The sequence below is a fragment of the Mesorhizobium sp. M7A.F.Ca.US.002.01.1.1 genome (genome assembly GCF_004022955.1).
In the GTDB taxonomy this organism is placed as follows: Bacteria; Pseudomonadota; Alphaproteobacteria; order Rhizobiales; family Rhizobiaceae; genus Mesorhizobium; species Mesorhizobium ciceri.
This window is the reverse complement of the sequence record NZ_RZQE01000004.1, coordinates 1-56,943: the sequence shown is the minus strand read 5'-3', so window position 1 is coordinate 56,943 and position 56,943 is coordinate 1. Positions and strand designations below refer to the sequence as shown.

Sequence of the window (56,943 nt, the reverse complement as noted above, 5' to 3'; positions counted from 1 at the left end):
CCTCTGTCCATCTTGCCCCTGTCCATTCCCGGCCATCCTAAGCCAATGCCTCGGCGGCAAACGAACCGGGCACGGCCGTCAGGCTGCGCAGCCGCTCGACAAGCGCACGGCAATCGCTGCGATCGTAGCTCCAGGTTCTCGGGTTGCGCGCCAGAACACGCCCCTTCAGCCTGGCGAAGCGATGCTCCTCCATCTTGCCTAGCGCGGCTTCGAGCGCTTCGGGCGACGCCTGCGGCAACAGCACGCCGATATCCTGCTGCTTGAGGAACCGCCCGGTCTCGGTATTGCCCATCGAGATCGGCACCGCGCCGAAACGACAACCCTCATAGAGCCGGTTGGGCAGAAGCCATTCGGAGTTCTGCCCCGCTTCGAAGAAATCGATCGCCCAGGAAAAATGGACATCGTTGTAGATCGCCGCCATGTCTTCCGGATTGCGGTAGGGCCCGAGAAACGACAGCCATGGCTCGGCCTCGACAAAGCCGTGAAAGTCAGGGAATTCCGACAAAGCCGGACGGCCGCGCAGCACGATCTCGAAGCGGCCCTCCGTGCGGCGGGAGAAATCAGCCAGCAGCTCGAGCGAGCGGCGGCAGCGCAGCGCGCCGAACCAGCCGATCCGCCATGGCGGGCCGACCGGGCTCAATTCAGCCTCCGGAGCGCCGGGCACAATCGTCGCGGCCTCGAAATATTTGTTTTCGACCAGCTCAATGGGTGCCGCGACCTGGCCGAACGGCTTGAAATAATTGGCGATGAAGGCAGGCGAACTGGTCACCAGCAGCTTCACATCCCTGGCCAGAAATCGTTCGGTGGCACGCAGCGCCTTGCCCAGGACATCGTTGCGCAGCACAAGCCGATGAATGTCGAGGCACTCGTATACGATCGGAACCGATGCACCGAAGGCTGACCTGGCGCGGCGGGCAAGCGCCAGCATTTCCAGGTTGCGCGCGACGATGACATCCGGCTTTGGCATGCCGCCCAGCTTCGAGCCTATCGAAACGGCTGCTTTGGCTACGGCCGCGAGGCGTTGGCCGAATCGCCCGTCACGCGTCCCGCCGAGGTCGATCGGGCGCAGTCCCTCGATATCCGCAATCGGATTCGCGGTGCGACGGAATCCGGCCAAGGTGACCTGGGCCCCACCTGCCCTGAGCATCGTGATCCGCCGGCGCACCGCCGGGTCGGAAACGTCGTGCACTAGGTACAAGACATGCAGCATAAAAACTCGACCGCTGTTGGCCCACCCGAGGGAATGCTAGTACAGCTCTTGCTGCATCGCAACATTTTTGCTGCACCAATCGACGTTTTCTGTTGCACTGCAAAATTATTGCCGTAGTTTGTGGTCGGCGGCGGTCGTGGATTTTCGGGCTCGAAAATCCACGTAAAAAATCAGGAATCCTGAATTTGGAAGCCAATGCATTCGATCCGCCAGAAGGCTCCTTGCGCAAATCGGTTGGGCGCGGCGCGGTCGTCACGGCCATGGCGCAATCGGTGCGGGTCGCGACACAGATTCTGTCGGTTATCGTCCTGTCCCGGTTGTTGTCGCCACAGGATTTCGGTGTCGTGGCGATGTGCGCGCCGGTGCTTGCCTTTATCGCACTGTTCCAGGATTTCGGCCTGACCCAGGCAACGATCCAGAAATCAGGCATCCGGCATGAGGAGGTGAACTACCTCTTCTGGATCAATGTCGCCGTCAGCGCGATCCTGGCTTGCGTGCTTGCGGGTGCGGCGCCGCTGGTTGCTGCCTTCTATGGCGAGCCGCGCGTGACAGGTCTGGTGGCTGCGTTCGGGCTGCAGATCATGGCCTATGGGCTTGGCGCCCAGCATCTGGCGCTCTTGACGCGCCGTATGCAGTTCGGCCGGCTGGCCGTCATCGACGTCGCCAGCGCCATCGCCGGGCTTGCCGTGTCGATCGCCTGGACCTTCATCGATCGCTCCTATTGGGCCCTGTTTGCCGGCACGCTGACCGGTGCCGTGCTGCCGACGCTCTGCTACTGGGCGAGTTCGCGCTGGCGTCCGGGCCTGCCGCGCAAGGTCGCCGGCATCGGCGAGCTGATCAATTTCGGCGCCGGCATCACCGGCTTCAACTTCGCCAATTTCTTTGCCCGCAACCTCGACAACGTGCTGATCGGCAAATATTGGGGCGAGGCGCAGCTCGGCCTCTATGACCGCGCCTACAAGCTGCTTCTGTTTCCGCTGAGCCAGATCACCAATCCCTTGTCGAAGGTGATGGTTCCAGCACTTTCCAGGCTGAAGGACGAGCCGGATCGCTACCGCAGCGCCTATCTGCGCGTCATGCCGCTGATCCTGCTGGTGGCGCTTCCCGGTGTCGCCTTCGCCACCGCGATGTCGGATGTGCTGATCCCCTTCGTGCTCGGCGAGCAATGGCGCGCAAGCGCCTCGATTTTCCTGGCGCTCGGCTTTGCCGGGCTGCTGCAGCCGCTCAACAATCCGGCGGGGTGGCTTTTCGTCAGCCAGGGCCGCTCCGGCGATTTCATGCGCTGGGGCATCATAACGGCCGTAACGTCGGTGCTGGCTTTCATGCTCGGCCTGCCCTATGGCGCGCTGGGCGTGGCGATCGCCTATGCGATCAGCGAATATCTGCGGACGCCTTTCCTATGGCTCTATGTCGGCAAGAGCGGACCGCTGCAGGCGCATCATGTGCTGCGCGCGGCAACGCCGTTCGTGCTTGGCGCCCATCTGGCGCTGGCCGCGATCTGGTTCGTCAAGCCAGCGCTGCCGCAGCAGCATGTCGTCGCCCTGGCCAGCAGCGCCGTGTTCGCCTACCTCATCACGATCATCATCGCACTGGCATTCGCCTCCGGCCGCGAAGCCTTGCGCGAGGCGCTCAAGATGCTGCCGGCAAGGCTGCCTGCGGCAGCGCCGCGCGAAGCGCAATAATTTGGGCGTCTTCGACTGCTACGGACATCTCCTCCAGGACCAGGTCTGAACCATGCACTACCGATCGATCTCCGATATGAACGACGCCATCGTCAGGGGCCTGCACCGGCTGCCGCGCGACATCGACCTGGTCGTCGGTGTGCCGAGAAGCGGCGTTTTGGCAGCGACGCTGGTCAGCCTTGCGGCGAACATTCCGATGACCGATCTCGACAGCTTCCTGGCTGGGCGAATCTACACATCAGGCGTCACCAAGCGCCGGGCCGCTCTCGACCGCAAGGTTTCCGAGATGCGCAAGGTGCTGGTGATCGACGACAGCGTCGCCGGCGGCAATGCCATGCGCGACGCACGCGCCCGCATCCAGGCTGCGGGCATCGAGGCGGACTTCACCTTTGCCGCCGTGTTCGGCCTTGAGCCCCTGCACCAGGAAACCGACCTCGTCTTCGAGGTCGTGCCGCATCCGCGCATGTTCCAGTGGAACTTCATGCATCACAAATTCCTGGCGCAATGCTGCGTCGACATTGACGGCGTGCTGTGCCTCGACCCGACAGAGGCGGAAAACGACGACGGCCCGGCCTATGAGAAATTCCTCAGCGAAGCGCGGCCGCTCCATGTCGCGACCCACAGGATCGGCTGGCTGGTCACCAGCCGGCTGGAGAAATACCGCGCGCTCACCGAGGCATGGCTCGCCAAGCATGAAATCAAATACGACCAGCTGATCATGCTCGATCTGCCGAGCAAGGCGGAACGGCAACGACTCGGCGCGCATGGCAGTTTCAAGGCCGATTTCTACCGCAAGTCCGATGCCATCCTGTTCATCGAGAGCGAGCACGAACAGGCGCTGAAGATCACCGAACTGTCAGGCAAGCCGGTGCTGTGCGTCGAAACGCATATGGTCAGCTTCCCCGACGCGCTGTCGCTGCCGGCACTTGGCCAGGCGGCCCGCAACCTGCCGGCAAGGCTGCGGCAGATCAAGTCGCAAGAGGGCCGCAAGAGCGCCGCCAAGACCATTGCCCGCGCACTGCTTGGCGCCCGCGGCTACGAGACGCTGAAAAGCCGGGTCAAGCGTCCAGCCTGACCTGCTCAGGCGGCGTCGTCAGGCCGCCTGTCGCGCGCGCTGCTGCATGGCCCTGTCCAGTATCGAGAAGAAGGTGATGAACTGGCGATCGGGATCGAGTTCCGGGCGCCCGGCGAAGCTGCGAGCGAGACTGGAAAGCCGGTCATATTCCTGGTTGTCGCTCCACAGCCGCCTGACGGCCGCGACCCAATCGGCCAGCGGAGCATCGTAATCCAGCACCACGCCACCGGAGCCGACAGCCTCGGGCAGACCGCCGCGCCGCGAACCGATAACGGGGATTCCGCTGCAATGGGCCTCCGAAGCGACGCGGCCCCACGCCTCTTCCCACTTGCTGGGAGCAAGCAGGATCTTCGTGCGGCCATAGACCGTCTTCATGTCGCTGGTGCGGCTCTCCAGGACGACATTGCCCAAGGGAGCGATCGTCTGTTCGATCCGCGCCCGGTGATCGTCGTCGAGCTTCCAGCTTTCGACGAACAGGAATGGAATTTCGCGGCAGGCGCCGGCAATCCGCACCGCGAGCTCAAATCCCTTTTCCTCATAGGGGTTGATCAGCGTGACGAACTGGCCCGTCGTCGGCGTCGAGTAATGCGCCGGGTTGATGGTTGGCGGGATCACTGCTGCCTCGATGCCGAATTCTTTTTTGTAGGTTCGCGCGGTGAAATCCGAATTGGCAATGTAGAGCGCCGAATGCAATTCGCGCAGATCGCCGCCCAGTTCATGGAACTCGACATTGCGGAGATAAACGACCAGAGGCACGCCCTCCGCCTGCAGCGCCTTGCCGATCGGAACCGATTTGTGACACTGGACCACGGCGACATCGGGCTTCAGCCTGTCGACGGCATAACCCGCCGCTTCCCAGGGAAACCAGGCCCGCACCACCGGATAGCCGGGATAGCTGTCGACAACCGCCGGCTGCCGCAACAGCTTCATCTTGGCGCGCGCCTTGAAGCCGAAGACACCGTCACCGAACAGGGCGGCGAGCACAGCGGCTTCATGACCGTGCTCGATCAACTGTTCGGCCAGATGATGCGTGCTCGACTGAACGCCGCCACTGAACTCGGGCGGGTAGCCGTTGCCGCCTGCAAAGAGAACTTTCATGATCGGGCTCCTTGTCGCATCTCGTATTCCTTGCTCGGAGACAACAGGCAAAGGCCGCCGCCTCGCTTTCGACGTCAGGCAAGTTTCGGCGGCTCCAGATTGGCGAAGGGATTGGTACAGGATTGCCAGCCGGTAAACCGGATCGGGTCGTTGGGCGAACTGCGCCAGGCGTAGTCCGTCAGCATATGGAATTCGGCGACGACCCAGCGGTCGAAATGCAGCAGATCTTCCCGCTTCCGCCGGGGCAGCAAGCGACGCGCGGCGCCCAGTTTGAGCTCCTCCACCAGGGTGACGGCGTCACTCAGTTTTTCGCTTGGGAAGTTCCATGGATTCCTGTCGCGGAACGCCAGCACGAACTGCTGCAGATGCTCGATGCGGATGTTCAACTTGCCAAGGTATTTTTCCAGCGTGACGCGCACCAGATCCTCGTCCGAGAAGGAGGAAACGGTGGCGTAGGCGACCCCCGTCGAAACCACTCCGCCAGCCAAGACGGCCAGGGCCGAGCGTCTGGAAATCTCGATCATGCGATACCTCCTTTCACGCGATCCGGCTCGCCGCCCGCAAGGACAGCGCTGCCGCGGTCAGGCTCGGGTTGGCGCAGGAGCAGCTCGGATAGGTGCTGGTGCCGACGACGACCAGGTTTCTGAGCTGATGGTGGATCATGCCGCTGTCGACCACAGAATCGGCCGGGCCGGTGCCCATCCTCAGCGTGCCCTGGACGTGCGATTCGGTCGGCCGAATGCCGCGGTCGAAGAGCTTTTCGACCGGCAGCGGCGCCAGAAGGTCAGGCAATTTCTCCAGAGCGCGCGCCATGCCCTTCACCGCGTAGTCCGATGGCGCCTTGAAGCTGACGAAGGCATTGTCATCCGCGTCAAGCGTGACGTAGTTCTCGGGGTCGAGCAGGTTCTCGGTGACCACGACCAACGGCAGCGCCTGGCGTAGCCGCCCCTTTTCGGCACGCATTCCGTGCTGCCAGCGGTTCTCGAAATAGACCAGTGCCGCCGCATGCTCCGATCGGTGAGGACCATCATAGAGGCCGAAATTCAGGCCGGTTGTGATGGTGCTGCCGTCGAAATTGTCGACACCGTCGAGATAGACCTCGAAATTCCAGCCGTAGGATTCATGCAGGCCGCTGCCGACAAATTCGCCGCCCAGGCCGGATCGCAGCATGATCGCCGCACTCTGGATGGCATTGGCGCCGAGAATGAAGAGATCGCCGCTGACCTGGTATTCCTTGCCGTCATGGCTGAACGTGACCGAACGGACAGCACCGCCGACGTGATCGAGCCGGCGCACTTCCGCACCGAGGCAGACCGAGATGTCGGGATGCTCGAAGACGTGCATCAACCCGTTGTTGACGGTGAATTTGGCGTCGACCGGGCACAGCCAGCAACGCAGATTGGCACAGCACGAGCTGCGCTGCGCGGTCGGCACGCGAGCCCGCGCGGTTGGCATGACGAAGTGCTGGTCGGGCTGCGCCGCCTTCATCATCCTGTCCGGTGTCGACATGCGATGCGGCGGTTGCGGAAACGGCTTCGAGCGGGGCAGCATCGCCGCCATGTCGGGGTCGCCGGAGATCGACATGATGTCTTCCGCGTCGCAGTAGAACGGCTCGACGTCGTCATAACTGATCGGCCAGTCATTACCGATGCCGTAGGTGCTTTTCAGCCGGAAATCATTGGGATGAAATCTTGGCGTCTGCGCGAACCAGCAATTCGTCCCGCCACCCAGTCCGATCGTGTAGTTCCACGGCTTGTCGGAATTGGTCTTGTAGGTCGTCTCGTCTTCGATGTCGGTGTTGACGTTCTGTTCGAGCTGCCATTCATGGGTGTTGTGGCGTCCCCACTCCAGCACCAGAATGCGCGCCTTTCGGCGCCTGGCGAACTCATGCAGGAAGAAGGCCGAACCGAAGCCGGAACCGATCGCGACGAGATCGAAATGATCCTTGGTGATTTGCTCCGGCTTTACGTCCAGCACCATCAGCTACAACTCCACACAGAAATACGCGCTCAGCCCCAGCGTCCGCAGGCCGTGTGCGGACCAGTCTTGCATCCGTCTGCCAGGGCCCGGTCTCATGCCGCCATTCTGCCGATCGAGTGATATTCGATGCCATGGCGGGCGATGACCTTGGGGTCATAGAGGTTGCGGCCGTCGAAGATGACCGGCGTGGTCAGCGCGTCCTTCACCGCGTCGAAGGACGGCGCGCGAAAGCTCTTCCATTCTGTGGCGATCAGCAGCGCATCGGCGCCGCGCAGCGCCGCCTCCTTGGTGCCGCACAGAAGCAGGTCGTCGCGCAGCCCGTAGATGGCCTGGCATTCCTGCATCGCCTCGGGATCATAGGCCTGCACATTGGCGCCGGCCTTCCAGAGCGCCTCCATCAGGACGCGCGCCGGCGCCTCACGCATGTCGTCGGTGTTGGGCTTGAAGGCCAGACCCCAGAGCGCAAAGGTCCTGCCTTTGAGGTTGCCCTTGAAATAGCGGTCCACCTTGTCGAAGAGAACCGATTTCTGTGCGTTGTTGCGCTCCTCAACGGCGCGCAGCAGCTTGGCGTCGAACTTGACGCCTTCGGCGGTCTTGATCAGCGCCCGCACATCCTTCGGGAAGCACGAGCCGCCATAGCCGAGGCCCGGATAGATGAAATGGTAGCCGATGCGCGGATCGCTGCCGATGCCCTTGCGGACCTCCTCGATGTCGGCGCCGAGTTGTTCGGCCAGATTGGCCATCTCGTTCATGAAGCTGATCTTGGTCGCCAGCATGCAGTTGGCGGCATATTTGGTGAATTCTGCGCTGCGCACGTCCATCACGATCATCTTCTCGTGGTTGCGATTGAACGGCGCGTAGAGTTCGCGCATCACAGCCTCGGTGTCCTCGCTGTCGGTGCCGACGATGATGCGGTCCGGCTTCATGCAGTCGGCGACCGCGGACCCTTCCTTGAGGAATTCCGGATTTGAAGCGACATCGAAAGCCAGGTCCTCGCGGCCTCTTTTCTTCAGCGTGTCGGCGATCCTGGCCTTCACCTTTTCGCAGGTGCCGACCGGCACCGTCGACTTGCCGACGACGATCTTGGGTTTGTCCATTTCGCGGCCGATGGTCTCGGCGACTGCCAGCACATATTTGAGGTCGGCCGAGCCGTCCTCGCCCGGCGGCGTGCCGACCGCGATCATCTGGATCTCGCCGTGCCTGACAGCGGCGGCGGCATCCGTTGTGAACTTGATGCGGCCGGCGGCATGGTTCTCCTTAACGAGGTTTTCCAAACCGGGTTCGAAAATGGGAACCAGGCCCTGGTTGAGCCGCTCGACCTTGGCGGCGTCGATGTCGACGCACACCACCTGGTGCCCGACTTCGGCAAGCACCGCCGCCTGCACGAGGCCGACATAGCCAATTCCAAACACCGTCAAATTCATTCGGTTTCATTCCCATGCAAGGCAGCGGACCGTTTTCGGCCCCGCCGGTTCAAATCGACTTTCCCAACTACTTTACACTGCATGCCAGCGATTCCGGAAATTGACAGGGTTCGCCGAGCGCCGTGAAGGCGACCCGCTCGACCTGCAGGGAAAGCTTGCGGCCCGGATCCGCGAACGCTCCCATCCAGCCCTTCATCGTATCGCTGCCCCAAAAGCTGAAGAATATCTTCTGTGCATGGCTGGGCAGCTTCGCCGGGTCGGTAATCGTGTTCACCAGTTGGCCGTTGACGTACCATCGCAAGCTGTCCTTCTGCCAGACGAAGGCGTAGTCGTTGAAGGCCTTCTCCGTGCCGCCCGGTACGTCGACCAGTTTCTCGTTCTTGCCCTTGCCCGCGATATAGGCGTTGACCTGCACCTTGGAGGTGTCCTTGGTCAGGACCTCGAAGTCGATCTCGTCCCAGGGCTGCTTGTCGCTTGGACCGATATAGGTGAAGAACGCGGCGTTGAGGCCGGAGCCGGTATCGGTCTTCAGCCGTGCCTCATAGGTGCCATAGCCGAAGCGCTGCTTGGTCTGGATCTCGCCGCAGACGTAGTCGCGATCCTTCAGCGTCTGCTTTTCGAAGCCGAGCGACAGCACACCATTCGACAGTTCGACCATATTTTTCGACCAGGTGCAATTCTGATGGCTGCCGTTGTTCCAGCCGTCGGAAACATACCAGCGCGTGCGGTCGAAGCTTTTGAAATCATCGACAAAGGACGGCGATGTCGGAATGTCCTGGGCATGGGAAGGGGTTGCCAGGAAACCGCCAAGAGCAGCCAGCAGCAACGCACCGAGCGACCCCAGCCGCCGGGCGGCTTGTCCGGTCCGATATGCGAGAGGCGGTGCGTCAATTGCCGTCGTAGGTTTCGGATTCCAATTCATACCAAACTCACCTTTGCGCTGTGTGTCCCCAACCCAAAGTCGACGTTCGAACCGCTCCTGCACGAGCCAACCTTGACCTCCTTGTGACCCTCTCGATTGCTTCTGCTTCCCGCCTTGCATCAAATCTGTTGCAACAGTTCCGAGCCTTCACGTTCAACCTCTGCCGGCGCCTGCCGGCCAGGCGAATTCCGCCGCGGCGGCCGAGGAGGCATCCTCGTCAAAGACCATATCCAGCGAATGACGGAGCTCTTTCATCATGCCGTCCTGGCGCGACAGCGCCGCGATGCGGCGCTCGCAATTCAGGATCGACTGTGTCAGGGCGCTGACTTCCGAAGACCGCTTGTCGGAAGCAGAGCCGTTTTCCATCGCTTCGACCAGAAAGGCGGCGTTGGTCGACGTCGTCCGGTAGCGATTCTCAAGCCCGGTTCTCTCGGCCTCGATCTCGGCCGCAATCTGCTCGAACAGCTTTGCCAGACGATCAAGACGTGAAACATCGGCCTGACGGTCGCGGGCCGGATCCCTTGATCTGAAACCGAATATCGAGGCCATGAACTCAGGTTCCCGTCATCGCCGGCTTGTGGGCCGGGCTTCTGGCCGATCCCCGCAGCCGGGGCTCAAAAACTCGTGTTGCGTTGTCGTGCTCCTTTTGAGGGAGAGACATCAGACCAATCCGATCGGGGGCCAAGTTCGGCTGGTCGTCCACTATGCTGCACCGCAACATAGACTGCCATCGTCGGAGCCGCGAGGCAACCACCCAATTCGTAAACTCATAAATCCGGCCGAAATGGTTTGCGTGATGACATGCCGCGAGTGGACAAATCGCTGCATCGGGACCACTCTCAGCGTTCCTTGCCCGTGCTGGTTCCGGCCATCAGAAAGCGCAGCGGCGGCACAGGCTTTTGGCTGGACACAAGGCCGACACGACGAAACAGCGCCTCGAGCTTGTCGGAAGCCACGCCCTGGACGATGGGGACGAGGTTGGACAAGCTGGCGAAGGCGTAAGCCGCAGCCGAGCCCAGCCCCCGCTCGGCCTTGACGTCAAGGAAATTACGCAGCCGATATTTGTCGCGCACGTGCCGTTCATGCCGCCGCAGCACCGCCTTCGAGCCTTCCGGCAGGCTGTCGATCGCCAGCAGCGCCAGATCCGCATCGGCCAAACGCTTCAAGTCCTGGGTCTTGTGGCGGCCGCTCAGGGAATCGGCGCGGACGATGGCGCCGTAGCCGCAGGAGCGAATGACCTTGAACCGCGCCCCGCATGCGACCGCGCGGGCGTAGAGTTCATAGTCCTCGCCCAGCCGCAGGCTCTCGTCGTAGCTCAACCCATGGCGGTCGAGGAAGGCACGGCTGATCACCGGCTTCAAAAAGCCCAGTTCGCCCCTCTGCACGCGGCGTCTGGAGATGTTGCCTTCGACGAAACGCTCGAAATCGAGGAATTCCGGATCGGCGGCAAATTGCGGCGCGACGATTTTCGTCGCGTCGCCTGTCGCATCATCCCTGATCAGCATGATGTTGTCGGCGGCGAAATCCCAATCGGCGCCGGCAAACAAGTTGCGAAACCGGCCTTCGAGGAAGAAATCGTCGGCATCAAGAATGCTGATGAACGGCGATTTCGAGCCGGCGATGGCTGCGTTGCGGGCAAAGGAGGGGCCGCGATTGACATCGAGGCGCATCACGGAGAGCCGCCCGCTGCCATCATCGGCGGATCGTGCGACACCGGCGGTGTCGTCGGTGGAAGCATCGTCGACGACCACGACCTCCGCCACTTCCGGTTCGCGCAATGCGGATGCGATGGCGACGGCGATTGTCGCTGCGGCGTTTTTTGCCGCGATGATCACGCAGACCTCGGATTTCGTCATCGACATGGATTTGCCTCTCGTACAGGTAATATCGATTTGCCCTCGCCCCGTACTCGTTCGATGCACTACAGAATTGCCATCAGCATCCAATTTACCTTCAGCGACTCGCCGGCCGCTCGAAGATGCGGCGGCTGATATCGGCGGACGCCGCCCAGCCTGCTTCGGCCAGATAGCGGACCGGCGCGCGGCCGCACAGTTCCCAAAGCACCGTTCGCCGCTGCGGCCACCGCAGCGACGGCAGCCACGGCGCGATGACCATGCTGAGCAGATCCTCATTGCCGATGCGCGGCAGGATCCTGGTCGCGCGCTGCGACAGCAGCGTGCTGGCACCGCCGAGCAGCACGTCGGCGGCGCGCAGGCCAAGCAGCAGCGTGTCGTCCAGACCTTGCGCGGTAGCGGCATCGAGCAAACGCTGCTGATCCGCCTCGTCGAGGCGGCCGGCGCTGGCGCCGATATCACAGACGTATCCGGCGCAGGGTTCCCGGTTGAAAAGTGCCTTGGCGACGCTGATGCAGGACAAAAGCAATGTATCGGCCACCGAGGTGAACGGCACCGTCGCACCGGCGATTTCGACCTGTCGCTTGCGCCGCAGGAACCCGTCCGCGTCGCGCGGGCTTGGCGAGCCGGGCTGCTGGAGGCGGTAGTGGAGATCGACGGTGGACGACCTCGGCCCGTCGTCCCGGGTCATGTGCTGTTCGCCGAGGAAGCGGACCCACCAGACGGAGCTCGACTTGCCTGATACCTCATAGCCGATCTTGCGAAGCGCATCACGCGCCCTGAAAAATCCGAGCGGCGAAACCAGGATGTCGACATCGCCCGAGGGCTTCATAAAATGGTCGTCGTAGAGAAGTTGCTGCTGGAACGGACCCTTCAGAAAAACGAAATCGATCTCGCTGGCGCGCAGCACGTCCTGGATCGCCATCGAATCCATGATGCAGGACGCGTTCATCGAAACCGTTTTCCTGCGGTAGGTGTCGAGCCATCGGAAAAGCTTAGTTGGCCTCTGAAGCGCGGGTGCGCGCGAAAGCGCCTTGAGGACAAAGACGGCGACCTTGTTCAGCCTGGCAATCTCGGCAATTTTTTCACCGTCTAGATGGCGCATCGAAACGTCGCCCGCGCCCGGGCCGGCGAAAAACAATCGCAGGCAAGCCTGCACATAGGCCACCTCGCCGGCACAGCCGGCGGCGCGCAATCGTTCGTATGAGCCATCCGGCAAGGCCATTTAGCGCACAGTCTCCCAAGAAAGCGTTTCGCGCCGACACTTATGCTGCAAGTGCGAAGCAAGCATCACCAAAAACCTCGATGCCGTAAAGCCTTTCCTTCTGCAGTGCGAATTTTTGCCACCAAAGCGTCTATCGAGGTGGCATCGGAAAGCAGTGAAAACCGCGGTTGAAATGTCTCTTGCCACGTCGGCTTAGGCAATCTCCGGACGATTTCTCAAATGGAAATTCTTTTCATTAGAGAGGCCTAAATATAGGCACAACGCAAACGGCTTATGCAAGCAAAATCAAATGCTTAAAGAATCAGCACAGGCGCGATCGTCGTGCACAAGGAATCGGCTAAAAAATGACAAGTTTTAGGCATGCCGCTCATGTGACGACGCCAGCAACCGTAATTGATTAACAGAAAGTAAAACAGTCTTGACTCATAAATGCTGCCGTGCAGCTATTGCATTGCAGCATAAAAGTGCTGACGGCACTCGACAGGCCGTTTCCAGTCCTAAATCGGAGAGTAAAATGGAACAGAATGTTGAAAAGCATGAATATGAAACGCCAAGCCTGACGGTCCATGGTTCGATTGAGACCATCACCCAGGGCGGCGGCGGCAGCACGGCGATCGACGCATCGTTCCCCGCGCATACGCCGATTGGCGACCTGACGTTCTCCTGAGACTTACAGCCGATTCCAGAGTGACATGTTGGGACTCTGGATTCAAAAGCAGACGTAAGAGGGGTCGGGGGGCCAGCCTCCCGATTTCTCCTGCGCCACCTGGAGATGTCGCAGCGTTTTGTCAGCGAGGTTTGGGGATGAACGGGGAGCTATCCGACCGTGATCTGGGCGACCACGATAGCGTGTGCGCGACCAAGGATGCCGTGGCTTGCGAGTTCGGAGATGGCTTGGCGCTGCTCAATCTCAAATCCAATGTCTACTACAGCCTGAATGGCGTCGGCGCCTTCATCTGGGATTTGATCCAGGAACCCCGGTCGATCGGCGACATCCGCAGCGCCGTGCTTGCGCGCTACAATGTCGACCCGGCGCGCTGCCAGGCCGATGTCGACGCATTGCTGAAGGGCCTGGCCGATAATGGGCTTGCGAGACGGCATCATGAGGCACTTGTCTAAGCCGGTCCAGCACAAGTCCCTGGTTTCACGGGCCCTGGTTTCGCGGGCCTTGTCTTCGCGGGCCTTGTCTTCGCGGGCCACGGCTTTACGGCAGGAACCGGCGAGAGAAACAAACGTCAAGCAGACGAAGCGCGGGGGGAGCCGGCGCGGGCTGGTCAGGATTTTCTCCCTGAGTGGCTCGGAAATGATCTTCCTTGGCTATTGCCTGCTGGTGGTGGCGACAGTTCGGCTGGGGCTGACGCTGTTGTCCTACAATCGTGTACGCAGCCTGGTGACGCGCCTCGACGCGCGGCAGTGCGCCTCAATGGGCGAACTGCGGCGTGTCGCCTGGGGCGTTGCCGCCGCGGCCCGTTTCGTCCCTTACGCCACGTGCCTGACCCAGGCGCTCTCCGGCCAGTATATTCTCGCCCGCCAAGGCAATGAATCGACGATACGCATCGGCATCGAACGTGGCACAGGCGAGCAGTTGAAAGCACATGCCTGGCTGGTCAGCGACAACCATATCGTGCTTGGCGGATCGATCGACGGCTTCGCCCATCTCGTCGACCACGGCAGCCGATGAGCGGCGTCGCCGGAATCCTGTTGCGCGGAGCAAACGCACCGGCGGTCGCGGCGGCCGACATTCAGCAAATGCTGGCGCGCATGCGCCATCGTGGTCCTGACGGCAGTTCTTGGTGGCTGGACACCAGCATCGCCCTTGGCCACGCCTGGCTCAACACATCGGATGAAGTCGGTCCGGGCCCTTTGACGATGGCTGGGGGCCGGCTCGCCATCACCGCCGATTGCCGGCTGGACAACCGTGACGAGTTGCTGGCCAGGCTCGGTATCCGCGACCAGTCGGTAGCCGACGCGATCGTGCTGATGCGGGCCTATCTGCGCTGGGGCGAAGCCTGCCCGGAGCATCTGCAAGGCGATTTCGCCTTCGCCATCTGGGATGACGAGCGGCAATCGCTGTTTTGCGCGCGCGATCATTTTGGCGTCAAGCCGTTCTACTACCACGCGGCGGACCGGCGTTTTGCCTTTGCGTCGGAGATCGGTCCGATCCTGGGCGTCGAGGGTATCCGCGCACGTGTCAGCGAGCGCCAGATCTCCGGCTTCCTGGCCGGGCTTCCCGACGACCCGCAGTCGACCCCCTACAGCGATATATTCAGCCTGCCGGCCCGCCACAGCCTAACCGTCACCGCGCAACAAGTGATGCTGCGCCGATACTGGCAGATCGAGCCGTCGGCGCGGCCCTTGCGGTCGGATGCATCGGAGGAATTCGCCCATCTGTTCTCGCAATCGGTGCGCAACCGCATGCGAGGGACCTCGGCGGTCGGGGCAATGCTGAGCGGCGGCCTCGATTCCTCGTCTATCGCCTGTGTCGCCGGCCTGCAGAATGCCGCCGCGCGCAAGCCGAAGCTGCCAACCTTCTCGCTGATTTTCGAGAAGGGCTCGCCGATGGACGAGCGGCCCTTCATCGATGCCGTTCTCGACCAGCAGAAGGTCGACGCGACGCTGATCCCGGTTGGCAACTATGCCCCATTCGCCGAATTCGAGCGCGTGCTGGAAGAACAGGAAGGAACGTTCCTGGCGCCGGGCCTGACGCTCACCCGCGGCATCTACCGGACTGCCGGCGCCAAGGGCATCAAGGTGCTGCTGGACGGCCATGGTGGCGACGAGGTCGTTTCACAAGGCCACGGCCACCTGCACGAGCTTGCGAATGGCGGCCGATGGATGGATCTGTGGCGCGAGGTCCGCAGCGCATCCAACACCTATGGCGACAGCACGCTTGGCCTTTATCTCCAGTTCCTGACCCTCTACGGGCCGGCCTGGCGCATCGCCAGGCTGAGGCATATGGCCAACCGTGCCCTGAACAAGATCCGCAAGCCCGCGCAAGTGTCGCGCGCACGAAGCTGGCGCGACCTGATCAATCCGGACCTGGCCAAGCGCACCGAGCTTGTCGACCGGTTTCACCGGGCCGGCTACATGCCGCCCGGCGTCCAGGCCAGCGATGCCTTGAGCCATCGCTGGATCCTGTCGAACGGCTATGTCCCGCATGCTTTCGAGGTTCTCGACAAGGCCGCCGCCAATTTCGGGGTCGAGCCGCGCTACCCCTTCTGGGACAAGCCGCTGGTCGAGTTCTGCCTGGCGTTGCCGGGCGAGGAGAAGCTGAGCCACGGTTTTGGCCGCTATGTGCTGCGCCGCGCCATGCAAGGCGTATTGCCGGAGGCGGTGCAGTGGCGGCGCGACAAGATCGACTTCACTGCCAATCTCGTCAATGGCATGCTGCGCAACCATCGCGACCTCCTGGAACAGCTGCTGGTCTCGGATGCGAACCGCATCGCGCCTTACGTCAATCTGCCGCAAGTGAGTGCCGCCTATGCGCGGCTGCTGCGCCAGCCCGATCAGGCAGCCCCCCTGGATGTCCAGTATGTCTGGCGCTCGGCCTCGCTGTCGCTCTGGCTGCGGCAGTTCCAGCATGGCGGGAGCCCCGCATGATGCCGCGCAACGAGCCGCTCGCTCTATGCAATGATGATGCCTTTTCGCATGGCCGGGCCATGCGAGAACGCCGCTTCTACCGGGCCTACGGCCTGACCATCGCGTCGGAGGTGACGTTGCCCGAACTGCAGCCGGCGGCGCCGGGGGCGGCGGATGTCGTGATTGCCGTCGGCGCGATCGACCTGCCAAAGCCCTCGCCCGAAGCCGCGACCGACTTTCGCTTCGAGCCGGACCGGCAATATCTGGCGTGGCATGCCGTGGGCGCGTTCCTGATCACCGATTCCAGCCGTATCGACATCGAACCGGCGCCCGGCGTCGACGACGCGCTGCTCGCGTTTCCGCTGCTTGGTCCGGTCATGGCGCTGCTCTTGCACCGGCGCGGCCTGCTTGTCCTGCATGCCAGTGCCATCGCCGCCGCCGGCACGAGCGCCATCTTCATGGGTGACAAGGGAGCCGGCAAGTCGACGACCGCAAGTGCGATGATCCGGGCCGGGCATCGACTGCTTACCGATGACGTGGTGGCGCTGGACCTCGCCAATCCGAGTGAGCCAATGACCGTTCCGGGCTTTCCGCAGATCAAGCTGGCGGCCGACGCCGCGGCGGCGATCTCGCTTGGGGAAGCGGAAGTGCGGCCGCAAGTGCATGCGGCGATCGACAAGATGCAGCATCGCCTGAACGGTAGCTTTTCGGGCGACGAGGTGCCGGCGACCAGGATCTATATCCTCGAGCGCGGCGAAAGGGCTGACATCACGCCCTTGCCCGCCATTGCCGCCCTGCCGGCCATCATCAAATTCTCCTATGTGACGCGCTTCGGCCGCGCGGCCCTGCCCGGCGACTTCGCGACGGCGCATCTTCGGCAATGTTCATGGATTGCCAACCATATCGGCGTGTACCGGCTGGAAGTCCCGACGGGCCTGGACAGGATCGGCGAAGCCGTGGAACTGATCGAAAAGGATCTGTCGGCTGGCAGCCGGCGGTTGTGAGCGCAACCATGTCGAAGCCCCCAATCCTTCGCCTGTCGCTGTTTCGAGAAATTGCCGCCTTCGGCGCCACCATTGCCCGGATCGGCGGCCGGCGAACGTGGACGGCGCTGTTCTTCCTCATCCTCGGCAGCCTGACCGAGGGCATTTCGATCCTGCTGCTCGTCCCGCTGCTGCATCTGGTCGGACGTGCCGACCAGGATTTCGCTGTTCGGCTGCCCAATGATGATTTCGTGCGCTGGCTGGTGCCTGATGGCACGCTGCAACTGACGACCGTGCTTTGCGCGCTGGTCGGGCTTGTTGCGGCGCAGGCGGCGTTCAATCGCTTCAAGTCGGTCTACATGGCCAAATTGCTGTTCGATTTCATCAATCGCGTTCGCATGAACCTGTTCGAAAGCATCGGCAAGGCGCGCTGGGGCGTTTTTACACGCATGCGCAGTTCCGATCTCGATCATGCCCTGACCGGCGACATCGACCGCGTCCAGGGCGCGGCTTTCGCACTGCTGATGCTGGTGCAGATCGCCGTTCTTCTGGCCGGCTATCTCCTGGTTTCCGTGTTTATCTCGCCGGTCATGACGCTGTTTGCCGTGGTCATCGGCATCCTGATGTTCGTGGCGCTGCGGCCCTTCCGGGCACGGGCCACTGCCTTCGGCCGTGTGCTGACCGCCAATCGCCAGGACCAGTACCGGACGGTCTCGGAATTTCTCGGCGGCATCAAGGTGGCCAAGAGCCTGAACGTCGAGGACAGCTATTTCGCGCAGCTGCGGTCGACGCTTGAGAGGATGAAGGCCGACAACATCGACTATGTGCGCAACAGCACCATCGGCACTGCTGTATTCCAGGTGGCGAGCGTCGTGGGCCTGAGCCTGTTCATCTATGTGGCTTTGGTCCGCTTCAACCTGTCGCTGGCCGAGATCGTCGTCCTGCTCCTGGTCTTCATGCGTATCGCGCCGCGCTTCATGGACATGCAGACGCAGGCCCAGCAAGTGCTGATCAACCTGCCCGCCTTTACGGCAATGCGCAGCCTGCAGGCACGTTTCGACGCCGAACGCGAACCCGGCCATACCGAGTTCGCAGACGCCGGGACACTCTCCCTCAATACGGGATTGAATATTCGCGGCGTGTCCTTCGCCTACGGAGATACTGTCGACAAGGCGGTGGTGAGCGGCATCACCTTCGGCCTGCCGGCCGGCAAGGTCACCGCCCTGATCGGCCCGTCCGGATCGGGCAAGAGCACGATCGCCGACATGCTGCTTGGCCTGCTGGAGCCCACCACCGGCAAGATGCTTGTCGATGGCGTCGAGATCGATGCCAGCAATCGCCGTCGCTGGCGCGACCAGGTGGCCTATGTGCCGCAGGACGTGTTCCTCCTGCACGACACGATCGCGGCGAACCTGCGCCTCGCCGCGCCAAGGGCCAGCGATGGCGATCTGTGGGCCGCGCTGCGTCAGGCGCACGCCGGCGAGTTTGTCGAACGGCTCGACCTCAGGCTCGAGACGGTGGTCGGCGATCGCGGCGTGCGGCTCTCGGGCGGCGAACGTCAGCGCATCGCGCTCGCGCGCGCGCTGCTGCGCAAGCCGTCGCTGCTCATCCTCGACGAGGCGACCAGCGCGCTCGACTGGCAGAACCAGTCGCTGATCGCCAGGTCGATCGACGGATTACGCGGTACGATGACGATCCTGACCATCGCGCACCGGCCGTCGATGATCGCCTTCGCCGACTGGGTGGTGGCGATGGAAAACGGCCGTATCGTCGAGGTCGGCCAATATCAGCGGCTGAAGGAAAAAACCGGCAGCCGGTTGTCGAGGATGCTGTCGGGGGAACAGTCGGAGAGCGAACCCGCTGATGTGGCGTGAGCCGGCGGCCAGGACGCGTCGCGCCGAAACGGATTCACGCGGCGCTTTGGTCCCTTTGTCTCGAAGCATGTCGTTGCCGCCAAACCGGCCACGTTTGAGCAGTCTGCATCAATGCAGGCCGCGCCTGGCACCGCCCAGCTTCTCGCTTTCGGCGACCTCGGGTGCGTTCAGTTTGCGCTCGGCGTCACGAGCTATGTCGGCAGGCGTCGGCGCGCTCCTGGCGATCATGGTGTAGATGAGCACGAAATAGCCGGCCTGAATGGTCACGGCGCAGATGATGACACGCACCAATATCGTGCCTATCGACGCACCGCCCAGCCAGGACCAGCCGACGACGATCGCCAGAGCGAAAATCATCCCGAGGATGAATTTTGGAAGTGCCATACCCAACAGCCCATAAACCGGCTCGGGTATTATCGCGATTGCCCCACCCGAGCACCGTCCCTTGTCATGTGGGCTTGTTAAGGTCGCCCACTCTCGACCGGTTGCTTCCGGCCTTTTCCACCTGTCCTCACCGTGACAGGTATAATTTGCAATTCTATTAAGGCGAGCAATAGGCGGCAAGGGCAACTTCGGTTATTTTTGATCGAGCTTTTTGCGATCGACTCTGCCATGTTGCAATGCACGCAACGGGAGCTAGGCCGATATCCTCTCGTCGATATCTTTTAGTAAAATGGGCAATATTAAGTAGTATTTTATACGGTTTTGACCAAGCATCACGGCATGATGAAGCACTGATTTGTACCTCGCCTTGGCAAATAGGTAGGTCCGCCTAAAAACCGCCCCACAAAGGCCTCTATTTTTTCGGCTGTGCCCATTTATTGTCACAAATGTGCTAAATATGCCGAAATTTGTGCATGGCAAGCTTATTATTTAGTCATTTCATGACGTGACTATTTCAACGGGGTGGTAAATTGTGTGTTGCGCTGCAACATTTTTTGGGTATCGTGTGGTGAACCATTCGTTCAACGCATGGAGTTTACGGCATGAGGGACGTTGCCAAGTCAGCCACCGCGAGCTTTTCGCAGGCTGACATCGATTTTCCGCCGCCGATCGGCGGCCTGCTCAAACGCAGCTTCGATATCACCGGTTCACTGATTGGCTTGATCGCCCTCAGCCCGCTATTTGTCATGATAGCGCTGCTCGTCAAGTTTTCCGACGGCGGCTCGATTTTCTACGGCCACAGGCGAATCGGGCGGGGCGGACGGATTTTTCCGTGCCTGAAGTTCCGCACCATGGTTCCGGACGGCGACAAGGTGCTGGCAGCCTATCTCGCCACCAACCCGGACGCCAACGCGGAATGGATCGCGACCCGCAAGCTGAAGAACGACCCGCGCGTCACCCGCGTTGGAGCGGTGCTGAGGAAACTCAGCCTCGATGAGTTGCCGCAGATCATCAACATCCTGCAGGGCGATATGAGCCTTGTCGGTCCGCGTCCGGTTGTGCGCGACGAGCTGGAGATCTATGGCACATCCGCCGTCTACTACCTGAAATCGCGTCCGGGCCTGACCGGCCTGTGGCAGGTCAGCGGCCGCAACGATGTGTCCTATGACAGCCGCGTCGCCTTCGACCGTCACTATGTCGAGAACTGGTCGCTGTTCGAGGACGTTCGCATCATCATCAAGACCGTCCCGGCCGTCTGGATGTCGCGCGGTTCTTACTGACCGGCCGGTGGCCAATGCCAGACATTGGCGTCGGCCATTCGACGCAAGCTCATCGGGCGATGGGGCTATAGCGGATCGGAACGTTGAGTTGAAAACAGATTTGTTCGAAACCTTTCGCAGCGGCCCGGATTCCGGCCGGCTGCGGCGGGCGCGTTTGCTGGCCACATGCCTTGCCATGGCCCTCGTCGTCCCGCACATCGCCGCCGCCGGCGACTATCGCCTCGGCTCGCAGGACAAGCTCACCATCCGCGTCGCCGAATGGCAGACCGTGGAAGGCACATTCCGTGACTGGTCGGCGGTGAATGGCGAGTACACGGTCGGTCCATCCGGCACGCTGTCGGTGCCGTTCGCCGGCGAACTGCCGGCCTCCGGCAAGACCACGTCCGAAATCGCAACGGCGATCGGCGAGGCTTTGCAGAAAAAGCTCGCTTTGTCAGACAGACCGGAAGCCTCGGTCGAGATGGCGCAGTTCCGGCCATTCTACATTTCGGGCGAAGTCCAGAACCCCGGCCAGTTTCCTTATGTGCCCGACCTGACGGTGTTGAAGGCCATCAGCGTCGCCGGAGGCATCCGGCGAAACGCCGACTACGGCCCCCAGCTCGGCAAGGACCTGGTCACCGCCAAGGGCATGTTCGACATCTCCGACGACCAGCGCATCCGACTGATCGTAAGGCGCGCCCGCATCGATGCGGATATGGCCGGAAAGGCGAGTTTCGACGTGCCGAAGGAGGTCGAGGGCGATCCGAGACTGCCAGCCATCGTGGCGGACGAGATGACGATCCTGACAGCGGACCAAAAGGCGCTGAAGCTGAAGCTTGAAGCGCTCGACGATCTCAAAGGGGTTTTGGAATCCGAGATCGAATCGCTGCAGAAGAAGATCGTCAACCAGCAGCAGCAGGTCGACTTGGCGCAGCAGCAGCTCGCCAGCATCGGCCCGCTGGCGCAGAAAGGCCTGATCGCCAACGCCCGACTGCTGGATTCGCGCCAGTCGGTTGCCGACCTGCAGGGCAAGATCCTGGACTACGAAACCGCCATCCTCACCGCCAAGCAGGCGATCAGCAAGGCGAAGCAGGATGCTATCGATGCCCAGAACACCTTGAGTTCAAGTCTCGCCACTGACCGGCAGCAGACCGAAGCCGACCTGAACGAGGCCGCGTTGAAGGTGAACATGCAGAAAGGCCTGATAGCCCAGGCCAGCGATCCCGCGATGGCGGCCGCTATGACAAATGATCAGCAGCCGACCCTGCTCTATTCGCTGGTGCGCAATGTCGACGGCAAGACCACCGAAATAGCCGCCAAGGAAGAAACCCCGGTGCTGCCCGGCGATGTGATCAAGATCAAGCTGGCGCCGCTGGCCAGCCAGTAGACCGACTTCCAACACGATCCAGTGTTTCGAGCCAGAGCCTCACCCGACAAACCGGGATGAGGCTCTGGCTCAGTTGTTTGAACCCCTGCGGAAACTATAATAGCCGTCTCGGGATCGAGGCTTCCCGTCCGAGCACATGCTTGCTCAAAAAGGAAGACCGCCCCCTTCAGCCCGCGAGATGATAATTTATGAGGGACCGGCGCCCGCCGGATGGCCGGCATACCGAGGCCAGTCAGTCTCGCCCCCGGCCGCGTCAGCCGGCTCCAGAGCCGGCGACCGCCGCCTGCGGGTAACAGGCAGCCGCGCCAGCTTGAAGAAGCTGAAATACATCAGGAAAGAACCCATGATGTAGGGGTTGAGTATCTCGACCTCGACGAAGGAGCGGATCAGCAGCAGGACCATCACGCCGAAAAGGATCACCGAGTCCGCCTGCCATGCCTTGAAGATCACCGCCGAGACGTGGCCGTAGAGCGTGCGCAGCATGATCAGCGACACCAGCGTCGCTCCGACGAAGCCGAGTTCGACGAGGGCCTCGATATAGGTGTTGTGGAAGTGGAAGCCGGTGCGGGTGGTGATGTAGAATTCGTTCCACAGCCGCTCGGCTTCAGCGAAACCCTGCACCCAATAGGCGGCATAGCCGACGCCGAGAATCGGCGATTTCTGGACCGTGTTCCAGCCTTGCTCCCACAGATAGGTTCGCCCGGTGAGCGTCGAATCCTTGCCGAAGAGGCCGAGGACGAAGTCCATCAACCCGAGATTCAAGGCGACGAAGGCCGTCACGACCAGCAGGCCGGCGCCGATCAGGAAGATGACCCGGCGATAGCGTCGTGACAGAAGTTTGCTCATCGCAAGAAGCGCCACCAGCGCCAGAACCGCGGGTATCGAGGCCATCGAGGTGGCGGAATGCGAGGCGACCAGGACATAGGCCGACAGCAGCACGACGGGCACCGCCAGGATGAAGCTCAGCCGGCCGCGCCTGTAGAACGCAAGGAAGACGACGCAGAAATAGATGCCGAGCGAGCCGACAAAGCCGATCTGGTTCTTGGAGGCGAAGGCGCCGACGAAGTTGACGGTGCCGTCGAGGACATCCTCGGAATAGTTCCCGACCTTCAGCGAATAGATGAGGACGACAAATATCCCGATCAGCGCCCCTATGGTCAGCGTGCGCACGCTGACGGTGCGCGCAGCTACGTAGGCGCAGGCAATATGGGAAAAATACTGGACCGACGTCCTTGCGGTGACGCCGGGAGCCTGCGACCAGAAAACCGAGAAGCAGACATAGGCAGCAAACAGCAGCGGCAGCCAGGCGCTGGACAGATGCCTCACAAACCGCCGGTAGTCGACCAGGATGAGCGGGAGCCAGACCGCATAGTAGGCCAGGATCAATATCTGGCCGAAGATGACCGAATAAGAAAACGCCCAGATCGAAACGGCTACGGCAAAGGCGCCATAGACCGAATTCTTCTCGGGATCGATCAGCAGGGACTTTGGAATCTTCATCTCAGAGTCCCGCCGACACGACCCAGGGCCGGCAAGCCATGAGCCGGCCGGAATCTTCGCAGACATGGGCGTGCAATAAACGGCGTCTCCATTGTGCAGTGCAATATAACCTATTGCGCCCGGCGCTCAATGGCAAATCCGGTCACCTTGTCTTACAGCGAGGCATCTGCGGAGAGATCAGCCGGTTGCGTGTCCGAGACGCTACCAAAGCGCTCCGCCGGTGATCTGGATGTTTTCCATGGTGATGCCCTTGGCGAGATCCGAGCACAGGAAGACGGCCAGAGCGGCAATCTCCTGCGGCTGCAGCAGGCGCTGCTGCGGGTTGCCCCTGGCGATCTCGGCCATCGCTTCCTCTGGCGTGCGCCCCTTGCCTTCGCGCTCGACGACCTGCGCCACATTGCGGCGCATCAGTTCGGTCTCGACCCAGGTCGGGCTGATCATAACGCAGGTGACGCCATGCGCCGCCCCTTCCAGCGCCACGCAGCGGGTGAGACCCAGCAGGCCGGCCTTGGACGCGCAGTAGGCCGGGTTGTCCTTCCACCCGACCAAGGCGGCCGTCGAGCCAATGTTGACGATGCGGCCCCAGCCGCGCTCGATCATACCCGGCAGCACGGCACGCGTGACGCGGAAGGCGCCGGTCAGGTTGGTGTCGACGATCTTGTCCCAAAGCGCGTCGGAATGGCCGCAGACCGGCTGCTCGGCGGTGGTGCCGGCGGCGTTGACCAGAATGTCGGCGGGGCCGATGGCCGTCTCGGCGTCAGCCGCGAAACGGTTGGTGACGTCGCTGTCGCGAACGTCAAGGTGTGCGGCGTGAACTTTCGTTCCATGGACGGCAAGGGCCGAGCGCACGCGCTCGATCTCGTCGGCGGCCGGATAGTAGGCGGCATCGGATCTGTCGGCACCGGCAGGCGCGATGTAGGAGCCGACGGCGACATTGGCCCCAGCCTCGGCCAAAGCCGTGGCAATGGCGAAGCCCATGCCCGAGAAACCGCCGGTCACGATGGCGCTACGGCCGGAAAGGTTGTTCATGGCGCACGGTCTCCGCTTCGTTTGGGCAGGCAATCAGTCCTGACCGGATTTGGCAATCACAGCGGCGCAGCCTCCATCGACGAGGGTTCAGGACCCCTGAAGCGGTCTGCCCAGCCATTCGCGATAAAAGCCTTCGAGGTCGGGTTCGAAATCATGCACGATGGGATAACCGGGTGCCGCCGCCTCGACCTCATGCAGCGTCCCGCACTCCGGGCAGATGAACTCCCGGATTTCCATCCATTCGGGATCAGGGAGATCGCTGTTGGGATAGATCTCGCGCAAAGCCTCCTCGGTGTTGCGCACGTTAATCACGGCGTTGAGCTTCCAGTTCTTCCGATAGTCGCCGAAGGAGTGGCCGCATTCGCAGCGGGTAATGCGCTCATCGCCACTCTGGCAGATGAACAGATGGTCCGAGACCGGCAGCAGGATCGGGTCCTTCCAGGCGACACGATCCTGATAGACGGCAACCATCTTGAAGAAACGGTCGTCATCCTTGTAGGCACTCATGATGCGCCTTGTCTGCGGCCAGGGCAGCTTGCCGGCGGCCAGATCGCCCAGAACTTCCTTGCTGTATGAGGTCATGGCTTGGCTCCCGGCGTGAAGATCGATTTGGCGTCGACGTTCCAGAAATCGCTGAATTCCTTGGTGAAGCGCGACGACAGCTTGATCGCGCTGGCGTACATTTTCTTCACTTCGGGCGCGAAGTCGGCCTTTCCGACGCGGCCACGCTCCTTGGCGATCCAATCCGCCACCGGAATCGCGTTAGCCAGGCGCTCTTTGCGCATGGCGGCGCGGCGTTCGACCGTGGCGTCGATATCGGCGACGGGATAACCGTCTTCATCGTCCTTCAGCACAATGCCGAAAACCTGGTCCGCCGCTTCACGGGTGAGAAAGCCGTTCTCGACATCCCATGCCGTCTTGATCGGATCGCGCTCCAGCACGTCGCCATAGCCGCCACCGCCATTGTAGGAATGGCTGAAGATGTCGCCGGATTTGTGCGGCGAGGTGATGTAGGGGCCTTCGACCACGACATGGTCGCCGCCGATGTTCTTCTCGTAGTCGGAGACGTCAGGGTCGATGCCGGGCGCATGCGCCAGCGGTTCGCCTTTTGCTGCCAGTTCGTGAATGTCTGAGTTGCGCACCGCGCGATGCTTCTGGCAGGTCGGCGCCGGATAACCACCGCACATGCCGCCATTGTCGAACACGCGCGAGGAGTGCTCGGAGGTGTGGAGCCGCAGATGTGAGGTCTTGTTGATCAGCCAGGTCGAGACGAAGGAACAGCCACCGCGATATTTGCCGGCGCCGCCGGAATTCGGCACGATCGAACGGCCGATATAGACCATCGGCATCGACTGTTCCCAGACCTCGATGTTGCCCATGTCGGATTCCGGGTTCCAGCCGACATAGGCGGTGTCGAGACCGTCCTTGATGGCGAGCGCCCCGGACCCGGCGGCAGCGCACTCGAAATGCGCCATGCCGAACGGCGTGCCGTATTGGCTTTCGCCGCCCATCTCGATCATCGGGCTGTTGACCTGGCCGACAAAGGCCTCCTCGACGAAGCCGCGCGCGACAAAACTGCGCGACAAAAGCCGCTGGAAAACGCCGTAGGCCGGCAGCAGCAGCGCCCATGAGGTGGCGGTGGCCACCATCTCGTTGTCGGGGTTGGTCCAGGTGCCGTGCGGCAGTTTCAGTTCGGTCGCCATCCAGGCACCGTCATTGACCAGGCCTTCGAAATTCATGTGCTGGGTCAGCGTCACGAACATGCCGCCATCCATGCCGGCCGGCGTGCAGTTCATCGAATGGTAGCCCCAGGGCTGCGTGCCCTCGAAGTCCATGGTGATCTTGCCGTCTGACGTGATCTCCATCTCGATCGGGATGTTGTAGAGCCAGTCGGGATCGCCGAGCAGCTGGAAGCCGGGCTTTCCCGCCGTGACATGGCCGTAGAACGTGTGGCCGCGGTAGATGCCGGGCACGGTGAGCTGGCGGGTGCGGGCGAGCTGGGCGCGACGGCCTTCCTCGATGAACTCCTTCGACACCTTCATCCAGTAGTCGAGGCCGATCTCGGAGATCAGCTGCTTGACGCTTTCGCGCATGTCGATGCAGGAGGCGACCTTGGCCTTCTCGTCGAGCACCCAGTAGATCGGCATGCGCAGATTGCGCTCGCAGCGGATGACGTAGTCGCGCCGGATCTCGTCATTCTCGCCGATCTTCTCGGCGCAGACGAACAGGCCTTCGGTGAAGCGCTCCTGCGCCAGGCAGACATCGCCGCCCGGCGTGATGCCGCCGGCTTCCAGTTCGTGGCAGACGGCACCGGCCCAGCCGACCAGCGTGCCTTCATGGAAGATCGGCACCACATCCATGACATCAGGCACCTGCACGGTGCCGATGAAGGCGTCGTTGTTGGCGAAGATATCGCCTTCACGGATTTTCGGGTTTTCCTCGTAATTGTTCTTGATCATCCATTTGATGAAGCGGCTCATCGTATGGACATGCACCATGATGCCGTTGGAGAGCGCGATGGCGTCGCCTTCGGGCGTATAGATGGCGACCACCATCTCGCCGACTTCGCGCACGCCGGGCGAGGCCGAGATGCGGCGGGCCATTTCGCGAGCCGAGACGCAATAGGCGCGCAGCTTGGTGTGCAGCGTCTCGAACTTCAGCGGATCCTGGTTGCGCAGCGTGAGTTCCGTGATGCCGTCATAGCAGCCGGTCTCTTCCATCAGCCGCTCGGAATCGAGCAGTCTTTCGCGAAGGCGCAGGGCCGAGGCAGGTTTGTCCAACATGGCGGTGCCCTCTCAAGCGTGGGTGTAGTGCAGCAGCGTCCATTCATCGACATGGACGCGGTCCTGCGGATGAACGACGAGCGTGGTGGCGGGGTGTTCGATGATGGCCGGACCGATGACTTCGTGACCGGGCTGCAGCAGGTCCATCTCGTAGAGATTGGCCTTGTGCCAGCGTCCGCCGATATAGGCCTCACGCACGCCCTTGTGCGCGGAAGCCGGATCCGACTTGCCAAGCGGACGCTTGAGCAGCACCGGTTTGACCTTGTCGGCGGTGGCGATCAGCCCGAGTTCGGTGATGGTGAAGCCGGCCTCGCCGTAGCGCGACACGCGATGATTGACCTTGGCGTAGACCGCCTCGAACTCGTCGATAACACTGCGCATGTCGTCGGCCGAGTTGACCTCAGCCAGCGGCGCCATGACTTCGACATCCTCGAGCTGGCCGGTGTAGCGCATCATCAGGAACGGCACGGTCCTGATCTTCTCGCGCGCATGGCCGTCGGCGATCATCTCGTCGACCGCGGCCTTGGTCAGATCGTTCCAGACCGTGGTGACCTTGACGCCGAAGGCGGCCAGCGTCGCCTCATCGGCGCGTGACGGGATGTCGTGCTGCGTCGACACCGAATGCCGGCGCATGAAATCAGCCGTGGTGCAGCCGAAGGCGGAGAAGGCGGCCGCAAACTGGAAGGTGATGATGTCCTTGAAGCCGATGCCCCTGGAACAGCCGGCCAGGTGCAGCGGGCCAGAGCCGCCATAGGACAGCAGCGTGAACTCGGAGGGATGGATGCCCTGGCCCGAAATGACGCGGCGCAGCGCGTTGTTGGCGTCGGCCTCCAGCATGTCGATCATGCCTTCGGCGGCTTCCTCCAGCCCGACGCCCAGGATGTCGGAGCATTTCTCCTGGAAGGCGCGGCGGGCCTTTTCGACCTGCAGCACGACCTTGCCGCCGAGGAAATAGTGCGGGTTGAGACGGCCGAGAATCGCATCGCAATCGGCAATGGTCGGTTCGGTGCCGCCCCTGGCGAAGCAAATCGGACCTGGATCGGAGCCGGCGCTTTCCGGTCCAAGCGAGACTTTCTTGGTCAGCGGATCGACCTTGAGGATCATGCCGGCGCCGGCACCGATCGTATCGAGGTGCAGCGTCGGCACGTTGAGCTTGAAGCGATCCATCAGCGGCTCGTTCTCGATCCGCGTCTGGCCGCGCGTGATAACGCCCATGTCGAAAGAGGTGCCGCCCATGTCCGAGCAGATCAGCGAATCATTGCCGATCAGCTTGCCGACATAGGCAGCACCGAGGATGCCGCCGATCGGGCCGGAGATCATGGTTTCATGCAGGCGCGGATGGTTGATCGAGGTCAGGCCGCCGAAGGAGAGCAGCGTCTGCACGCCATATTTGAAGCCGTATTTCTTCGAGACGTCCTCGATACCCCTAAGCTGCTTGCGGCCGCGCGAGGTGGCGTAGGCCTCGATCAGGACCGAGTTCAGCCGCGACTGCTCGCGGATGACCGGGCGGACCTCGTGGCTGGTGTAGACGATGATGTCGGCGCCGGCCTTGTCGACCTCTTCGCGGCAGATTTCCGCGATGCGCTTCTCGTGCACCGGATTGACGTGCGAGAAGATGGTCATGATGCAGATCGCTTCGACCTCGTCGGCGATCAGTTTTTTTGCGGCTGCAGAAACCTCGTGCTCATAGAGCGGCAGCACGACGTCGCCGAACTGGTCGATCCGCTCGGTGACGCCATGGGTGCGGCGGCGCGGCACCAGCGGATCGGGATGATGGTGGGTGACCGCATGCAGCCGGTCGGCGTAGGAATAATCGGCCCAGGCCTGCAGCCCGCGGCCCATCAGGATCATGTCCTCGAGGCCCTTGGTGGTGATCAGGCCGAGCCGGCGGCCGGTGCGCGACAACAGCGTGTTCAGCATGCCGGTGCCGGAATAGAGCACGACGTTGACGCCTGAAAACAATGATTCCAGCGAGATGCCCCAGGCATCCGCCGCGTCCTCGGCCGAGGCCAGAAAACCCTCGGCTTCGTTCTTCGGCGTGGTCGCCGACTTGCCGATCTTGAAGTGGCCGTCCTGATCGACAAGGATCGTGTCGGTCATGGTGCCGCCGGCGTCGATGCCGATGACGATTGGGTTGCCGACAATGGGGGCGGTGAGATTGGGTTGGGTCACGGTCGCCTCGGGATCTGGTCTAGGTTGACGCCAGGCTAGATTCATTGGATGGCCTCGCGCCATATGCCTAAAGACACAATGACGGTTGGGCTGACATCGCCGAGAAAAGGGCATGGGCATGGGCAATATCTGGGCGCCGCTCGCCAAAGCGATCGCCGCCATCGGCACGGACAGGCATGTCGACTGCCTGATCGACCTGATCGGCGCCGACATCGACCACGACCTCGTCACGGTGACGCGCTATTCGGCGACGCAGACACCCGAATTCATCAAGCACCGGCGCTTCTCGGATGAGATGGTCCGGCGCTATCTCCACAATTACTACGTGTTCGACCCGTTCTATGCCTCGTGGCGGCGCGAGCGCAGGTTGGGCATCATGCCGCTGAAACGGCTCGCCGACGACGAGGCCAAGCGCGGCCAGTACATTGCCGGCTTCCTGGCGCAGTCGGAGATCTGCGACGAGGTCGGCATCATGCTTGCCGATGGCGGCGACTGGTGCCTCGGCATCTTCCTCGACCGCTCGACCACGTCGTTCAAGGAGAGCGAGATCGCTTTGCTGGACGAGCGGTTGCCTGTATTCGAGGCGCTGCATGCGCTCGACATCAAGGCGCGCGGAACCAAATTCTCCCGCACGTCGGCGCCGACAGGCCCCGGCGCCTCGCCCCGGCAGGAGCCGACGATCCCGGCCAGTCTGTGGCCGGAGCTGTCGCTGCGCGAGCGGGAATTGGTTCAGTTGATCCTCGCCGGCCACCCGACGGCCAACATCGCCGAGCGCCTCGGCATCACCGTCGGCACGGTCAAGAACCATCGCCGGCGCATCTACGAGAAGCTCGACATCACCACCGAGCGGGAATTGTTTTTGCAGTTCTTCCAGCATCAGGCCGATCGCTAGCCGCTCGCTTACCCAGCCGATCCGCCAGCCGAATGCCTGATTTGCAGAGCCGCTCCCTCCGTGAATTGGTGCAGGGGGCTTGTCGCCGGAATGGCTCGAAAACTGGCTTCAAAATTCCTCTTGCGGAACGCCGCCGTCCCGGCTTAGTCTCGGCTTCGCACAGAAAATGAAATTTAATTCCATTTGTGCGGTGCCCGCAAGCCAGTGCAGTGCCCAGGAAAAGTGCCCGGACGCAATCGACTGAGAAAATATTTGATATATCATCTACCAGAACGGAAATAGCTGACATGGTCCAGCAGACATCGATCCAGCCATCGGCGCCCTGGTTGCGGCTCGACGTCGACGATTCGGACTGGAACGACGCCGAGGTTTCGAGCCTGGTGCGCTGGTATCAGCAGATGCTGCTCATCCGCCGTTTCGAGGAAAAAGTGCTCGATCTCGCCAATGCCGGGCTGGTGCATGGTCCGGCGCATGCCAGCATCGGACAAGAGGCGACGGCGGTCGGCGCCATGTCCGTGCTCGGTACGGGCGACCGCATCAACGGCACCCACCGCGCCCATCACCAGGTCTTGGCCAAGCTTGTCAACGCGCAGACGCCCGGCGGATTCGACCCGTTGCATGACGCTTTCAACCCGGACATGCAGGGCTCGGTGCGCGGCTTGATGGCCGAGATCATGGGCCTCAAGTCAGGCTATTGCGGCGGCCGTGGCGGCTCGATGCATATGCGCGACGATGCCTCCGGCATCCCTGGCACCAGCGCGATCATTGGCGGCAACCTGCCGCATGCGGCCGGCTATGCGCTGGCCGACAAGCTGCTCGGTACCGGCAACATCTCGGTCGCCTTTTTCGGCGACGGCACGATGATGGCGGGGCCGGCCTATGAGGCGATGAACATCGCCGCGCTCTACCGGCTGCCGGTGATCTTTTTCGCCGAAAACAATCTCTATGCCGTCTCGACGCACATCAACGAGCAGACGCGCGAGACGCGGCTGGCCTCGCGCGGACCTATGCTCGGCTTTCGCGGCATCGAATGCGACGGCATGGATGTGGTGGCGGTCCACCATGCCATGCGCGAGGCGCGCCGGGCGATCGAGGAAGACGGTGGCCCGGTGCTGGTCGAGGCGCTTTGCTACCGCTTCCTGCATCAGAGCGGCGCGCGCCCGGGTAGCGAATTCGGCTACCGCACGCGGGCCGAGGAAGACGCCTGGAAAGCGCGCGATCCGCTGGTCACGATGGCGGCTCGCCTGAAGACGATGGGCATTTTGAACGCTTCCGACCTCGGCACACTCGACCAGCGCGTCATGGAGGTGGTCAACACCGCTGCCGATTCGCTCACCGAAATGAGTGGCAACGCGCTGGGCATTCCCGACCATCTGTGGCCAGACCCAGGCGGCGTCGACAACCAGATACGCGGTGATCTTTCCGAACTGAAGGGCGAGCGTTTCCTCGAGATCGAGGATATGCCGCCAGCCGACACCAGGCCGGTCAAGTTCATGGTTGCCGCGTCCGAGGTGATTGCGCGCGCCATGGAAAAGGATTCGCGCATCATTATCATGGGCGAGGATGTGCACCGGCTGCGCGGCGGCGTTTCGGGCGCCACAAAGGGTGCGCTGGAACGCTGGCCGGAGCGTGTACTGGCAATGCCCATCGCCGAGAACGGTTTTGTCGGCGTGGCGCTGGGTGCAGCGCTTTGCGGGCTGCGGCCTATCGTCGAGATCATGTTCGGCGATTTCTGCCTGGTTGCCGCCGACCAGCTGTTCAATGCGGTCAGCAAGGTGCGCCACATGTTCGGCGGCGGCTTCCCGGTGCCGATCGTGATCCGGGTGCGCGTCTCGCCGCACACCGGCTACGGCTCGCAGCATTCGGGCGATCCGTCTGGCCTGTTCGCGCTGTTTCCCGGCTGGCGCATCGTCGCCCCGACGACGCCCTTCGACTATATCGGCCTGATGAATTCGGCGCTGAAATGCGACGATCCGGTCGTCGTCATCGAGCATGTCGAACTGTTCCCGAGCGAAGGGCCTGTGCCTGCGGATGACCGCGATTATTGCGTGCGACTCGGCAAGGCGAAAACCGTCAGGCCGGGCAGTGCCTGCACCTTGCTCACCAGTGCCAGCATGGTCGCCGTCGCCAAGCAGGTGGTCGAGGAGACCGGCGTCGATGCCGAGATCATCGACCTGCGCAGCCTCGACCCGACCGGGCTCGACTGGCCGATGGTGGAGGCCTCGATCCGCAAGACCAACCGGGTGGCCGTCGTCGAGCAGGTGCAGCGTGGACTGTCGCTTGGCGGACGGCTGACACAAGAGATTCAGGATCGCGTGTTCGACTATCTCGATCACGAGATCCTGCATGTGACGGGAAGCCTCTCGGCTCCCGTCGTATCGGCCCCGCTCAACCGCGCCGCACTGGGCGGCGCTGATAAGCTCAAGGCCGCGCTTCAATCCCTCATTGCCGTGGGTGGATAGAGCAACGCATTGCCACAAAGATCTGACAAGAAAATGGGAGAATGAAATGGACATGACGATCCTACCAAGAGCCAAGACCAGGGCGACGATGCTGGCGGCCGTGCTGCTGGCCACCAGCGCCTTCTGGGCGCCTGCCACTTTCGCGCAGGACAGCAAGCCGCTGGTCATCGCGCGTAACATCGACCTCAATTCGCTCGATCCGCACCGCGCCTTCTGCGACACCTGCCAGATCTACAATTCCAGCGTCTACGAATCGCTGCTGACGCTGGACAAGGACAACAAGCTGATCCCGCTGCTCGCCTCGAAGTGGGAAGGCAATGCCGACCAGAGCAGCTTCACCTTTACGCTCGACCCGGCCGCCAAATTCTCGGACGGTTCGCCTGTCGAAGCCAAGGACGTCAAATGGTCCTGGGAGCGGCTGAAGAACCTCAAGGGCAGCGCCTCGTTCCTGATGGACAATGTCGCCTCGATCGAGACTCCGGACGCGCATACGGTCGTCGTCAAGATGGTCGCGCCGAGCTCCGAATTCCTCAACATCGCGGCGGCGCCCTACGCAGCGGTCGTCAACAGCAAGGTTGCTTCCGAAGCCGGCGCCAAGGCCGATGCGGACGCCTCGACGACAGACAATGCCGAGGCCTGGTTCCTGGCCCATTCGGCCGGCAGCGCGCCGTTCGTGCTGAAATCCTATGAGCCCAATTCGGAACTGCGGCTGGCGCGCAACGACAAGTACTGGCGCACGGCGCCGGCGCTGAGCGAAGTCGTCATACGCCAGACCAAGGATGCGGTGGCGCAGGCGCAGATGCTGCAGAGCGGCACCGCCGATATCGCCATGCAGATCGACCCGGACACGGCCAAGACGATGACCGGCAGCGACGTCAAGATCGAGACCGTGCCGTCCTACAACTTCATCTATGTGGCGCTGTCGCCCGGCGCCAAGGCCAACAAGGTGCCGCTGACGCCCGAAGTGCGCGAGGCCATTTCGCTCGGTCTCGACCGTCCTGCTATCCTCGACTTCACCATCGGCTCCGAGGGTCAGCTGATCAGCGCGCCGATCCCGCTCGGCTTCCCCGGCGGTTCGGGCTTCGAGGCGCAGCCCTATGACGTTGCCAAGGCAAAGGAACTTCTGGCCAAGGCCGGACACGCCGACGGCTTCGAGATGGAGGCAGCGTTCCCCGGCATGAACGTCTACGGCGTCGATCTCTCGCTCTTGATGCAGAAGGTTCAGCAGGATCTGGCCAAGATCAACATCAAGCTCGACCTGCAGCCGATCCCCTTCGCCAATTGGCGCGAGCGCGTCAATGGCGACGGCATCCCAATGACGGCGGTGTTCTACGCGCCGGACTATTACGGCACCTCGCAATACATCGACTATTTCGCCATGACGAAGGGCAGCCCTTGGTCGCGCCGTGCCGGCGCGGAGCGCGACCCGTCGGTGCTCAACCCGAAGGAAGCGGATATCTACAAGGCAGCCCTTGCGGCAAGCGGCGACGAGGCCGCCAAGCTGTGGCACCAGGCCGGCGAGGAGATGATCAAGGACAGGATCATCCTGCCGCTGATCAGCCCGAACCTGATCCTGGCCTACAAGTCGGACGTCAAGGGCGTGCGCTACAGCGCCTGCTGCAACCTGCCGCTGGCAGAACTCAGCCACTGAGCAAAACAATACAGGGAGGCGACTGTCGCCTCCCTGTTCTCCATCCCGGAAGGCCAGCAAATCCTGTTCTTCCAACATCACATTCAATATATGATATATCAATGAGCGGAGACCTCGTCATGCCTTCCCTGATCAACTCCAAGGACCAGTTGCTGCGCGAGCGTGCGGCCTCGGTCATTCCGGGCGGCATGTGGGGACACATGGCGACGCGCTATCTCGGCTCCGCCTATCCACAATTCTTCGAACGCGCCGACGGCTGCCGGGTCTGGGACGTCGACGGGCACGAATACATCGACCTGATGTGCAGTTGGGGGCCCAACATTCTCGGCCACCATCATCAGGCGGTCGAGGCGGCGGCCGAGCGGCAGCGTCGCCTCGGCGATGCGATGAACGGCCCCGGCGAGGTGCTGGTCGAGCTGGCGGAACTGCTGGTCAAGACGGTCGCGCATGCCGACTGGGCAATGCTGCAGAAGAACGGCACCGACGCCACCACGGCCTGCGTGACGATCGCGCGCGCCGGCACCGGCCGACGCAAGGTGCTGGTCGCGCGCGGCTCCTATCACGGCGCCGTGCCGTGGTGCACGCCATCGCTGGCCGGCGTCACCGCCGAGGACCGCGCCCATCTGATCCATTTCGACTACAATGACGTCGCCAGCCTCGAAGCGGCCGTCGAGCAGGCCGGCAACGATCTCGCTGCTGTCGTCGTCACTGCCTTCCGGCACGACATCGCCCGCGACCAGGAACTGCCGACCGCCGCCTTCGCCAAACGGGCGCGCGAACTCACCACCGCCGCCGATGCGGCGCTGATCGTCGATGATGTCAGGGCCGGCTTCCGCATCGACCTCGCCGGCAGCTGGGAGCCGCTCGGCGTACGGCCGGACCTGTCCGCCTTTTCGAAGGCGATCGCCAATGGCTATCCGCTGGCCGCCATCGCAGGCACCGACCGGTTTCGCGAAGCCGCGACCAAGGTCTATGTGACGGGTTCGTTCTGGTATGGCGCCGTCGCAATGGCCGCGGCGATCGCCACCATCAGCACACTGCGCGACACCGACGCCGTCACCCACATGACACAGGCCGGCGACAGGCTGCGCTCAGGCCTCGATGCTGCAGCGAAGAAGCATGGTCTTTCGCTGCGACAGACAGGTCCGGTGTCGATGCCGATGGTGCTGTTCGACGGCGATGCCGAATTCAAGCTGGCCAACGCCTTCTGCTCGGCCGCCTTGCGCGAAGGCGCCTATTTCCATCCCCGGCACAACATGTTCCTGAGTGCTGCGCACACCGCAAAAGATATAGATCTCGCCCTGCAGGCTGCCGATGCGGGCATGGCCGCCGCGGCGCAGGTGGCGTGACCGGCGCCAATGCGGTGGAAAGGAACAAACTGTTCAGCCGGTGGCCGACACCAGTCGGCCGTTCTGCGCAGCGCGGCGCAGTTCCTCCGGCGTGACCGCGCCGTCGTTCAGCCGTTCGAGAACCTTGACCAGCAGGCGGCCGCCTTCGATCATGTCCTGCTGAATGCCCTTGCGCACACCGTTCTCGTCGCGCGCCCGCAGCGCTTCAAGAATGTCGAGATGCCGGTGGCGGCCGTCATAGGTCGGCCGGGCGTGCGGGTACTGGTAGTTCACCAGCGGTCCGTTGCGCAGCCAGATTCCCTCGATGATGGCCAGCAGCTCCGGCATTTGCGCCGCCTGGTAGATCGAGTGATGGAATTCCCAATTGTCGCGGACGGCTTCGAACCAGCGGCCATTGTCCTCGTTGGCAATGAGTTTCTCATGCACCGCCGCCAGACGGTCGATCTCGCGCGGCTCGATGCGCGTCGTTGCCGCGGCACCCGCCATGCCTTCGAGATGCAGCCTGATGCTGCGCAGTTCCAGATACTGAGCCAGCGACAGCTGGGCGACGGTGATCGAACGGCCGGCCTCCATCTCCAGGCCTTTTTCGCGCACCAACTGCATCAGCGCCTCGCGCACCGGCGTCTCGGACACCTGAAGGCTGGCGGCAAGGTCGCGGATCTTGAAGCGATGGCCCGGCCAGAAACGGCCTTCCATCATGGCACGGCGAAGCTCCTCATAGACACGCGTCGTCAGATTGTCGCGCGCGATCGGCGCGATAGAAGCAGTCACATCCGCTCTCCGTTCTTGCAACAGCGCAGGCGTCGCCTGCGTCGCGTGGCTTGTGTATATGATACCACGAATGGCCTGACCACCGACATGAGACAAGCCGCCCCGAAACCGGCAGACATGAGACGGGCCGCATGACCGCGTCGATGCCTTCCTTGCTGTTCGGCGCCATTGCCGACGATCTGACCGGCGGCACCGAGCTGGCGTCGATGCTGGTCGCGCGCGGCATTCCGACGGGATGCACGGTCGGGCTGGACGCGCCGATCCCATCAGGCAATCTTGCCCATGTGATCCTGCTGAAGACCCGCGTCATCGCAGCCAGCGATGCGGTGCGCCAGGTGCTGGAGGCCGCGGACCGGCTGGTCGAAGCTGGCGCGCGGCAGATCTTCTTCAAATATTGCGCCACCTTCGATTCGACGCCCGCGGGCAATATCGGTCCTTGCGCCGAAGCGCTGCTCGAGCGCCTTGGCGGCGGCGTCACACTGTTCGCCCCTGCGCTGTGTGAGACTGGGCGCACCGTCTATCAGGGGCATATGTTCGGCGGTCCCCAGCTGCTTGCTGAGTCGCCCAAGCGCTTCGATCCGCTGACGCCGATGACCGATTCCAATCTGGTTCGCGTGCTGCAGGCGCAGAGCAGGGGCAAGGTCGGGCTGGTGCCCTATCTCGTCGTCGATGCCGGCGCTGGAGCCATCCGAAGCGCTATACGAGCACACAGCGCGCGTGGCGAGACGCTGCTGGTCACCGACACCATCCGCGAGCGCGATCTGGCGGCGATCGCGGAAGCCACCTTCGACCTGCCGCTGATGACCGGTAATTCCTCAGTCGCCGCGCATCTGCCACCGGCCTGGCTCACGCATGGGCTGCTGGATACAGGCGATCTCGTTGCCGCCAGCCTGCCGGCCGTCGAAGGGCCGGCAGCGGTGCTGGCCGGCAGCGTCGCTGACCGCACCATCGAACAGCTCGAGCGTTTCGAGGAAAACAATCCACTGCTGACGATTGACCTTGCCAGCGCCTTTGCCGGCGCCGATGTCATGGCCGAAGCGCGTACCTTCGCCCAACGGCATTTGCCCGGCGCGATGATCGCCATTGCTACGACAGCGCCGCAAGCGACCGTCGAAGCGCTGCAGCAGGCGCATGGCCGCGATATGGTGGCGGCAAGGGCGGAAGAGATCCTGGCCGGGATTGCCCAGATTCTGGTGCGCGAACTCGGCGTCCGCCGGCTCGTCGTCGCCGGCGGCGAGACCGCCGGTTCGGTGGTGAAGGCGCTCGGCATCGACCGGATCGCCATGGGCGCCTATGAGGGCCCCGGACTGTCGCGCGCCATCGCTCACCTCCCCGGCCGGCCCTCCGATCCGCTGGCGCTGATGCTGAAATCGGGAAAGCTCGGCGGCCCCGATATCTTCACCGACGTTCTGCAAGACATGACACGGCCGAGCACTATTGCGCCGGCGATCGACACATGGCCACCGGCAAGGAGAGCATCGTGATGGAACTCGAAATCGAACGCACGAGCCTGATCACCGCGACGCAGACGCTGGACGCCAGCGGGATGAATGTCGGCACCACCGGAAACATCAGCGTGCGCACGACAGGCGGCATGCTGATCACGCCGACGGGAATAGCCACAAGCGCCTTGCGGCCGGAGCAGATGGTGGCGATGCAGCTCGATGGATCCTGGGACGGTGCGTTCCGGCCGTCGAGCGAATGGGAGATGCACGCCGAGATCTACAAGGCGTTTCCCGAGGCCGGCGCCGTCGTGCATGCCCATCCCGACCATTGCGTGGCGCTGTCGTGCCTGCGTGAACCGCTGCCGCTGTTCCACTACATGGTGGCGGGCTTCGGCGGCGATGATGTGCGCTGCTCGGACTATGCGCTTTTCGCGTCAAGCGAACTGGCCAAGGTTGCCGTCGTCGCGCTCAAGGACCGCACGGCTTGCCTGCTCGCCAATCATGGCATGATCGCCTTCGGCGGCGATCTCGACACGGCCCTCATCCGCACCATCAAGCTGGAAACCCTGGCGCGGCAGTACCTTTTGGCGCGCAGCGCCGGCACGCCGGTGCTCATCGAGGGCAGCGAGATCCCCGCCATTCGCGGGCGCTACAAGAATTACGGCCAGCAGAAGTAGCCGGCCGAGCAATTCCAGAAAAGGTGAAGCGGTTTCCCGGGAAAAGCGCATAGCGCTTTCCCCAGGGGATTGCGCCAAAACAAGGAACGGCTCTTCGCCCTCTTGAAGAACCATTCAGTCGACCTGCAATGCGAGACGAAGGCCCGTCAGGCTCCATGAAGATCAGGCGGGGATCGGTTCGGCGGCCGGCGTATAGACGCCGACGGCGCCGGTGCCGATCAGCTGGTCGATGATCTCGGCGCTATAGCCGAGCACGTCGGCCAGCACGGCAGCTGTGTCTTGGCCCAGCATCGGCGGCGCGGTGAAGTCCGCGGTCAGCTGCGCGGCAAGTCCCTGCGCCGGGCGCACCATGGCGACGGAGCCGAGATGCGGATGCGGCAAGGTCTGGACGAGGCCACGCTCGCGCACATTGGAACTGTCGAAGACTTCCGGTATCGATTTTACCGTGCCGGCCGGCACGCTGGCGGCGGCACAGGTGGCCATCCAGTGGTCACGTGGCTTGGTCTTGAAGACGGCGGCTAGTTGCGGGATCAGCGCCTCACGGTTGGTGGCGCGCGCCCCTGCTTTGATGAAGCGCGCATCCCCAGCCAGATGTGGCAGATCAACGACCTTCTCGCACAGCGCCGCGAACTGGCGGTCATTGCCGACCGCCAGCGCAAAGCTGCCATCGGAGGCTTCGAATATCTGATAGGGAACGACCGTCGGATGGGCATTGCCGTAGCGGGCGACCTCTTGGCCGGTGTTAAGGTAACCGCTGCCGACATTGATCAGCAGGCTGAGCGCACAGTCGATCAGTGACAGGTCTAGGAATTGGCCCTTGCCAGTTGTCGCGCGCTCGAAAAGCGCTGCCAGGATGGACTGAGTGGCGACCATGCCGCAGACGATGTCGGTGATGGCGACGCCGACGCGCATCGGCTCGCCATTGCTCTCGCCGGTGATGGCCATCAGGCCGCTTTCGGCCTGCATGACGAAATCATAGCCGGGCCGTCCGGCATCGGGTCCGGTCTGGCCGTAGCCGGAGATCGAACAGTAGATCAGGCGCGGGTTTGACGCGCTCAGCTCCTTGAACCCGACGCCGAGCCTATCGGCGGTACCTGAGCGGAAATTCTCGACGACGATGTCGGCCTTCGCCGCCAGCTCGCGCACGATCGCCAGCCCCTGCGGGCTTTTCATGTCGAGCGCGATGCTCTGCTTGCCGCGATTGGCGCAGAGATAGTAGGTCGAGACACCCTTGTAGCTCGGCACCGACCACGCCCTGGTGTCGTCGCCGCCGTCGATGTTCTCGATCTTCCAGATCTCGGCGCCGAGATCGGCAAGGCTCATCGTTGCCCAGGGACCCGCCAGCACACGCGAGAGGTCGAGAACCTTGATGCCTTCGAGCGGCAAGCGCGCGGGTTCTGCCGTACCGGCATTCGCGGAATGGTCCTCAGTCACGATCAAAATTCCCTCGGGTGAATTCGACAGGCCACTCAGACAGCCCTGAAAGTGTTGACCGGCTCCGGGAAATGGCAGGCGACGCGATGCGAACCACCGGCCGGATCGAGCGGCGGTTCGACGGCAGCGCAGATCGCCTGCGCCTTGAAGCAGCGCGTGCGGAAGCGGCAGCCGGATGGCGGGTTGAGCGGGCTCGGCACATCGCCGCTCAGCACGATGCGCTCGCGCTTGCGCTCCTTCTCGGGATTGGCGAGCGGCACCGCCGACAGCAGCGCCTGGGTGTAGGGATGCAGCGCCCTCGAATAGAGTTCGGCCGCCGGCGCGATCTCGACGATCTTGCCGAGATACATCACCGCGACCTGATGCGAGATGTGGCGCACGACGGACAGATCATGCGCGATGAACAGATAGGAGGTGCCGAAGGATTGCTGGATGTCCTTGAGCAAATTGAGCACGCCGGCCTGCACCGAAACGTCGAGGGCCGAAACCGGCTCGTCGAGGATCACCACTTGCGGATTGAGTGCCAGCGCGCGGGCAATGACGACGCGCTGGCGCTGGCCGCCGGACAGTTCGTGCGGATAGCGCTTGCCATGCTCGGGATTGAGCCGCACCAGTTCGAGCAATTCGGCGACGCGCGCGCGGCGGTCGGTCGCCGACATGTCGCTCATGCGCAGCGGCTCGGCGATGTTGTCGGCAATGCGCATGCGCGGATGCAGCGACCCGTAGGGATCCTGGAAGACGAGCTGGATGTAGCGCCGCATCAGGCGCATGTCTTCGTGATTGAGCGCGAGCAGGTTCTGGCCACGGAACCAGCTTTCGCCGCTGGTCGGCTCGATCAGCCGCATCAGGCAGCGCCCGAGGGTCGACTTGCCGCAACCGGATTCACCGACCAGACCCAGCGTTTCGCCTGGTGCTACGTCGAACGAGACATCGGCGACCGCACGGACATGGGCAACGGCACGGTCGAAGACGAGGCCGCCGCGAACCGGAAAGTCCTTGACGAGATGGCGAACAGAAAGCGCAGCCGCCGGTTTGGTTTCCGCCTGGAGTTGCTCCGCTGCGCTCATGGGGCCACGTCTCCACTGTCCAGGCTCGCCGCCGCCAGCACAGCACTGTGGAAGGGCGGCAAGGTCGTCGCGAAATGACAGGCCGAGAACCGGCCGCCGACATCGTGCAAAGGCGGGTCCTCGGTCCGGCAGCGTGCCGCGGCATAAATGCAGCGCGGATGGAAGGCGCAGCCGCCCGGCAAGCGCCCAAGTGCGGGCGGCGAACCGTCGATCGAGAACAGCCGCTCGCGGCTTTCCTCGAGGTTGGGGATCGAGGCGATCAGGCCACGCGTGTAAGGATGGCGCGGATCGGCGAACAGCTCGGATACGCCTGCCTGTTCGACGACACGGCCGGAATAGACGACCGCGACGCGGTCGGCATGGCCGGCGACGACGCCGAGATCATGGGTGATCAGCACCAGGCCGAGGCCGAGCCGTTCCTGCAGCGAGCGCAGCACGGCCAGGATCTGTGCCTGCACCGTGACATCGAGCGCCGTGGTCGGTTCGTCGGCAATCAACAGGTCAGGATCGTTGGCGACGGCCATGGCGATAACCGCGCGTTGGCGCATGCCGCCGGAGAATTCATGCGGATACTGGTTGACCCGGCGCTCCGGCTGCGGGATCGCCACCAGATGGAGCAATTCGACCGCGCGCGCCATCGCCTGTTTGCGTGTCACGCGCTGATGCAGCCTGACCGCCTCGGCAATCTGGGCGCCGACGGTCATCACCGGATTGAGCGAGGACAGCGGGTCCTGAAAAATCATGGCGATGCGCGCGCCCCTGATCTTGCGCATCTCGCGCGCCGGTTTGCCGACCAGTTCGTCGCCGTTGAAGCGGACCGAGCCGGTGACCACCGCGTTCTTTGACGTGAGGCCGAGCGCGGCGAGCATGCCGACGGACTTGCCCGAGCCGGACTCACCGACAATGCCGACCACTTCGCCCTTGGCGACGTCGAGGTCGATCCCGCGAACCGCTTCGAACTGACTGCCGGCCTTGCGGAACCCGACCCGCAGACCGCGTATGGACAGCAGCGGCTCGCGCTCGCCCACCTTGTCGACTGCGCCCGGTGGCGCTGAGGAAATCTGTGCGCTCATCGCCTAGTCCGACCTTGGATCGAGAATGTCGCGCAAGCCGTCGCCTATGAAGTTAAAGCCGAGCACGATGGTGAGGATGGCGACGCCGGGACCGAAGGCGATCCACCATTGATAGAAATGAACGGCGCCATCGGAGATCATCGAGCCCCATTCGGGTGTCGGCGGCGTGGCGCCGAGGCCGATGAAGCTGAGCGACGCGGCAAGCAGCACGACCTGGCCGAGATCCATGGTTGCGCTGATCAGCACCGGGGTCCAGCAAAGCGGCAATATGTGCGTGAACAGCACGCGCCGCGGCCTGGCGCCGGCGGCGATTGCCGCCTCGACATGCTCGCGCTCCTTCACCTCCAATACCTGCGCCCGCATCAGCCGGGCGTAGACGGGCCACCAGACGAGCACCATGGCTATGGCGGCATTGCCGAGGCCTGGTCCGAGCGACGCCGCGACGGCCATGGCCAGCAGCATCGGCGGAAAGGACAGAGTGACGTCGACAAGCCGCATGATCGCCGCGCCGGTCAATCCGCCGACGAAGCCGGAAATGGCGCCGAGCAGCGAGCCTATGATCACTGCAGAGACGACGACCAGAACCGCGATCGGCAGCGAATGCGCGGCCCCGTGCAGAGTGCGGGCCAGCACATCGCGGCCGAGTGCGTCGGTACCCAGCCAATGCGCCCAGCTTGGCGCCTGAAGCCGGCGTGCGACCATTTCGAGCGGATCGAACTGCACAACCAGGTTGGCGAATACCGTCATGAACAGCCAGAACAGGATGACGACCGTGCCGATGACCAATGGCGCGGTCAGCCATTCGGGAACCGTCGAGGAGCGGGACTTGGTGACGACGACCGCCATCAGCTCAACCTCACGCGCGGATTGGCCACGACATAGAGTATGTCGGTGATAAGGTTGGTGACCAGGAAGGCAAGGCCGCCGACGATGGTGACGCCGATGATCGCCGGGAAGTCGAGCGCACGCGCTGCCTCCACGGCATAGGATCCCATGCCCGGCCAGGAGAAGATGGTTTCGGTCAGCACCGCGCCGGTGATCAGATAGGCGAAGGAATAGCCGATGACGGTCAGGGTCGGCACCATGGTGTTGCGCAGCGCATGGACGATGACGACGCGGAACTCGCTCGCCCCCTTGGCGCGCGCGGTGAGCACGAACTCGCGGCTCATCACATCAAGCATGTTGGCGCGCACCAGCCGCGATATGGTGCCCGAAACCGTCCAGCCGAGGACGAAGGCCGGCAGAAGCAGGTGCCAGAGCGCGTCCTTGAAGACGGTCCAGTCGCCAGCCAGAAGCGAATCGATGGTCAGGAAGCCGGTGATGCCGGGCGGCAATGCCAAGCGGGCATCGACCCTGCCCGGCCCCGGCAGCCAGTTCAGCATGACGGAGAAGATGAACAACAGGCCGAGCCCCGACCAGAACACCGGCAGCGAAGAGCCGAACAAGGCGAACAGCCGCGCGCCATGGTCGATCAGGCTGTTGCGGAAATAGGCGGCCAGCACACCAAGCACGATGCCGAGCGTGGTGCCGAAGATCATCGCGGCGAAAACCAGTTCGAGCGTTGCCGGCAAGCGGTAGAGAATGTCGGTGCCGACATTGCGCTTGGTGATGAACGAGGTGCCAAGATCGCCGCTCAGCAGATTACCAAGATATATCATATAGCGTTCCGGCAAAGGACGATCGAGACCCCAACGCGTCTTGGCGGCGGCCACCACCTCGGGGTTGCTCATCTGCTGTTCGGCGACAATCGCGGTCAGCGGATCCCCCTTGGTCACCGTGGTGATCAGGAAGGCGATGGTGACGATGCCGAGCACCAGAAACGGCATTGCGATAAGCCGGCGCAAAATATAGCGAGACACGTGGCTACCTTCACAAGGAGGGGCTTCGTAAGATGGCACAAGGCGCTGGGACATGCCATCGACGGAAACATATTGACAGCCCGCGAAAGCCGCTGTCAATATAAATGGAATTTAATTTCATTTTTGATCGACAGTGCCGACGTCACCGGCCCGACAGGCGGACGACGACGCCAGAAAGACCTCAGCGTGCGCAAGCGAGCCACCAGGGACGAGACGGAGCTTGAAGGCGAAGGCGCACAGCTTTCGTCGTCGCTGGTCCGCGGGCTCGGCATCCTGCGCGCCTTCCGGCCGGGCGACGCCTCGCTCGGCAACCAGGACATCATTGCCCGCACCGGCCTGCCCAAAGCCACGGTGTCGCGCATCACCTATACGCTGAGCGCGCTCGGCTACCTCCTGTACGACAAGGATCTCGGCCGCTACAGCCTGGGGTCGGCTACCGTGGCGCTCGGCTATTCGGCGCTCAGTTCAAGCGCCGTCGTGCACGTCGCCCGGCCGCTGATGCAGCCGCTGGCCGATTTGACGGGGGCGGCGGTGGCGCTCGGCACGCGCGACAGCCTCAACATGGTGTATCTCGCCAATTGCCGGTCGGAGAGCCTTGTCACGCTGCGGCTCAACCCGGGCTCCTATCTGCCGATCTGGAAGACATCGATGGGGCTGGCCTATGCGGCGGCCCTTTCACCCGAGGAGCGCGTCAGACTTGTACGGGCTTTGCAGGAGGCGGAGCCGGACAAGGCAGCGATGATCGCGGCGGCGATCGACGATGCGATCGCCCAATATGCACACCAGGGCTATGTGACGTCGTTCGGCGCCTGGCACAGCTACATCCATGCAGTCGGCGTGCCGTTCCGCCCGCGTGACGGCTCGCCGCTGGTTGCCATCACCTGCGGCGGCATCGGCGAGATCATCACCGAGGACCGCGCGCATGCCGAGATCGGACCGGCGCTGGTGGCGATGGTGAAAGCACTGGGCGACCAGCTCGAGGGAATTCCCGTGTAATCCCGGCACGGGATTGGCCCAGACGATCGGGCTGCATGCCGGCTTGAACTTGCCTGGTGGTGGCAGCACAGTCGCCGCCGATGGCATGGCGCTCGCGTTGTCAGTCCATCGGGTTCGGGTGACGGGGGGAGATCGGATGCCGATGAGTTTTGCAGGACGGTTCAGCGACCGGGTGGCGGTCATCACCGGTGGCGCATCGGGCATTGGTCTGGCGGTGGCGCAGAGGATTGTCGAAGAAGGCGGACGGGTTTCGGTCTGGGATCGCGATCCCGCCCAGATCGAACAGGCCAAGGCCGTCATCCCCAGTCTTCACGGCATCGCTATCGACGTTGCCGATGCCGCAGGCGTGGAGCGCGCTGCCCGGTCAACGCTCGAAGCGCTTGGCGGTGTCGATATCCTGGTCACCAGCGCGGCGATCACCGGGCCGAACATGACGACCTGGAACTATTCGGCGGAAGATTGGCAGAAGGTCATCGACATCAACATCAACGGCGTCTTCTACTGCAACAAGGCGCTCGTGCCGCACATGCTCGAGCGCAACTATGGCCGCATCGTCAACATCGCCTCGATCGCCGGCAAGGAAGGCAATCCCAACGCCTCCGCCTACAGCACGTCCAAGGCCGCGGTAATCGGCCTGACCAAGTCGCTCGGCAAGGAACTGGCCAAGACCGGGGTGACGGTCAATTGCGTCACGCCGGCGGCCGTGCGCACCGCGATCTTCAAGCAGATGAGCCAGGAGCACATCGACTTCATGCTGTCCAAGATACCGATGGCGCGCTTTGGCGAGGTCGACGAGGTGGCGGCGCTGATCTGCTGGATCGCCTCGGAAGAGTGTTCGTTCACGACGGCCGCCGTGTTCGACGTTTCCGGCGGCCGCGCCACCTACTGAGGCAGAACGAATCTCAATTCCACGTGACGGTGCAACGGATGGAGCATGCGGGCGTATAGTTGGACGCCTCGAATCGACAAGTCGCGACAAGGTAGCGGGAACCATGACACGGAATGCAGCCGTCAGGCGGGAGTTTGCTACTTTTGCTTAGAGCCGAATCTGCCGCACTGTCCGACGATGAGCTTCTGGACCGCTATCAGCGCGCCGCCTTCGATTACTTCCTCGATAACGTGAACCCCGAAAACGGACTGGTCGCCGACACATCGCGGCCAAATTCGCCGGCCAGCATCGCTGTCGTCGGCTTCGCGCTGTCCAGCTATCCGATCGGCGTCGAGCGCGGTTGGATGACGCGCGATGCCGCCGCGAAGCTGACGCTGGCCGCGCTGCGTTTCTTCTCGACCAGCCGGCAAGGCAATAGCGACGACGTCACCGGCCATAAGGGTTTTTACTACCATTTCCTCGATATGCGGACCGGCCTGCGCGTCTGGCGCTGCGAACTGTCGATGGTGGATACGGCGTTGCTGATATCAGGCATGCTGGTGGCGAGCGCTTATTTCTCCGGTGACGATGACGAGGAAGCCGAAATCCGCCAACTGGCCGAGGCGCTCTACCGGCGCGTCGACTGGCGGTGGGCACAAGGTTCAAGCCCGACCCTGCGGCAAGGCTGGAAGCCAAAGAGCGGCTTTCTGCACTATGGCTGGGAGGGCTACAACGAAGCGACGATCCTCTACGTGCTGTCGATGGCCTCGCCTGACAGTCCAACCTCGGATAACAGCTACGAGGGCTGGACGGCGACCTATCAGTGGGAAAACATCTACGGCTACGACGTGCTGTATGGCGGCCCATTGTTCATGCACCAGTTCTCGCATGCCTGGATCGATTTCGCCGGCATCCGCGACGCCTTCATGCGCGAGAAGAACTCGGACTATTTCGAAAACAGCCGCCGCTCGACCTATCTGCATCGCGACTATGCGCGCCACAACCCTTACGGCTATGACGGCTATGAAGAGAACCTTTGGGGACTTTCGGCGGGCGACGGGCCGGGCGGCTTCCGCACCAGCGTGGAGCGACAGCGCCGGCGGTTTTCCGGCTATGCCGCGCGCGGCGCTCCGTTCGGGCCCGATGACGGGACGATCGCCCCTTGGTCCTATCCGGCATCACTGCCTTTCGCGCCGGAGATCTGCCTGGCGGCGCTGCGCCATCTCGGTGATCGCTACCCCGAGGTGATCGACAATTTCCGGCTGCCGAGCGGCTTCAATCCGACATTGGCGAACCGGCGTAAATTCGGGAGGCACGGCTGGGTGTCGGAAGGCCACTATGGGCTGGATCAGGGTATCGTGGTGATGATGATCGAGAACCATCGGTCAGGGCTGATCTGGAAGCTGATGCGATCCAATCAGCATATCCGTCGCGGTCTGCACAAGGCCGGATTCAATGGCGGCTGGCTGTCTCAGCCGGCAAGCCCGGCGTCAGGTGGCGGCAATGTCGCGTGACCGGACCAGGACCACCGCCTTCCCCGTCGACAGCAACGACATCAGTCTGATCGCGAGCGCCCATCCGCCGCACTGGAAGAACCCGCAGCCGGACGGTCCCTACAACCTCGTCGTCATCGGTGCCGGGCCGGCTGGGCTGACTGCCGCCTACGAAGCGGCCGGCCTCGGCGCAAAGGTCGCGCTCATCGAGCGCAATCTGATCGGCGGAACTTGCGTCAATGTCGGTTGCATCCCGTCCAAGTCGATCATCCGCACCGCAAGGCTTTATGCCGACATGCGCGATGCCGAGAATTTCGGCGGCGACATGCCGGACCGTCTTCACGTCGACTTTCCGCGCGCCATGACGCGGATGCGGCAGATCCGGCAGCGGATCAGCCGCGCGGATGCCGCCGATAGGCTGGTTTCCGAAGGCATCGACCTTTATTTCGGCGAAGCGCTGTTTTCCGGACCGGACGCTGTCACGGTCGCCGGACAAACCTTGCGTTTCAGGAAGGCGCTGATCGCGACAGGCGCGCGCCCGAGGCTGCCGACGATTCCAGGCCTTGCCGAGGCCGGCTATCTCAGCAACGAGACCATGTTCGAGCTCACGGAGTGCCCGAAGCGGCTTCTGGTCATTGGCGGCGGACCGCTCGGCTGCGAGGCGGCGCAGGCCTTCTGCCTGCTCGGTGCCAACGTCATCCTGGCGCAACGGGAACCGATGTTCCTGCCCGGCGAGGAACGCGACGCCGCCCAGATCCTTTCGGACGCGCTGGCGCGCGAAGGTGTCGAGGTTCGCCTCAACACCGAGGTGGTAGCGGTGCGAACGGAAGGCGGCAAGAAGCTCGCCGACCTGGTGTGCGACGACATCACGACAACGATTTCCGTCGACGAGATCATCACCGGCATCGGCCGATCGCCCAATGTCGACGGCCTCGACCTGGAAAACGCCGGGGTGGCATACGATGCCGACGGTATCAAGGTGGACGATTATCTCCGCACCACAAATCCGCACATCTATGCGGCGGGCGATATCTGCCTCGCCTACAAATTCACCCACACCGCCGAGGCCACAGCTCGCATGGTCGTGCGCAATGCCCTGTTTCTCGGACGTAGGAAACTGAGCGAGCTGGTCATTCCGTGGTGCACCTACACCGATCCGGAGATCGCCCATGTCGGCCTCTATCCGGCGGAGGCGCGCCAGAACGGCATCCCGGTCAAGACTTATACGGTGCTGATGCACGATGTCGCCCGGGCGGTCATGGACGGCGAGGAGGAGGGTTTCGTCAAAATCCACGTCAGGGAAGGGTCCGACCGCATCCTGGGCGCCACGGTCGTCGCCAGCCATGCCGGTGAGATGATCAATGCGGTGTCGCTGGCCATCAAATCGGGCATGGGATTGCGTGCGCTGGCCGACGTCATCCATCCCTTCCCGACGCAGGCGCTAGGCATAAAGATGGCCGGCGACGCCTATCGGCGGACAAGGCTCACCTCATCATGGAAGCATCTGGCTGGCCGCTGGTTGGCGTGGTCCAGGCGATGGTGACATTCCGGCAGCCTGCCGCAGCTGGTGCATCGGACATTCGGCGACGATGCGGCGCTTGACGAAAGCCTCGTCGACCATCTCGGATATCCGCCAAACGTCGACGCCATCCAGAGGTTAGCCGGCTCTATATTTCCGCGGATCCTGCGGGCCCTGCCGACCGCAACTCCAATTTCGTGGCTGCCCTGTCAGAGTGCGTGCAGAAGTTCTTGCCGAATGGGCTCGAGATAGGTTTGCGGATGCAAGCGTCCCCAAACATGGTCGCGCTCGGTCAGATGCTTAGCCTGCTCTATCCAGCGCCTTGGCGCATCGGGGTCCCTGACCTCATGCCAGTCGTCGACGATAATGACCGGCAGACCCTGATAGAGCGGGTCGAGCGGCGAGGTCTTGGTGACGACGATGCAGCCGAGATAGAACAGCTCCCATGTCCTATGGCAGTCCAGGCCGTTGCCTTCGGTGGACAGCACAAGCGGGTATTGCGAGTACAGTTGCCAGATCGAGCGCTGCGAGACGCGTTTCGCCAGGAAATCGACATGCGGACATCCGCGCAGGGCATCAAGCAGTTCCCGGCGCTGTCTCGAGCCATTGCTGATGCTGAAATCAGAGAACAGTCTGGGCGGGCGGCGGTCCACATGATCCTGCCGGGCGCGTATGATTTCCAGTTGCTTCACAAGCCCTTCCGGCGTGGCGAAGGACCGAGGCGTGTGAAGATCGAGCCCGATCGGGAAAGGCTTGACCCTGGGGTGAGTGCCGTCACAATTCTGGCTGTACCAGGAGACCAGGAAGGGGTTGGCGAGAAGCTGGTCGACGGTGTCCTTCGCCAGATCCGACGGCACCGAAGCATCGCCATCGGTCGTCAGCAGCGTGAACGGTGCCGTGATCGTCGGCAACACGATCCTGACGAACGTGTCGAGATCACAGGTTTGCGCATCCCTGGACAAGGTGCTCAGACGCAGCCAGACGATGCCATGTGCGCCGCTGTAATGCTGGCGGAAAAATGCCTCGCTCTGTGTCGATGCGGTTGACGCGTTGCGATACCAGCGCGGCCCGGCGAAATCGCAGAAATGTCCGATCCCCTGCGACCACAGCACGGGCGGAACGCCAAGAAATCTCAGCGCCCTGGAATAGACGGCTCTTTTGACTGCCCTTCGCAACCTGCCCATGGGCAACTCCTAGCGCGGATGCCAATACCGTTGCAACGTGCTGCCCGACATATTCGCCTTGAGCGGAACATAGGCCAAAAGTTTCCCCGCAATACCCATTCCGGCTCCGGAGAACCCAACTTACGACAGGCGCAGCCGCCGGCGAGGCAGGCGGCGATCTACAGACTTGATTATGACAAAGGTCGAAGGGCTTGCGGTCGGCGCAGGCCGCACGTCTCAATCGTGCAATTCCCGCGATATCGGCGGCCCCACCGAAAAGCCGGAGAATGTGACCTCGAAGCCCTCGCGTTGCGGCGAACAGCACATCATGCCGACATCGACCGTCCTGGAGATCGGAAAGTAGGCAAGCCGCACAGGCTTCCAGTGGCCGTCGGAAGCATCGAGATACTGGACACGGATCGTTTCGGCGTGACGGGTCAGCCGGATCCTGACGCCGCCCGGACCGGCATGAATGGCGACCAGCGACCAGTCTGACGTGTCGTTGGTGACCACGACGGAGAAATAGGCAAGGCCGTCGGTGTACTCGATACCGGCCTTGATCCAATGGGTTTCGCTGAGCCGCACCATCAGCCCCGCCTGATCATAAAGCACCTCGTAGTCGCCTTTGACGGTGACCTCGGCGGTGAAATCGCCTTCGACGGGCCGGTGCAGGAAGTGGCCATTGTCGCGCCAGAAACCGTAGAAGGTCTCGCGCCAGAAATCGGTCTCCTTGCCGGTGCGCACACGAACGCTGTCGCCGTCGATAGAATGGTGCGGCGGCGGGTTAAGCCAGGTCAGGTCCTGCACTGTCATCCTTCGCGCCGCTCCAATCCAGATGTGCATGGCGGGGTTGCCGGCGTGGCCGGCAGTGACCGATCAGCCCGGCTGATCGGTCGACGGCTGATCAGCCCGCGAATGTATAGGCCGTCTTTACCGTGGTGTAGAACTCCGCCGCATAGTGGCCCTGCTCGCGCGGCCCATAGCTCGAACCCTTGCGGCCGCCGAAGGGAACATGGAAATCGACACCCGCCGTCGGCAGGTTGACCATCACCATGCCGGCCTCCGAATTGCGCTTGAAGTGCGTGGCATGCTTGAGGCTCGAGGTGCAGATGCCGGAGGTCAAGCCGAAGGGCGTGTCGTTGGCGACGGAAAGCGCCTCGTCATAGTCCTTGACGCGAATGACGCTGGCGACAGGCCCGAAAATCTCCTCGCGCGAACTGCGCATGGCGTTGGTCGCCTCGGTCAGCAACGCCGGCTGCAGGTAGAAGCCCGGCGTCTTGCGGTCGAGCCGCTCGCCACCGAAGGCGAGCGTGGCACCTTCCCTGACACCGATGGCGATATAGTCCTCGTCCTGCTTCAGCTGCGTCGCGTCGACGACAGGACCGATCTGGGTCTGCGCGTCGAGCGCATCGCCGATGACCAGTTTGCTCATGCGATCCTTGAGGGCGTCGACGAAGCGGTCGTGAATGCCGTCAGCCACAATCAGCCTGGACGAGGCGGTGCAGCGCTGGCCGGTCGAGAAGAAGGCACCGTTGAGCGCGCAATCGACGGCGATCGCGAGGTCGGCATCGTCGAGCACGACCAGCGGGTTCTTGCCGCCCATTTCAAGCTGGAACTTGCGCATGTGTTCGATGCTTGCCGCAGCGACGCGCTTGCCGGTGCCGACCGAGCCGGTGAAGCTGATGGCGTTGACATCGGGACTGTCGAGCATCGCCTGACCGACGACCGAGCCCTTGCCCATGACGAGATTGAGCACGCCCTTCGGCAGGCCGGCGCGATGCAGGATGTCGACGATGGTCCAGGCGCTCTCGGGAACTAGCTCCGCAGGCTTGAAGACGACGGTGTTGCCGTGTGTCAGCGCCGGGGCGATCTTCCAGGCCGGAATAGCGATCGGAAAATTCCACGGCGTTATGATGCCGACCACGCCGACCGCCTCGCGCGTCATCTCGACGCCGACGCCCGGCCGCACGCTCGGCACGACCTCTCCGGTCAAACGCAACGTTTCGCCGGCAAAGAAGTCGAATATCTGGGCGGCGCGAATTGTCTCGCCGATGCCTTCGGCCAGCGTCTTGCCTTCCTCTCGCGCCAGATTGCGGCCGATCTCGTCCTTGCGCGCCAGAATCTCGTCGGAGGCCTTTTTCAACACCGCGTGACGCGCCAGCGGACCGGAGCGGGACCAAGCCGGGAACGCTGCCTTGGCCGCAGCGATCGCCTGCTGGGCCTGTTCGACACCCGCCGATGCATAATCGCCGACGATGTCGCCGGTATCCGAGGGGTTGATGTTGCGCGAACCGGCATCGCCGACCCACTCGCCATCGATGAGGTTCTTTCGAAACAGCGTCATATCGTGTGTTCCTGCTTGTTGGCCGCGCGGGCATCTGTCTGAACTGGTATTTGCCAGACAATTGCCTCGCGGGAAAGCAAACAGTGAACCGCCGGCCGCGACAAAAATCCCCGTGCCTGCGCCGCGCGGATGGCGGGCGACGACGATTCCCCATCGAGCCTCGATGCAGCCAACCTCCATCGTGCATCAATCGGCTTGGGCCGATTCATTCTGTACACTTATGTCCATAGCCTTGATTTGCCTGAGGCAGCATGTCATGCGTCGTGTCGATGGCAGCTCTCGAAACGACGATTCAGCGCGCCGGCGCCACCGGCAACATCAAGGCCACTCGCGAAGACTGGCTGAAGCTTGCGCTTGAAACGTTGATCTCTGACGGAGTCGAACGCGTCCGCGTGCTGACGCTTGGCCAGAAGCTCGATGTGTCGCGCTCCAGCTTCTACTGGTATTTCAAGAGCCGGCAGGATCTGCTCGACCAGTTGCTGGATTACTGGCGGCAGACGAATACCAAATTCATCGTGGAACGCGCCAGGCGGCCTTCCGCCACCGTCATACGCGGGGTGATGAGCATTTTCGAATGCTGGGTGGACGAAAGGCTGTTCGACCCCCAGCTGGATTTCGCGATCAGGGCCTGGGCCCGTCGCTCGCCCGCCATCAGGCGCGCCTTAGACGAGGCCGACGAGGAGCGTGTCAACGCCATACGCGACATGTTCATGCGTCACGGCTACGACGAGGAGGATGCCTTCGTGCGGGCCCGCGTGCTGTATTTCATGCAGATCGGCTATTACTCGCTTGAGCTCAACGAGCCGATGAGCAGCCGCCTGCCTCACGTCGCCGGTTATCTGCGCAGCTTCACCGGCCAGGAGCCTCCGGCGGAGGATGTCGAGGACTTCTCGCGCTATGTCGAGAAGACGCTTTCGCGCAACCGATAGTACGGCCCGGCCGCCGCGGCCTGACGATTTCGCTTCGCGCATCGGCCCAATAGCAAGCACGGTTGCTGCCGACAGCAGCAGAGGAGCCCTCTGCCGTATCGGCGCAGAGCGGCGTCACGGGCGCTCATTCCGCTGCCCGCCAACCTCTAGACACATATGTACAATACCGATAGGGTACTCCACACTGGCTGGGTGGAGTGCGACAGGATGAAATCCCAATATCGGGCGATCGTCATCGGCGGCGGCGTGGTTGGAGCCTCGGTGCTCTATCACCTGGCGAAGTTCGGCTGGAGCGACGTCGCGCTGATCGAACGCGAGGTGCTGACCGCAGGGTCGAGTTGGCATGCGGCCGGCGGGTTCCATGCGCTGAACGCCGATCCCAACATCGCCGCCCTGCAGGCCTACACGATCGACCTGCTCTCCGAGGTCGAGAAGGAATCGGGCCAGAGCATCGGCATGCACATGACCGGCGGTATTTCGGTCGCCTCGGCGCCGGAGCGCTGGGAATGGCTCAAGGCTTCCTACCGCATCTTCCAGACCATGGGCATCGACGATGTCCACCTGGTCGGAGTCGATGAGATCAAGCAGCGCTGCCCGATCCTCAACACCGACGGCATGCTGGGTGGACTCTATGCCGCGCGCGAAGGCCATATCGATCCCTCGGGCGTCGTGCACGCCTATGCCAAGGCAGCCAGGCTGCGCGGCGCCGATATCATCGAGCACAACCGCGTGCTGGCACTCAACCGCCGCGCGGACGGCGGCTGGGACGTAGTCACCGAGAAGGGCACGGTGATTGCCGAACACGTCGTCAATGCCGGCGGGCTGTGGGCCAAGCAGGTCGGCCGGATGGCCGGCATCGACCTGCCGGTGTCGCCGATGGAGCACCATTATCTCGTCACCGAGGCGCTGCCCGAAATCCAGGCGCTGGACAAGGAATTGCCGCTGATCGTCGATCTCGAAGGCTTCACCTACATGCGCCAGGAACAGAAAGGCCTGCTGCTCGGCATCTACGAGATCAACCACAAGCACTGGAACATGGATGGGGCGCCGTGGGATTACGGCATTGAACTGATCCAGGAAGACACCGACCGCATCGCCGACGAGTTGGCCCTCGGCTTCAGCCGATACCCCTGCCTGGAGAATGCCGGCATCAAGCGCTGGGTGAACGGCGCCTTCACCTTCTCGCCGGACGGCAATCCGCTGGTCGGCCCGGTGCGCGGGGTTCCCAACTACTGGGTGGCGTGCGGCGTCATGGCCGGTTTCCTGCAAGGCGGCGGGGTCGGCAAGTCGCTTGCCGAATGGATGATCCATGGCGAGCCGGAAGCCGATGTCTACGGCATGGACATCGCCCGCTATGGCGATTTCGCCTCCAACCGCGAATACATCAGGCAGACCACCGGGCAGTTCTATTCGCGCCGCTTTGTCATGAGCTATCCCAACGTGCAGTTGCCGGCGGGGCGGCCCTTGAAGACAGCCGGCGCGCATGACGCGATGGATGCCGCCGGCGCGCGCTGGGGCAATTCATGGGGCATGGAAGTGCCGCTCTATTTCGCGCCGCATGGCTTCGTCGAGACACCGACGCTGAAGCGCTCCAACGCCTTCGACATCGTCGCACAGGAGTGCCGCAAGGTGCGCGAGGGCGTCGGTCTGCTCGATATCACTGCCTTCTCACGCTACGAAATCGCCGGGCCGCAGGCGGAAGCTTGGCTCGACCGGCTGCTTGCCTGTGCGCTGCCCAATCCGGGTCGCGCCAAGCTCGCGGCTATGCTCGGCGAAAACGGCAAGCTCAAGGGCGACCTCACCGTCTTCAACTGGGGCGATGGCTCCTGGTGGATCATGGGATCCTACTATCTGCGGCAGTGGCATATGCGCTGGTTCGAGCAGCATATGAGCGACGGCGTCACCGTCCGCGACATTTCAGACGCGGTCGTCGGTTTCTCGCTGGCTGGTCCCAATGCGCGAATGCTGCTTGAGCGCCTCACACATCAGGACGTTTCGCACGAGGCCTTTGGCTTTCTAGCCTGCAAGACATTGGATGTCGGGCTGGTGCGGGCCAAAGTCGGGCGGCTCTCGGTCATCGGCGAACTCGGCTACGAGATCCATTGCCAGGCCAATGAGCACGCAGGCCTGCGCCGCGCGCTGCTTGCCGCAGGCAGCGATCTGGGCGTCACCGAATACGGCTTCGGCGCGGTCAATTCGCTGCGGCTCGAAAAGAGCTTTGGTATCTGGTCGCGCGAGTTCACGCAGGACTATACGCCCGATGAGACCGGGATGGACCGCTGGATCGCTTTCGACAAGGGCGATTTCATCGGCCGCGAGGCGGCCCGGAAGGAGCCGAAGGCTTCATCGAGGCGCACGCTGGTGACGCTCGAAATCGACGCGGTGGACGCCGATGCCAGCGGTTACGAGCCGGTCTGGTATAGAGGCAAGCTTGCTGGCTTCGTCACCTCGGGCGGCTACGGCCATACGGTCGGCAAGAGCCTCGCCATGGCGCTGGTCGAGCGCGAGGTGGCTGATATCGATACGCAGTTGACAACCCACATCGTCGGCGTCGAAAGAGGTGCGCGCGTCATCGCCTCGTCGCCATACGATCCACTGGGCAAGGCGATGCGGGCATGACCGATCGAACCGGTGACGTCAGTGCGGAAGACCATGCGATGATCCACGTTTCTTTCCGAAAATCAGGCCTGTCCGGCACGTCATGACCACACGCTATTCCGCCTTTTCGCTGTTCAAGGAGGGCCTGGCCGGCCAAACCGGCTGGCAACCGGCGTGGCGCTCGCCCGAGCCGAAACTGTCCTATGATGCGATCGTCATCGGTGGCGGCGGCCATGGGCTGGCAACGGCCTATTACCTGGCCAAGAACCACAACATCACCAGCGTAGCGGTGCTGGAAAAAGGCTGGATCGGCGGCGGCAACACCGGCCGCAACACCACCGTGGTGCGCTCCAACTACTATTATCCGGAGAGCATCGAGCTCTACGGGCTGGCGCACCGGCTCTATGAGGGATTGTCGAAAGAGCTCAACTACAACGTCATGCTGTCGCAACGCGGCATGGTCAATCTCTGCCACTCGACCGGCGAGATGGAGATCGGCGCCCGCACCGTCAACGCCATGCAGATCAACGGCATCGATGCGGAGCTGTTTTCGCCTGACGATGTGCGCCGGGTGGCGCCGATCTACAATTTTTCACCGGACGCACGCTTCCCGGTGTTCGGCGGTATCTGGCAAGGCAGGGCCGGAACGGCACGCCATGATGCGGTCGCCTGGGGCTATGCGCGGGCCGCAAGCCGACTCGGCGTCGACATCATCCAGAACTGCGAGATCACCGATTTCATCATCGAGGGCGGCCGCTGCCGTGGCGTCCAGACCTCGCGTGGCGCGATCCGTGCCGAGCGTATCGGCATGGCGGTGGCCGGGCATTCTTCGGTGCTGGCGGCCAAGGCCGGCTTCCGCCTGCCGATCAATTCCTATGCGCTGCAGGCCTGCGTGTCCGAACCGGTCAAGCCGATCCTCGACACGGTGGTGCTG

47 protein-coding genes are annotated in these 56,943 nt (G+C 62.9%); 23 read left to right on the top strand and 24 right to left on the bottom strand.

All coding sequences use genetic code 11. The features are described 5' to 3' along the window. Nucleotides 1-37: 37 nt before the first annotated feature. Nucleotides 38-1,210, bottom strand: coding sequence for a glycosyltransferase (locus EN932_RS01395; protein ID WP_127369356.1), 1,173 nt, complete (start codon nt 1,208-1,210; stop codon nt 38-40). Between the two features lie 185 nt (nt 1,211-1,395). Here EN932_RS01395 and EN932_RS01390 point away from each other — a divergent pair, with 185 nt between their 5' ends. After that, complete coding sequence (locus tag EN932_RS01390; protein WP_013528104.1) at nt 1,396-2,892, top strand: lipopolysaccharide biosynthesis protein; 1,497 nt, start codon at nt 1,396-1,398, stop codon at nt 2,890-2,892. Nucleotides 2,893-2,944: 52 nt separating this feature from the next. Continuing rightward, nucleotides 2,945-3,967: a phosphoribosyltransferase family protein gene (locus EN932_RS01385; RefSeq protein ID WP_013528105.1), complete on the top strand. Its 1,023-nt coding sequence runs from the start codon at nt 2,945-2,947 to the stop codon at nt 3,965-3,967. Nucleotides 3,968-3,985: 18 nt separating this feature from the next. On the opposite strand, the gene EN932_RS01380 is transcribed toward EN932_RS01385, so the two are convergent. From EN932_RS01380 to EN932_RS01345, 8 genes are all read right to left on the bottom strand, one after another. After that, nucleotides 3,986-5,065 (bottom strand): glycosyltransferase, encoded by a 1,080-nt coding sequence (locus tag EN932_RS01380; protein WP_064992952.1) that lies wholly within the window; start codon nt 5,063-5,065, stop codon nt 3,986-3,988. Nucleotides 5,066-5,139: 74 nt separating this feature from the next. Then, entirely contained in the window at nt 5,140-5,589 is a 450-nt protein-coding gene (locus tag EN932_RS01375; protein WP_013528107.1) for a hypothetical protein, read from the bottom strand. A 13-nt stretch (nt 5,590-5,602) separates the two neighbouring features. Further along, nucleotides 5,603-7,045, bottom strand: coding sequence for a GMC family oxidoreductase (locus EN932_RS01370; RefSeq protein WP_063169883.1), 1,443 nt, complete (start codon nt 7,043-7,045; stop codon nt 5,603-5,605). A gap of 92 nt (nt 7,046-7,137) precedes the next feature. Further along, entirely contained in the window at nt 7,138-8,469 is a 1,332-nt protein-coding gene (locus EN932_RS01365; protein WP_013528109.1) for a UDP-glucose/GDP-mannose dehydrogenase family protein, read from the bottom strand. 67 nt (nt 8,470-8,536) lie between these two features. Continuing rightward, a complete protein-coding gene (locus EN932_RS01360; protein WP_024501832.1) occupies nt 8,537-9,391 on the bottom strand; it encodes a family 16 glycosylhydrolase in 855 nt (284 codons plus the stop codon). 153 nt (nt 9,392-9,544) lie between these two features. Further along, nucleotides 9,545-9,940, bottom strand: a complete 396-nt coding sequence (locus EN932_RS01355; protein WP_127369213.1) for a hypothetical protein — start codon at nt 9,938-9,940, stop codon at nt 9,545-9,547. A 290-nt stretch (nt 9,941-10,230) separates the two neighbouring features. After that, entirely contained in the window at nt 10,231-11,253 is a 1,023-nt protein-coding gene (locus EN932_RS01350) for a glycosyltransferase (protein WP_013528112.1), read from the bottom strand. Between the two features lie 91 nt (nt 11,254-11,344). Continuing rightward, nucleotides 11,345-12,469 (bottom strand): nucleotidyltransferase family protein, encoded by a 1,125-nt coding sequence (locus EN932_RS01345; RefSeq protein WP_128368684.1) that lies wholly within the window; start codon nt 12,467-12,469, stop codon nt 11,345-11,347. 514 nt (nt 12,470-12,983) lie between these two features. Between EN932_RS01345 and EN932_RS01340 the strand changes: the two genes are divergently transcribed. The 6 genes from EN932_RS01340 (at nt 12,984) to EN932_RS01315 (ending at nt 18,905) form a co-directional block, all read left to right on the top strand. Beyond that, a complete protein-coding gene (locus EN932_RS01340) occupies nt 12,984-13,136 on the top strand; it encodes a lasso peptide (protein WP_010913078.1) in 153 nt (50 codons plus the stop codon). 137 nt (nt 13,137-13,273) lie between these two features. Beyond that, nucleotides 13,274-13,588 carry a PqqD family protein gene (locus EN932_RS01335; RefSeq protein ID WP_013528114.1) on the top strand — a complete coding sequence of 105 codons (315 nt, stop codon included), beginning with the start codon at nt 13,274-13,276 and terminating at the stop codon, nt 13,586-13,588. Nucleotides 13,589-13,772: 184 nt separating this feature from the next. Continuing rightward, complete coding sequence (locus tag EN932_RS01330; RefSeq protein ID WP_245460866.1) at nt 13,773-14,150, top strand: lasso peptide biosynthesis B2 protein; 378 nt, start codon at nt 13,773-13,775, stop codon at nt 14,148-14,150. Beyond that, on the top strand, nt 14,147-16,069 hold the full coding sequence (locus tag EN932_RS01325) for a lasso peptide isopeptide bond-forming cyclase (RefSeq protein ID WP_127367918.1): 1,923 nt from the start codon (nt 14,147-14,149) through the stop codon (nt 16,067-16,069). The genes EN932_RS01330 and EN932_RS01325 overlap by 4 nt, the downstream gene beginning before the upstream one ends. After that, on the top strand, nt 16,066-17,052 hold the full coding sequence (locus tag EN932_RS01320) for a serine kinase (RefSeq protein WP_127367917.1): 987 nt from the start codon (nt 16,066-16,068) through the stop codon (nt 17,050-17,052). The genes EN932_RS01325 and EN932_RS01320 overlap by 4 nt, the downstream gene beginning before the upstream one ends. A gap of 8 nt (nt 17,053-17,060) precedes the next feature. After that, nucleotides 17,061-18,905: an ABC transporter ATP-binding protein gene (locus EN932_RS01315; protein WP_127367916.1), complete on the top strand. Its 1,845-nt coding sequence runs from the start codon at nt 17,061-17,063 to the stop codon at nt 18,903-18,905. Between the two features lie 108 nt (nt 18,906-19,013). Here EN932_RS01315 and EN932_RS01310 read toward each other — a convergent pair whose 3' ends face one another. Next, nucleotides 19,014-19,289 carry an exopolysaccharide production repressor ExoX protein gene (locus tag EN932_RS01310; protein ID WP_013528119.1) on the bottom strand — a complete coding sequence of 92 codons (276 nt, stop codon included), beginning with the start codon at nt 19,287-19,289 and terminating at the stop codon, nt 19,014-19,016. A 602-nt stretch (nt 19,290-19,891) separates the two neighbouring features. Between EN932_RS01310 and EN932_RS01305 the strand changes: the two genes are divergently transcribed. Together EN932_RS01305 and EN932_RS01300 are read left to right on the top strand one after the other, a co-directional pair. Further along, nucleotides 19,892-20,569 carry a sugar transferase gene (locus EN932_RS01305; protein WP_013528120.1) on the top strand — a complete coding sequence of 226 codons (678 nt, stop codon included), beginning with the start codon at nt 19,892-19,894 and terminating at the stop codon, nt 20,567-20,569. A gap of 100 nt (nt 20,570-20,669) precedes the next feature. Next, the gene (locus EN932_RS01300; protein WP_164753485.1) at nt 20,670-21,935 is read left to right on the top strand and encodes a polysaccharide biosynthesis/export family protein; all 1,266 of its coding nucleotides are present in this window, start codon (nt 20,670-20,672) and stop codon (nt 21,933-21,935) included. 186 nt (nt 21,936-22,121) lie between these two features. On the opposite strand, the gene EN932_RS01295 is transcribed toward EN932_RS01300, so the two are convergent. From EN932_RS01295 to EN932_RS01275, 5 genes are all read right to left on the bottom strand, one after another. Continuing rightward, nucleotides 22,122-23,435: an O-antigen ligase gene (locus tag EN932_RS01295; protein WP_127367914.1), complete on the bottom strand. Its 1,314-nt coding sequence runs from the start codon at nt 23,433-23,435 to the stop codon at nt 22,122-22,124. Between the two features lie 201 nt (nt 23,436-23,636). After that, a complete protein-coding gene (locus tag EN932_RS01290) occupies nt 23,637-24,464 on the bottom strand; it encodes an SDR family NAD(P)-dependent oxidoreductase (protein ID WP_127367913.1) in 828 nt (275 codons plus the stop codon). A gap of 87 nt (nt 24,465-24,551) precedes the next feature. Then, nucleotides 24,552-25,046, bottom strand: a complete 495-nt coding sequence (locus EN932_RS01285) for an acetone carboxylase subunit gamma (protein WP_127367912.1) — start codon at nt 25,044-25,046, stop codon at nt 24,552-24,554. Beyond that, a complete protein-coding gene (locus EN932_RS01280; protein ID WP_127384626.1) occupies nt 25,043-27,247 on the bottom strand; it encodes a hydantoinase B/oxoprolinase family protein in 2,205 nt (734 codons plus the stop codon). Before EN932_RS01280 ends, EN932_RS01285 begins: the two co-directional genes overlap by 4 nt. 12 nt (nt 27,248-27,259) lie before the next feature. Next, a complete protein-coding gene (locus tag EN932_RS01275; RefSeq protein ID WP_127367910.1) occupies nt 27,260-29,419 on the bottom strand; it encodes a hydantoinase/oxoprolinase family protein in 2,160 nt (719 codons plus the stop codon). 112 nt (nt 29,420-29,531) lie between these two features. Between EN932_RS01275 and EN932_RS01270 the strand changes: the two genes are divergently transcribed. The 4 genes from EN932_RS01270 (at nt 29,532) to EN932_RS01255 (ending at nt 35,773) form a co-directional block, all read left to right on the top strand. Then, complete coding sequence (locus EN932_RS01270) at nt 29,532-30,311, top strand: helix-turn-helix transcriptional regulator (protein ID WP_063169873.1); 780 nt, start codon at nt 29,532-29,534, stop codon at nt 30,309-30,311. Between the two features lie 287 nt (nt 30,312-30,598). Next, a complete protein-coding gene (locus EN932_RS01265) occupies nt 30,599-32,773 on the top strand; it encodes an alpha-ketoacid dehydrogenase subunit alpha/beta (RefSeq protein ID WP_127367909.1) in 2,175 nt (724 codons plus the stop codon). An 88-nt stretch (nt 32,774-32,861) separates the two neighbouring features. Then, nucleotides 32,862-34,424 (top strand): ABC transporter substrate-binding protein, encoded by a 1,563-nt coding sequence (locus tag EN932_RS01260; RefSeq protein WP_164747171.1) that lies wholly within the window; start codon nt 32,862-32,864, stop codon nt 34,422-34,424. A gap of 119 nt (nt 34,425-34,543) precedes the next feature. Then, nucleotides 34,544-35,773: an aminotransferase class III-fold pyridoxal phosphate-dependent enzyme gene (locus tag EN932_RS01255; RefSeq protein ID WP_084015555.1), complete on the top strand. Its 1,230-nt coding sequence runs from the start codon at nt 34,544-34,546 to the stop codon at nt 35,771-35,773. A 33-nt stretch (nt 35,774-35,806) separates the two neighbouring features. Here the strand turns inward: EN932_RS01255 and EN932_RS01250 are convergent, their stop codons facing one another. Beyond that, the gene (locus EN932_RS01250) at nt 35,807-36,544 is read right to left on the bottom strand and encodes a GntR family transcriptional regulator (RefSeq protein WP_013528131.1); all 738 of its coding nucleotides are present in this window, start codon (nt 36,542-36,544) and stop codon (nt 35,807-35,809) included. Nucleotides 36,545-36,675: 131 nt separating this feature from the next. Between EN932_RS01250 and otnK the strand changes: the two genes are divergently transcribed. Together otnK and EN932_RS01240 are read left to right on the top strand one after the other, a co-directional pair. Further along, nucleotides 36,676-38,028 carry a 3-oxo-tetronate kinase gene (gene otnK / locus EN932_RS01245; RefSeq protein WP_127367908.1) on the top strand — a complete coding sequence of 451 codons (1,353 nt, stop codon included), beginning with the start codon at nt 36,676-36,678 and terminating at the stop codon, nt 38,026-38,028. Further along, the gene (locus EN932_RS01240; protein WP_027164251.1) at nt 38,028-38,666 is read left to right on the top strand and encodes a class II aldolase/adducin family protein; all 639 of its coding nucleotides are present in this window, start codon (nt 38,028-38,030) and stop codon (nt 38,664-38,666) included. The genes otnK and EN932_RS01240 overlap by 1 nt, the downstream gene beginning before the upstream one ends. Nucleotides 38,667-38,828: 162 nt before the next feature. Here EN932_RS01240 and EN932_RS01235 read toward each other — a convergent pair whose 3' ends face one another. Genes EN932_RS01235 through EN932_RS01215 form a run of 5 tightly spaced genes read right to left on the bottom strand, consistent with a single transcriptional unit; the run spans nt 38,829 to nt 44,099 of the window. Next, nucleotides 38,829-40,100 (bottom strand): CaiB/BaiF CoA-transferase family protein, encoded by a 1,272-nt coding sequence (locus EN932_RS01235; RefSeq protein WP_032809937.1) that lies wholly within the window; start codon nt 40,098-40,100, stop codon nt 38,829-38,831. 35 nt (nt 40,101-40,135) lie between these two features. Beyond that, nucleotides 40,136-41,167, bottom strand: a complete 1,032-nt coding sequence (locus EN932_RS01230) for a dipeptide ABC transporter ATP-binding protein (protein ID WP_013528135.1) — start codon at nt 41,165-41,167, stop codon at nt 40,136-40,138. After that, nucleotides 41,164-42,240: an ABC transporter ATP-binding protein gene (locus EN932_RS01225; protein WP_127384627.1), complete on the bottom strand. Its 1,077-nt coding sequence runs from the start codon at nt 42,238-42,240 to the stop codon at nt 41,164-41,166. The genes EN932_RS01230 and EN932_RS01225 overlap by 4 nt, the downstream gene beginning before the upstream one ends. Before the next feature lie 3 nt (nt 42,241-42,243). Further along, nucleotides 42,244-43,089, bottom strand: a complete 846-nt coding sequence (locus tag EN932_RS01220; protein ID WP_024501859.1) for an ABC transporter permease — start codon at nt 43,087-43,089, stop codon at nt 42,244-42,246. Next, the gene (locus EN932_RS01215; RefSeq protein ID WP_027164248.1) at nt 43,086-44,099 is read right to left on the bottom strand and encodes an ABC transporter permease; all 1,014 of its coding nucleotides are present in this window, start codon (nt 44,097-44,099) and stop codon (nt 43,086-43,088) included. Before EN932_RS01215 ends, EN932_RS01220 begins: the two co-directional genes overlap by 4 nt. A gap of 186 nt (nt 44,100-44,285) precedes the next feature. Here EN932_RS01215 and EN932_RS01210 point away from each other — a divergent pair, with 186 nt between their 5' ends. From EN932_RS01210 to EN932_RS01195, 4 genes are all read left to right on the top strand, one after another. Then, the gene (locus tag EN932_RS01210) at nt 44,286-45,095 is read left to right on the top strand and encodes an IclR family transcriptional regulator (RefSeq protein ID WP_127384633.1); all 810 of its coding nucleotides are present in this window, start codon (nt 44,286-44,288) and stop codon (nt 45,093-45,095) included. Between the two features lie 136 nt (nt 45,096-45,231). Next, nucleotides 45,232-45,984: an SDR family NAD(P)-dependent oxidoreductase gene (locus tag EN932_RS01205; RefSeq protein ID WP_127369121.1), complete on the top strand. Its 753-nt coding sequence runs from the start codon at nt 45,232-45,234 to the stop codon at nt 45,982-45,984. Nucleotides 45,985-46,127: 143 nt separating this feature from the next. Further along, the gene (locus tag EN932_RS01200) at nt 46,128-47,477 is read left to right on the top strand and encodes a glucoamylase family protein (RefSeq protein ID WP_013528141.1); all 1,350 of its coding nucleotides are present in this window, start codon (nt 46,128-46,130) and stop codon (nt 47,475-47,477) included. Next, entirely contained in the window at nt 47,467-48,999 is a 1,533-nt protein-coding gene (locus EN932_RS01195) for a mercuric reductase (RefSeq protein WP_128368683.1), read from the top strand. Before EN932_RS01200 ends, EN932_RS01195 begins: the two co-directional genes overlap by 11 nt. A 185-nt stretch (nt 49,000-49,184) precedes the next feature. Here EN932_RS01195 and EN932_RS01185 read toward each other — a convergent pair whose 3' ends face one another. The 3 genes from EN932_RS01185 to EN932_RS01175 all read right to left on the bottom strand — a co-directional run bounded on the left by EN932_RS01185 (nt 49,185) and on the right by EN932_RS01175 (nt 52,482). Then, nucleotides 49,185-50,159 carry a hypothetical protein gene (locus EN932_RS01185; protein ID WP_127369124.1) on the bottom strand — a complete coding sequence of 325 codons (975 nt, stop codon included), beginning with the start codon at nt 50,157-50,159 and terminating at the stop codon, nt 49,185-49,187. A 216-nt stretch (nt 50,160-50,375) separates the two neighbouring features. Then, on the bottom strand, nt 50,376-50,951 hold the full coding sequence (locus EN932_RS01180; protein ID WP_063170443.1) for a DUF1349 domain-containing protein: 576 nt from the start codon (nt 50,949-50,951) through the stop codon (nt 50,376-50,378). Nucleotides 50,952-51,042: 91 nt separating this feature from the next. After that, nucleotides 51,043-52,482 (bottom strand): aldehyde dehydrogenase family protein, encoded by a 1,440-nt coding sequence (locus EN932_RS01175; RefSeq protein WP_127384628.1) that lies wholly within the window; start codon nt 52,480-52,482, stop codon nt 51,043-51,045. Nucleotides 52,483-52,751: 269 nt separating this feature from the next. Here EN932_RS01175 and EN932_RS01170 point away from each other — a divergent pair, with 269 nt between their 5' ends. From EN932_RS01170 to EN932_RS01160, 3 genes are all read left to right on the top strand, one after another. Next, entirely contained in the window at nt 52,752-53,411 is a 660-nt protein-coding gene (locus tag EN932_RS01170) for a TetR/AcrR family transcriptional regulator (protein ID WP_024501867.1), read from the top strand. Between the two features lie 207 nt (nt 53,412-53,618). Beyond that, the gene (locus EN932_RS01165; protein ID WP_127384629.1) at nt 53,619-56,030 is read left to right on the top strand and encodes an FAD-dependent oxidoreductase; all 2,412 of its coding nucleotides are present in this window, start codon (nt 53,619-53,621) and stop codon (nt 56,028-56,030) included. Nucleotides 56,031-56,112: 82 nt separating this feature from the next. After that, on the top strand, nt 56,113-56,943 hold an 831-nt coding region (locus EN932_RS01160; protein ID WP_128368682.1), incomplete at its 3' end, for an FAD-dependent oxidoreductase.

Coding starts and splice junctions, on each gene's coding strand:
- EN932_RS01395 (WP_127369356.1), bottom strand. CDS start 1,210: ATGCTGCATGTCTTGTACCTAGTGCACGACGTTTCCGACCCGGCGGTG.
- EN932_RS01385 (WP_013528105.1), top strand. CDS start 2,945: ATGCACTACCGATCGATCTCCGATATGAACGACGCCATCGTCAGGGGC.
- EN932_RS01380 (WP_064992952.1), bottom strand. CDS start 5,065: ATGAAAGTTCTCTTTGCAGGCGGCAACGGCTACCCGCCCGAGTTCAGT.
- EN932_RS01375 (WP_013528107.1), bottom strand. CDS start 5,589: ATGATCGAGATTTCCAGACGCTCGGCCCTGGCCGTCTTGGCTGGCGGA.
- EN932_RS01370 (WP_063169883.1), bottom strand. CDS start 7,045: ATGGTGCTGGACGTAAAGCCGGAGCAAATCACCAAGGATCATTTCGAT.
- EN932_RS01365 (WP_013528109.1), bottom strand. CDS start 8,469: ATGAATTTGACGGTGTTTGGAATTGGCTATGTCGGCCTCGTGCAGGCG.
- EN932_RS01360 (WP_024501832.1), bottom strand. CDS start 9,391: ATGAATTGGAATCCGAAACCTACGACGGCAATTGACGCACCGCCTCTC.
- EN932_RS01355 (WP_127369213.1), bottom strand. CDS start 9,940: ATGGCCTCGATATTCGGTTTCAGATCAAGGGATCCGGCCCGCGACCGT.
- EN932_RS01350 (WP_013528112.1), bottom strand. CDS start 11,253: ATGTCGATGACGAAATCCGAGGTCTGCGTGATCATCGCGGCAAAAAAC.
- EN932_RS01345 (WP_128368684.1), bottom strand. CDS start 12,469: ATGGCCTTGCCGGATGGCTCATACGAACGATTGCGCGCCGCCGGCTGT.
- EN932_RS01340 (WP_010913078.1), top strand. CDS start 12,984: ATGGAACAGAATGTTGAAAAGCATGAATATGAAACGCCAAGCCTGACG.
- EN932_RS01335 (WP_013528114.1), top strand. CDS start 13,274: ATGAACGGGGAGCTATCCGACCGTGATCTGGGCGACCACGATAGCGTG.
- EN932_RS01330 (WP_245460866.1), top strand. CDS start 13,773: ATGATCTTCCTTGGCTATTGCCTGCTGGTGGTGGCGACAGTTCGGCTG.
- EN932_RS01325 (WP_127367918.1), top strand. CDS start 14,147: ATGAGCGGCGTCGCCGGAATCCTGTTGCGCGGAGCAAACGCACCGGCG.
- EN932_RS01320 (WP_127367917.1), top strand. CDS start 16,066: ATGATGCCGCGCAACGAGCCGCTCGCTCTATGCAATGATGATGCCTTT.
- EN932_RS01315 (WP_127367916.1), top strand. CDS start 17,061: ATGTCGAAGCCCCCAATCCTTCGCCTGTCGCTGTTTCGAGAAATTGCC.
- EN932_RS01310 (WP_013528119.1), bottom strand. CDS start 19,289: ATGGCACTTCCAAAATTCATCCTCGGGATGATTTTCGCTCTGGCGATC.
- EN932_RS01305 (WP_013528120.1), top strand. CDS start 19,892: ATGAGGGACGTTGCCAAGTCAGCCACCGCGAGCTTTTCGCAGGCTGAC.
- EN932_RS01295 (WP_127367914.1), bottom strand. CDS start 23,435: ATGAAGATTCCAAAGTCCCTGCTGATCGATCCCGAGAAGAATTCGGTC.
- EN932_RS01290 (WP_127367913.1), bottom strand. CDS start 24,464: ATGAACAACCTTTCCGGCCGTAGCGCCATCGTGACCGGCGGTTTCTCG.
- EN932_RS01285 (WP_127367912.1), bottom strand. CDS start 25,046: ATGACCTCATACAGCAAGGAAGTTCTGGGCGATCTGGCCGCCGGCAAG.
- EN932_RS01280 (WP_127384626.1), bottom strand. CDS start 27,247: ATGTTGGACAAACCTGCCTCGGCCCTGCGCCTTCGCGAAAGACTGCTC.
- EN932_RS01270 (WP_063169873.1), top strand. CDS start 29,532: ATGGGCATGGGCAATATCTGGGCGCCGCTCGCCAAAGCGATCGCCGCC.
- EN932_RS01265 (WP_127367909.1), top strand. CDS start 30,599: ATGGTCCAGCAGACATCGATCCAGCCATCGGCGCCCTGGTTGCGGCTC.
- EN932_RS01260 (WP_164747171.1), top strand. CDS start 32,862: ATGCTGGCGGCCGTGCTGCTGGCCACCAGCGCCTTCTGGGCGCCTGCC.
- EN932_RS01255 (WP_084015555.1), top strand. CDS start 34,544: ATGCCTTCCCTGATCAACTCCAAGGACCAGTTGCTGCGCGAGCGTGCG.
- otnK (WP_127367908.1), top strand. CDS start 36,676: ATGACCGCGTCGATGCCTTCCTTGCTGTTCGGCGCCATTGCCGACGAT.
- EN932_RS01240 (WP_027164251.1), top strand. CDS start 38,028: ATGGAACTCGAAATCGAACGCACGAGCCTGATCACCGCGACGCAGACG.
- EN932_RS01230 (WP_013528135.1), bottom strand. CDS start 41,167: ATGAGCGCAGCGGAGCAACTCCAGGCGGAAACCAAACCGGCGGCTGCG.
- EN932_RS01225 (WP_127384627.1), bottom strand. CDS start 42,240: ATGAGCGCACAGATTTCCTCAGCGCCACCGGGCGCAGTCGACAAGGTG.
- EN932_RS01205 (WP_127369121.1), top strand. CDS start 45,232: ATGCCGATGAGTTTTGCAGGACGGTTCAGCGACCGGGTGGCGGTCATC.
- EN932_RS01195 (WP_128368683.1), top strand. CDS start 47,467: ATGTCGCGTGACCGGACCAGGACCACCGCCTTCCCCGTCGACAGCAAC.
- EN932_RS01185 (WP_127369124.1), bottom strand. CDS start 50,159: ATGGGCAGGTTGCGAAGGGCAGTCAAAAGAGCCGTCTATTCCAGGGCG.
- EN932_RS01180 (WP_063170443.1), bottom strand. CDS start 50,951: ATGACAGTGCAGGACCTGACCTGGCTTAACCCGCCGCCGCACCATTCT.
- EN932_RS01175 (WP_127384628.1), bottom strand. CDS start 52,482: ATGACGCTGTTTCGAAAGAACCTCATCGATGGCGAGTGGGTCGGCGAT.
- EN932_RS01170 (WP_024501867.1), top strand. CDS start 52,752: ATGGCAGCTCTCGAAACGACGATTCAGCGCGCCGGCGCCACCGGCAAC.
- EN932_RS01165 (WP_127384629.1), top strand. CDS start 53,619: ATGAAATCCCAATATCGGGCGATCGTCATCGGCGGCGGCGTGGTTGGA.